This is a genomic window from Paenibacillus sp. NPDC101420, from assembly GCF_050277435.1.
GTDB lineage: Bacteria > Bacillota > Bacilli > Paenibacillales > Paenibacillaceae > Paenibacillus_AQ.
Genome location: NZ_JBNNSE010000004.1, coordinates 507,742 through 563,792 on the forward strand (window position 1 = coordinate 507,742; position 56,051 = coordinate 563,792).

The 56,051-nt window shown below is 44.8% G+C and carries 43 protein-coding genes and 3 riboswitches (1 of these 46 running past the window's edge); of the genes, 33 read left to right on the plus strand and 10 right to left on the minus strand.

The genetic code is table 11. The annotated features are described in order from the left end of the window. Positions 1 to 366, minus strand: partial view of a Fe-Mn family superoxide dismutase gene (locus ACQKMP_RS20185; protein WP_094877189.1) — the 5' portion only. It extends 813 nt beyond the left edge of the window; 366 of the gene's 1,179 nt are visible here — the first part of the coding sequence; its start codon is at positions 364 to 366; its stop codon lies off the left edge, out of view. A 187-nt stretch (positions 367 to 553) separates the two neighbouring features. Beyond that, positions 554 to 1,594 (minus strand): alpha/beta hydrolase, encoded by a 1,041-nt coding sequence (locus ACQKMP_RS20190; RefSeq protein WP_042184661.1) that lies wholly within the window; start codon positions 1,592 to 1,594, stop codon positions 554 to 556. A 271-nt stretch (positions 1,595 to 1,865) separates the two neighbouring features. Between ACQKMP_RS20190 and ACQKMP_RS20195 the strand changes: the two genes are divergently transcribed. Continuing rightward, positions 1,866 to 2,609, plus strand: coding sequence for an IclR family transcriptional regulator (locus tag ACQKMP_RS20195; protein WP_042184662.1), 744 nt, complete (start codon positions 1,866 to 1,868; stop codon positions 2,607 to 2,609). A gap of 132 nt (positions 2,610 to 2,741) precedes the next feature. On the opposite strand, the gene acnA is transcribed toward ACQKMP_RS20195, so the two are convergent. Then, on the minus strand, positions 2,742 to 5,483 hold the full coding sequence (acnA, locus tag ACQKMP_RS20200) for an aconitate hydratase AcnA (RefSeq protein ID WP_042184665.1): 2,742 nt from the start codon (positions 5,481 to 5,483) through the stop codon (positions 2,742 to 2,744). Positions 5,484 to 5,753: 270 nt separating this feature from the next. Between acnA and ACQKMP_RS20205 the strand changes: the two genes are divergently transcribed. The 9 genes from ACQKMP_RS20205 (at position 5,754) to ACQKMP_RS20245 (ending at position 13,537) form a co-directional block, all read left to right on the plus strand. Next, on the plus strand, positions 5,754 to 6,785 hold the full coding sequence (locus ACQKMP_RS20205; protein WP_081951017.1) for an amidase domain-containing protein: 1,032 nt from the start codon (positions 5,754 to 5,756) through the stop codon (positions 6,783 to 6,785). A gap of 22 nt (positions 6,786 to 6,807) precedes the next feature. Next, complete coding sequence (locus ACQKMP_RS20210; protein WP_427470622.1) at positions 6,808 to 7,899, plus strand: D-alanine--D-alanine ligase; 1,092 nt, start codon at positions 6,808 to 6,810, stop codon at positions 7,897 to 7,899. Between the two features lie 47 nt (positions 7,900 to 7,946). Next, on the plus strand, positions 7,947 to 8,264 hold the full coding sequence (locus ACQKMP_RS20215) for a hypothetical protein (RefSeq protein WP_042123954.1): 318 nt from the start codon (positions 7,947 to 7,949) through the stop codon (positions 8,262 to 8,264). Beyond that, positions 8,261 to 9,268 (plus strand): UV DNA damage repair endonuclease UvsE, encoded by a 1,008-nt coding sequence (uvsE, locus tag ACQKMP_RS20220; RefSeq protein WP_339244634.1) that lies wholly within the window; start codon positions 8,261 to 8,263, stop codon positions 9,266 to 9,268. The genes ACQKMP_RS20215 and uvsE overlap by 4 nt, the downstream gene beginning before the upstream one ends. 237 nt (positions 9,269 to 9,505) lie before the next feature. Next, a complete protein-coding gene (locus ACQKMP_RS20225) occupies positions 9,506 to 10,390 on the plus strand; it encodes an inositol monophosphatase family protein (RefSeq protein WP_427470624.1) in 885 nt (294 codons plus the stop codon). Between the two features lie 15 nt (positions 10,391 to 10,405). Next, complete coding sequence (locus ACQKMP_RS20230) at positions 10,406 to 10,666, plus strand: hypothetical protein (protein WP_076285870.1); 261 nt, start codon at positions 10,406 to 10,408, stop codon at positions 10,664 to 10,666. A gap of 127 nt (positions 10,667 to 10,793) precedes the next feature. After that, on the plus strand, positions 10,794 to 12,086 hold the full coding sequence (locus ACQKMP_RS20235) for a stalk domain-containing protein (protein ID WP_339800188.1): 1,293 nt from the start codon (positions 10,794 to 10,796) through the stop codon (positions 12,084 to 12,086). A gap of 100 nt (positions 12,087 to 12,186) precedes the next feature. Continuing rightward, positions 12,187 to 12,738: a peptide deformylase gene (def, locus tag ACQKMP_RS20240; RefSeq protein ID WP_042193240.1), complete on the plus strand. Its 552-nt coding sequence runs from the start codon at positions 12,187 to 12,189 to the stop codon at positions 12,736 to 12,738. A gap of 178 nt (positions 12,739 to 12,916) precedes the next feature. Next, the gene (locus ACQKMP_RS20245) at positions 12,917 to 13,537 is read left to right on the plus strand and encodes a hypothetical protein (RefSeq protein WP_427470627.1); all 621 of its coding nucleotides are present in this window, start codon (positions 12,917 to 12,919) and stop codon (positions 13,535 to 13,537) included. A 73-nt stretch (positions 13,538 to 13,610) separates the two neighbouring features. On the opposite strand, the gene ACQKMP_RS20250 is transcribed toward ACQKMP_RS20245, so the two are convergent. Together ACQKMP_RS20250 and ACQKMP_RS20255 are read right to left on the minus strand one after the other, a co-directional pair. Further along, positions 13,611 to 14,927 (minus strand): glutamate-1-semialdehyde 2,1-aminomutase, encoded by a 1,317-nt coding sequence (locus ACQKMP_RS20250; RefSeq protein ID WP_339268602.1) that lies wholly within the window; start codon positions 14,925 to 14,927, stop codon positions 13,611 to 13,613. Between the two features lie 122 nt (positions 14,928 to 15,049). Then, positions 15,050 to 16,102 carry an LCP family protein gene (locus ACQKMP_RS20255; RefSeq protein WP_427470629.1) on the minus strand — a complete coding sequence of 351 codons (1,053 nt, stop codon included), beginning with the start codon at positions 16,100 to 16,102 and terminating at the stop codon, positions 15,050 to 15,052. A gap of 105 nt (positions 16,103 to 16,207) precedes the next feature. Between ACQKMP_RS20255 and bcp the strand changes: the two genes are divergently transcribed. Both bcp and ACQKMP_RS20265 read left to right on the plus strand, forming a co-directional pair. Then, a complete protein-coding gene (bcp, locus tag ACQKMP_RS20260; RefSeq protein WP_427470631.1) occupies positions 16,208 to 16,675 on the plus strand; it encodes a thioredoxin-dependent thiol peroxidase in 468 nt (155 codons plus the stop codon). 123 nt (positions 16,676 to 16,798) lie between these two features. Beyond that, positions 16,799 to 21,082: an acyl-CoA dehydratase activase-related protein gene (locus ACQKMP_RS20265; protein ID WP_427470634.1), complete on the plus strand. Its 4,284-nt coding sequence runs from the start codon at positions 16,799 to 16,801 to the stop codon at positions 21,080 to 21,082. 81 nt (positions 21,083 to 21,163) lie between these two features. Here the strand turns inward: ACQKMP_RS20265 and ACQKMP_RS20270 are convergent, their stop codons facing one another. The 3 genes from ACQKMP_RS20270 to ACQKMP_RS20280 form a co-directional block, all read right to left on the minus strand. After that, on the minus strand, positions 21,164 to 21,475 hold the full coding sequence (locus tag ACQKMP_RS20270) for a zinc ribbon domain-containing protein (RefSeq protein ID WP_231573377.1): 312 nt from the start codon (positions 21,473 to 21,475) through the stop codon (positions 21,164 to 21,166). A 91-nt stretch (positions 21,476 to 21,566) separates the two neighbouring features. Further along, on the minus strand, positions 21,567 to 22,517 hold the full coding sequence (locus ACQKMP_RS20275; RefSeq protein ID WP_427470637.1) for a helix-turn-helix transcriptional regulator: 951 nt from the start codon (positions 22,515 to 22,517) through the stop codon (positions 21,567 to 21,569). A 184-nt stretch (positions 22,518 to 22,701) separates the two neighbouring features. Next, entirely contained in the window at positions 22,702 to 23,370 is a 669-nt protein-coding gene (locus ACQKMP_RS20280) for a DedA family protein (RefSeq protein WP_076285863.1), read from the minus strand. A 107-nt stretch (positions 23,371 to 23,477) separates the two neighbouring features. Between ACQKMP_RS20280 and ACQKMP_RS20285 the strand changes: the two genes are divergently transcribed. From ACQKMP_RS20285 to ACQKMP_RS20315, 7 genes are all read left to right on the plus strand, one after another. Beyond that, the gene (locus ACQKMP_RS20285) at positions 23,478 to 24,890 is read left to right on the plus strand and encodes a polysaccharide deacetylase family protein (RefSeq protein WP_427470640.1); all 1,413 of its coding nucleotides are present in this window, start codon (positions 23,478 to 23,480) and stop codon (positions 24,888 to 24,890) included. 58 nt (positions 24,891 to 24,948) lie between these two features. After that, on the plus strand, positions 24,949 to 26,364 hold the full coding sequence (locus ACQKMP_RS20290) for a DUF58 domain-containing protein (RefSeq protein ID WP_427470642.1): 1,416 nt from the start codon (positions 24,949 to 24,951) through the stop codon (positions 26,362 to 26,364). Further along, positions 26,333 to 28,717, plus strand: coding sequence for a DUF4129 domain-containing transglutaminase family protein (locus ACQKMP_RS20295; RefSeq protein ID WP_427470644.1), 2,385 nt, complete (start codon positions 26,333 to 26,335; stop codon positions 28,715 to 28,717). The genes ACQKMP_RS20290 and ACQKMP_RS20295 overlap by 32 nt, the downstream gene beginning before the upstream one ends. Before the next feature lie 160 nt (positions 28,718 to 28,877). Further along, positions 28,878 to 30,416, plus strand: coding sequence for a glutamine-hydrolyzing GMP synthase (gene guaA / locus ACQKMP_RS20300; protein WP_042184695.1), 1,539 nt, complete (start codon positions 28,878 to 28,880; stop codon positions 30,414 to 30,416). A gap of 242 nt (positions 30,417 to 30,658) precedes the next feature. Next, complete coding sequence (deoD, locus tag ACQKMP_RS20305; RefSeq protein WP_379426044.1) at positions 30,659 to 31,372, plus strand: purine-nucleoside phosphorylase; 714 nt, start codon at positions 30,659 to 30,661, stop codon at positions 31,370 to 31,372. Positions 31,373 to 31,501: 129 nt separating this feature from the next. Further along, complete coding sequence (gene deoB, locus ACQKMP_RS20310) at positions 31,502 to 32,680, plus strand: phosphopentomutase (protein ID WP_339244659.1); 1,179 nt, start codon at positions 31,502 to 31,504, stop codon at positions 32,678 to 32,680. Between the two features lie 128 nt (positions 32,681 to 32,808). After that, positions 32,809 to 33,552 (plus strand): GntR family transcriptional regulator, encoded by a 744-nt coding sequence (locus ACQKMP_RS20315; RefSeq protein WP_339268616.1) that lies wholly within the window; start codon positions 32,809 to 32,811, stop codon positions 33,550 to 33,552. A 103-nt stretch (positions 33,553 to 33,655) separates the two neighbouring features. Here ACQKMP_RS20315 and ACQKMP_RS20320 read toward each other — a convergent pair whose 3' ends face one another. Continuing rightward, positions 33,656 to 35,233 (minus strand): carboxylesterase/lipase family protein, encoded by a 1,578-nt coding sequence (locus ACQKMP_RS20320; protein ID WP_427470646.1) that lies wholly within the window; start codon positions 35,231 to 35,233, stop codon positions 33,656 to 33,658. 234 nt (positions 35,234 to 35,467) lie between these two features. Between ACQKMP_RS20320 and ACQKMP_RS20325 the strand changes: the two genes are divergently transcribed. From ACQKMP_RS20325 to pgmB, 4 genes are all read left to right on the plus strand, one after another. Continuing rightward, positions 35,468 to 38,002: a GH39 family glycosyl hydrolase gene (locus tag ACQKMP_RS20325; protein ID WP_427470648.1), complete on the plus strand. Its 2,535-nt coding sequence runs from the start codon at positions 35,468 to 35,470 to the stop codon at positions 38,000 to 38,002. Between the two features lie 206 nt (positions 38,003 to 38,208). Next, the gene (locus ACQKMP_RS20330; RefSeq protein WP_427470650.1) at positions 38,209 to 39,558 is read left to right on the plus strand and encodes a glycoside-pentoside-hexuronide (GPH):cation symporter; all 1,350 of its coding nucleotides are present in this window, start codon (positions 38,209 to 38,211) and stop codon (positions 39,556 to 39,558) included. 29 nt (positions 39,559 to 39,587) lie between these two features. Continuing rightward, the gene (locus ACQKMP_RS20335; protein ID WP_427470652.1) at positions 39,588 to 41,288 is read left to right on the plus strand and encodes a glycoside hydrolase family 3 protein; all 1,701 of its coding nucleotides are present in this window, start codon (positions 39,588 to 39,590) and stop codon (positions 41,286 to 41,288) included. Then, positions 41,285 to 41,920: a beta-phosphoglucomutase gene (pgmB, locus tag ACQKMP_RS20340; protein WP_339244673.1), complete on the plus strand. Its 636-nt coding sequence runs from the start codon at positions 41,285 to 41,287 to the stop codon at positions 41,918 to 41,920. Before ACQKMP_RS20335 ends, pgmB begins: the two co-directional genes overlap by 4 nt. A 156-nt stretch (positions 41,921 to 42,076) precedes the next feature. Here the strand turns inward: pgmB and ACQKMP_RS20345 are convergent, their stop codons facing one another. After that, positions 42,077 to 42,949, minus strand: coding sequence for a helix-turn-helix domain-containing protein (locus ACQKMP_RS20345; RefSeq protein ID WP_042184710.1), 873 nt, complete (start codon positions 42,947 to 42,949; stop codon positions 42,077 to 42,079). Positions 42,950 to 43,235: 286 nt separating this feature from the next. Between ACQKMP_RS20345 and ACQKMP_RS20350 the strand changes: the two genes are divergently transcribed. The 10 genes from ACQKMP_RS20350 (at position 43,236) to ACQKMP_RS20395 (ending at position 55,745) form a co-directional block, all read left to right on the plus strand. After that, positions 43,236 to 43,970, plus strand: a complete 735-nt coding sequence (locus ACQKMP_RS20350) for a CPBP family intramembrane glutamic endopeptidase (protein ID WP_042184712.1) — start codon at positions 43,236 to 43,238, stop codon at positions 43,968 to 43,970. Positions 43,971 to 44,139: 169 nt separating this feature from the next. Further along, entirely contained in the window at positions 44,140 to 44,604 is a 465-nt protein-coding gene (locus ACQKMP_RS20355) for a hypothetical protein (RefSeq protein ID WP_427470655.1), read from the plus strand. Positions 44,605 to 44,791: 187 nt separating this feature from the next. Further along, positions 44,792 to 44,891: riboswitch (purine riboswitch) on the plus strand. 122 nt (positions 44,892 to 45,013) lie between these two features. Further along, on the plus strand, positions 45,014 to 46,414 hold the full coding sequence (locus ACQKMP_RS20360) for an NCS2 family permease (protein WP_042184716.1): 1,401 nt from the start codon (positions 45,014 to 45,016) through the stop codon (positions 46,412 to 46,414). Positions 46,415 to 46,569: 155 nt separating this feature from the next. Then, on the plus strand, positions 46,570 to 48,549 hold the full coding sequence (locus ACQKMP_RS20365; RefSeq protein WP_427470656.1) for a hypothetical protein: 1,980 nt from the start codon (positions 46,570 to 46,572) through the stop codon (positions 48,547 to 48,549). After that, positions 48,546 to 50,594, plus strand: coding sequence for a glycosyltransferase 87 family protein (locus ACQKMP_RS20370; protein ID WP_427470658.1), 2,049 nt, complete (start codon positions 48,546 to 48,548; stop codon positions 50,592 to 50,594). Before ACQKMP_RS20365 ends, ACQKMP_RS20370 begins: the two co-directional genes overlap by 4 nt. Beyond that, a complete protein-coding gene (locus ACQKMP_RS20375) occupies positions 50,591 to 52,369 on the plus strand; it encodes a phospholipid carrier-dependent glycosyltransferase (protein ID WP_427470660.1) in 1,779 nt (592 codons plus the stop codon). The genes ACQKMP_RS20370 and ACQKMP_RS20375 overlap by 4 nt, the downstream gene beginning before the upstream one ends. A 99-nt stretch (positions 52,370 to 52,468) precedes the next feature. Further along, positions 52,469 to 53,449 carry a glycosyltransferase family 2 protein gene (locus tag ACQKMP_RS20380; protein WP_076285851.1) on the plus strand — a complete coding sequence of 327 codons (981 nt, stop codon included), beginning with the start codon at positions 52,469 to 52,471 and terminating at the stop codon, positions 53,447 to 53,449. Then, positions 53,439 to 53,843 carry a GtrA family protein gene (locus tag ACQKMP_RS20385; protein WP_339268633.1) on the plus strand — a complete coding sequence of 135 codons (405 nt, stop codon included), beginning with the start codon at positions 53,439 to 53,441 and terminating at the stop codon, positions 53,841 to 53,843. The genes ACQKMP_RS20380 and ACQKMP_RS20385 overlap by 11 nt, the downstream gene beginning before the upstream one ends. 34 nt (positions 53,844 to 53,877) lie before the next feature. After that, entirely contained in the window at positions 53,878 to 54,528 is a 651-nt protein-coding gene (locus tag ACQKMP_RS20390; protein ID WP_339244691.1) for a class D sortase, read from the plus strand. 124 nt (positions 54,529 to 54,652) lie between these two features. Beyond that, positions 54,653 to 54,733: riboswitch (cyclic di-GMP riboswitch) on the plus strand. 108 nt (positions 54,734 to 54,841) lie between these two features. Beyond that, positions 54,842 to 54,922: riboswitch (cyclic di-GMP riboswitch) on the plus strand. A gap of 13 nt (positions 54,923 to 54,935) precedes the next feature. Continuing rightward, a complete protein-coding gene (locus ACQKMP_RS20395) occupies positions 54,936 to 55,745 on the plus strand; it encodes a transglutaminase-like domain-containing protein (protein WP_081383096.1) in 810 nt (269 codons plus the stop codon). Positions 55,746 to 56,051: the final 306 nt, after the last annotated feature.

The following is a 56,051-nucleotide window of genomic DNA, read 5'->3' on the forward strand; positions in this document are numbered from 1 at the left end:
ATGCAGAATCACAGTAGTTGCAAGGGGGACGGCTTTGACCGCTGCGCTACTCTCCATGATGGCAAAGAGCTGCCGGACGAACTCTTGGGATTGATTGCAGGAGATATGTAGCAGTTTCTCCGTTTCCGCAGTGAGTTCTGCCTGTGGCGGAGGAGAAGCGGAAAGGGCAGCATTCAATAGCTGCTGTGCCGCCTGCTCAGTTGCACCAAAAACAACGGCCCATTCATCGAGGAGTTTCACATAAGGGTCCTCTAATTTAGGTACGATCGCTTTGATGACTTCGGTATGCTCTTTCTCTTGTGTTTTCCAAAATACGATTTCTTCCAGAATACGTACTGGCAGCATCGGCCCGTATACATATAGCATGCCAAGAAAACCTCCCGTGATATGTCTTTATCAGTCCATTATATGAACGGTCTTGGAAGGTTATGAAGAACATAAACTTAGAGTGCCTCTTTGGCTTCTTTCTTTCCTGGGGATGAAAACAGCCTCTTCCTAGGGCGCGTTCTTTCTGTCCCTGGAAGAGGCTGTTCGTATGGTTATTAGCGCTTAGTTAATTACTTGCCATCGCTGGCTGATCGCCATTATTATTTTTGGCCAGATGGACATTCCCTAAGAAAGCGGAGACCCGCCGCAAATACTCACGGGGATGCTCGCGGAACAACAGCTCATGATGACTACCCTCGATGATCCAGGAATCAGAGAACGGATTGTTCTGATTTGCTGCTAGTTCTTCGGCAATAGGATAAGGTGCTTTATCGTCTTTGGTTCCATGCATGAATAGGATAGGGAAAGGATAGTCTTTGGATTTAACCTTTGCATAAGGAATCTGATCTAGTCCCGTACCGTTCAGTACCGGGAACAGCATTTCCATGATCGCCAGGGAAGGCTGGCGCGGCAGATCGATATTCTGCTTGATATTATGATACAGCGTGTCTGGTTCTAACAAAAAGGTGCTGTCCAGAATCATCGCGTCGATGTCCTCAGATACTAAACCTGCCTGCAGTGCTGTGCCAGCACCCATGGAGAAGCCCCAAACAACGAGCTCTTTAGCTCCGCGTTCCTTTGCGAAATCAATGGCGCCTAGAAGCTGCTGGGATTCTTTTTTGCCGCCGGTTGCAATATCCTTATTACCTTGGGCAGCAAATCCGTAATCAAACATTACGACATTGAAATTCAGACTGTGTGCATAGTGAGCGAGATCGTACATAGGTACCCAAGACTCTTCGCGGTTGGCACCATAGCCATGACTGAACACAATAGTCTTAGTAGCATCCTTGGCTGGAATATACCAGCCGTTCATCAGGCGACTGCCATCCTTAGCTGGGAAGGTTACATCCTCGTAGGCGAGGCCTTTGGCCATCATAGGATTGGAGTACAGTGGCGCGACGGTTGGATTGGATAGCACCCAAGCGATGTAGCCATGAAGCGAGACAAAACAAAATGCTAAAAAGAAAAATATAGATAATAGCAATGCAACGATAATATGCTTAACACGGATCATCCGCAGCGATAGTCGTGATGAACTGCCCTGTTTAGGTAGTTTAGGACGACGGGAGACTGACGTGCCGGCTCGGCTGGTTGTCAGATCCATAAGGTCCCCTCCTAAGTATGATGTGAGTACTAGTGCCTAGGATAATTTGTCGAAAATGATACTAAAGCATTAGTATATTTAATATGTTTATCGTAAGTTGAAGCACTTACAAAGTCAATGAATTGGACCGTTTTGTAATGTAACTGTAAAGTGCGGACCAGTCTTTTTCGGCTCAGTGAATATACTGGACTTTCCGTAGAGTTTTGCACTAAGATAGAGTTAGTTATAATGTAACCGCGTTTCATTTGATGAAACACGAAGGGGGATTACTGTGGAGGACCGAAAGCTAACGGTACGCGCGGTAGAACGTGCGCTTGATATATTACTTTGTTTTACGCAGGACAGAGATTTAGGGTTAACGGAGATCGCATCAAAGATTGACTTACATAAGAGTACAGTCCACAGATTGCTGGCAACACTAGAGGAAAAGGGCTTTCTTATTCGCAATCCGGCGACAGAAAAATATAGGTTGGGTATACGAATCTGGGAGTTGTCGACGCATCTGCCTGCTTTTGACGAGTCGGCAGCGGTATTGCTGCCATCTATGGAACGGCTGAGAGATCGACTCGGAGAGACGGTCAGCCTTTACTTACGGGATGGTATTGAACGCGTACGTATTCAGGCGGTACAGAGCCAGCAAGCGATTCGTAGAGTTGCACAGATCGGTGCGAGGCTGCCATTATCCGTAGGGGCGTCGAGTAAGGTGTTAGCAGCGTATGCACCACCTGAGGTGTTGAGAGAGCTGCTGGAGAGTTCGGAGTGGCCGGATTACGTTGAGAAGAGTGTATACAAAGATCAGCTTAATGAGATCATCCGGCTGGGGTATGCCACGAGTTTCGAAGAACGTGAGTCTGGTGCGGCCGCTGTGGCGGTACCAGTCACAGGCCGTAGTGGAAATGTGATTGCGGCGTTATCGCTGTCAGGGCCGGTCAGCCGCCTGTCTAGGGATACGTTAGTAGAGTATGCCGCCATCTTGAAGGAAGCAGCAAGTGAAATGGGCATGATGATTCCATAGCCCAACATGAGAAAAACGGCCAGTCTCCGGATGATCGGAGGCTGGCCGTTTAATATCCAAATATAATAAGACAAGGGAGTGTCTCTAGCCTTAATGGCCAGAGGGCACTCCCTTGTGCGTCTTGCGATAAACCTATTCTACAGATACAGCCGAAGAATCTGTGGCATCCGCCAGCATTTGACGAAGTACAGTTTGTAGAATACCACCATTGCGATAGTAATCAATATCAACCGTACTGTCGAGGCGTGCTGTGACAGGGAAATCGAACTGAGTACCGTCTTCACGGGTAGCGGTAACAGTTAGATCTTGGCTTGGCGTCACCTCGTTATCGAGACCGGTAATGTTGAAGGTCTCACGTCCGGTCAATCCCAAGCTGCTCCAGCCGTGGCCTTCCTGGAATTGCAGTGGAAGCACACCCATACCAACCAGATTGCTGCGGTGAATCCGCTCAAAGCTCTCAGCGATAACAGCTTTAACACCCAACAGAAGCGTGCCCTTGGCAGCCCAGTCACGTGAGCTTCCTGTGCCGTATTCTTTACCGGCGATAACGATGAGATTCTGTCCAGCGTCCTGATACAGCATGGAAGCGTCATAGATGGACATGACTTCATCGCTTGGCAGGAAGGTTGTAACTCCGCCTTCTGTACCTGGAGCTACTGCGTTACGAATCCGAATATTAGCGAATGTACCACGCATCATGACTTCATGATTTCCGCGGCGTGAGCCGTAGGAGTTGAAGTCTGCACGTTCTACACCATGATCGCGTAAATATTCGCCGGCAGGACCAGAGGTAGAGATATTACCTGCAGGTGAGATATGGTCGGTCGTTACGGAGTCAGCAAGCAACGCCAGAACGCGTGCATCCTTGATATCCTTGATGTCTCCCAGACCGTCTGCCAGATGCTCAAAGAATGGCGGATTCTGAATATACGTGGAATTATCATCCCACTCATACAGTTCGCCTTGTGGAACAGGGATAGAATTCCAACGTTCATTAGCAGTGAATACATTCTCGTATTTACGACGGAACATCTCCGGACTAAGGGAGAGGCCGATTGCTTCACGAATTTCAGCAGTAGTTGGCCAAATATCCTTCAGGAATACTGGCTCACCTTGTGGATCAAATCCGAGCGGTTCAGTCTGTAAATCGATATTTACAGTGCCAGCCAGTGCGTAAGCAACTACGAGCGGCGGTGAAGCCAAGTAGTTGGCTTTGACCTGAGCATGTACGCGGCCTTCAAAGTTACGGTTACCGGAGATTACAGCAGCTACGGTCATATCGTTATCAGTGATGGCTTGGCTAACCTCTTCAGGCAATGGACCGGAGTTACCGATACAAGTAGCACAGCCATATCCCGCCAAGTAGAAGCCCAGTGCTTCAAGTGGCTTCAGCAAGTCTGCTTTTTCCAAATATTCAGTAACAACCAATGATCCTGGAGTCAAGCTGCTCTTAACGTATGCTGGTTTGGTCAGACCACGTTCCACAGCTTTTTTCGCCAAAAGACCTGCACCAAGCATAACGCTAGGGTTAGAAGTATTCGTACAGCTTGTAATCGCTGCGATCACGACCGCGCCTGTGCTCAGCTTGCTTTTGGTGCCATTTTTATGTTCTATTTCTACAGCTTGGGCGATTTTCTCATCGCTGAGACCGTAACCGCCTTTGTCTACAGGTGTACGGATAATACCTTCGAAATTTTCTTTCATATGCGTAAGTTCGATCCGGTCTTGCGGACGTTTTGGTCCAGCCAAGCTTGGAACGACAGAAGCTAGGTCAAGTTCAATTACATCGCTGAACTCAGGATCTGGCGTATTCGAAGTGCGGAACATGCCTTGTGCTTTGTAATAAGACTCAACGAGCTCTACCAGATCATCTGGACGACCTGTGCTGCGAAGATAAGCAAGTGTCTCTTCATCTACAGGGAAGAAACCGATCGTTGCTCCGTATTCTGGCGCCATGTTAGCAACCGTTGCCCGGTCAGCAAGACTGATGTTAGCAAGACCAGGACCGTAGAATTCGACGAATTTGCCGACTACGCCCTTTTTACGCAACATTTCAGTCACTGTCAGAGCCAAGTCTGTTGCTGTAGCCCCTTCGATAAGACTGCCTGTAAGCTTGAAGCCCACTACATCTGGTGTAACAAAATAGAGCGGTTGTCCGAGCATACCTGCTTCAGCTTCAATACCGCCTACACCCCAGCCCACAACACCAAGTCCATTGATCATCGTAGTGTGGGAGTCCGTTCCAACAAGGGAATCTGGATAAACGACAGTTTCACCATCGATAGTTTTAGTGGTGGCTACGGAAGCCAAATACTCCAAATTCACCTGATGCACGATACCGGTAGCTGGAGGAACTGCACGGAAGTTATTGAAAGCGGTCTGTGCCCAGCGAAGGAAACGGTAGCGTTCCTCGTTGCGCTCAAACTCCACGTTCATATTGTATTCCAAAGCGTCTGCCGTACCGAAAGCATCAACCATAACAGAGTGGTCAATTACAAGGTCAACGGGAACGAGAGGGTTAATCTGTTTAGGATCTCCGCCGGCTTTCTTTACGGTGTCACGCATAGCTGCCAGATCTACGACTACCGGAACACCGGTAAAGTCCTGAAGTACGATACGAGCAGGGATAAACGGAATTTCTTTATTGCGATCAATGTCGCCTGACCAATCAGCCAATTGTTTCACATGTTCTTCTGTAATCGCCCGTCCGTCAAATTGACGAACAGCCGCCTCAAGTAATACTTTGATCGAGAAAGGAAGGGAAGAGATAGAGCCCAATCCTTGTTCCTCAAGGGAGTTAAGATCATAATAGCGATAAGATTTGCCACCTGATTCCAGGGTGCGGGCCAACGAGAAATGATCCTTGCTTGGCATATGTGCGCCTCCTTGTTTCATCTATTGAAACTCAATTTCACATTGCATGTTATTTAATTATAACGGTTACAAAGAGGGGAGTAAAGTTTTTTTTCCTATATATAAAGCCCGAATATCGCATCTCAGAAACCATTTAGAGTTACCTCTAAAACGTAAGCTATAAGCAAAGCATATGCCCTACCATGTAAATTGAAGCGATCTGTATAGCGGCCTGTTTCCTTTCATATACATAGAGCAGCAGTTAAAAGGGAATGAAGGGGTGCGAGTATAATGGAACAACAGTGGAAGCAGAGTCTATATGTATATGTAGATCAAGTGAATAAGGCCAAGGTGGAACCTAAGTCCTCATCGCAAACAGTTTCCGTATCCGTTAAAGATCCACGTTTTCTGGTGGAGCAAGGGGAACGTTCACGCCGTATCGCTGAATGGTATACCGCTCGTGGGATCACTCCGCTGCGTGGGGAAACAGGTGTAAAGACTTTACGGACCGTCCGGCAGACTCCGACTGAGGTGGTAGCAGAGGTTACGCTGCATAGTGCACTCTATTATGAAAAAGGAGGCGTTAACCACCGCGAGGATAGGGTTGAGCTGGAGCGGCTGACCTTTGTGCGGGACGGAGGGGGTTGGGAAATCGCTGCTATAGAACGAACCATTCCCGAAAGGAATACAGTTCATAGAGCTGAGGTGGAGTTATCAGGCAGGTTGTCCAAATGGGGGGAAGCTTTGCCTGCTCCGCTGCCATCACAGCCCCTTCTAAACCGGAATATTCTTGGTGAGATCTCGGGCTCAAGAGAGGTTCGCTACAACCGTGAAGAAGCGGTGGCTTATGCCGATCGTTGGTGGAAAGACGGGAATCCGGAGTTCGAAACATTTGAGGTAGATTGTACGAATTATGTCTCCCAATGCCTCTTTGCAGGGGGCGCGCCTATCAACTATACTGGTAAAAGAGAAACGGGTTGGTGGTACAAAGGCTACCAAGGAAAACAAGAATGGTGGAGTTATAGCTGGGCTGTATCAGACAGTCTGCAGCGCTATTTGAGCGTTAGCCGGAGCAGTGGCTTGCGTGCGGAAGTCATGGAGCGGCCGGAGCAATTGATGCTGGGCGATATCATTCAATATGACTGGGATGGTAACGGGCAATATCAGCACAGCACGATCGTCACAGCCTTTGATGCTGGTGGCATGCCGCTTGTGAATGCACGTACAGTTAGCAGTCGTCATCGCTTCTGGGACTATCGTGATTCCTACGCATGGACGGATCAAACGAAATACCGTTTTTTTCATATTAACGACTATTTATAAGACAGAAAGAGGTTATAAAGGTATGGGGAACGCAAAACTAACCGTAGGGCTGGTGTACGGGGGCAAATCCGGAGAACATGAGGTATCTTTACAGACGGCTTTTGCCGTGATGAACTCATTTGATTACGATAAATATGAGATTATCCCGTTTTATATTTCAAAACAGGGCTTGTGGAAAGTCGGAGAGACGTTATCGGCACCTTATAGTGAGGTAGAGCAGCTCAAGCTTTCAGATGCAACGGAAGATATGGGCACAGCCCTGAATGTAGTATTTAGTGGACTATCCGGTGCGGATAAAGCGGTGGACGTTATGTTCCCACTGCTGCACGGCACGTATGGCGAGGACGGAACAATTCAAGGGTTGTTCGAAATGGCGAATATTCCTTACATTGGGGCTGGTGTTCTTGCCTCTTCGGCAGGGATGGATAAGGTTGTTATGAAGAAGCTATTCGCTGATGCAGGTCTGGATCAGTGTAAATATTGTTATTTTAACATCAGCGCTTGGAAAAGAAAAAGCCATGAGTTGATTGTGGGTGTAGAGGATAAACTGGGATATCCAGTATTCGTAAAGCCTGCTAATCTGGGCTCAAGTGTAGGTATTTCTAAGGCTTCTGATAAGGAAAGTCTTGTAAAAGCTATAGATTTCGCCTTCCGTTATGACACCAAAGTCATTATTGAGGAATTCGTGGATGCTCGTGAGGTAGAGGTCGGTGTGCTCGGAAATGATGAGCCAGAGGCCTCTGTTCCGGGTGAAATCGTTTCTTCTGGAGAATATTATGACTACGCAGCTAAATATACGGATGGTAAATCGCAAATGATGATTCCTGCGCCAGTAGATTCTGAAGTTGCTGATCGTTTGCGGGAGTCCGCGATAACCGCTTTTAGAGCGATTGAGGGTAGCGGGATTACCCGGGCGGACTTCTTCCTGCGGAGATCGGATGGTAAAATTCTAATTAACGAAGTGAATACGATGCCTGGCTTCACTCCTTACAGCATGTATCCGCTATTGTGGCGTGAGACAGGTGTATCCTATAGAGCTCTGTTAGACCGTATGATTGAGTTAGCCTTAGAGCGCTATAATTTCAAACAAGGTCTTAAGTATGACAACGAGTAATTGAAGCTACTAGCGGGTTCATCCCGACTGGAAAGGGGCGACGAAATATGGGTTTTCAAACTGAATTCAATTCCGTCTGTAAGTTCAAGAATGAACAAGAGCTGTACGAGCTGCTGGAGTATGGGCGTACCAAAATGGTGAAGCAGGGCTTTCGCGTGTATCCGACGGGTCAGAAGGTGATTGCCTACACACCTGAGAATGTAGCTGTAGCGATCGTCAAAATCTCAGCCTCGATCGCAGAGATTAATTTTCAGGGGCATGAGGTTACAGCGGTCGAAATGGAACTCGTGCGTAAATTGAATGAAGAAGAATCAAAAGTGCAAACTGCACTAGCAGATGAAATGTTTTTTGGAGCGCAGGGATGATTGTCCGTTTTGGATATGTAGCGATGTCCACCGTTATCAAAGACTGCTCACCATCCAAGACTATGACGATGGCCTCCTTCAAGAAGCTGGATGACCGTGAAGCGGCACTTCGGCGTTTGGAGAACCTCGCTCGGATGAATCTGCACAATACGCTGCGACTAATGAAGCATAATGTGGGTTCCGACATCTTCGTGTACCGTCTCACTTCCAAGTTGATTCCTCTGGCGACGCATCCTGATTTACAGGATTGGAATCCGTTTGCTGCGCTCGCTGAGGAATTCGCGGAAGTGGGGCAATATGTGAAAAAGCATGGGATGCGGGTGTCTTTTCATCCAGATCACTTTACAGTGCTTAGTACACCCCGTCCTGAGGTGCTAGTAAGTTCCATCCGGGATTTGCAGCACCACACGGACATGCTGAATGCCATGGGACTTCCTGCCATGGCGAAGAACAATATTCATATTGGCGGAGCCTATGGGGACAAGCCGGTGGCAGCCAAGCGGTTTGAGAAGCATTTCCGCGAGCTACCAGCAGCGCTGCAGGCACGTATTACGCTGGAGAATGATGATAAGACCTTCACAGCCCCGGAGACACTGGCAGTCTGCCAGAACGTAGGCCTGCCGATGGTGCTGGATATTCACCATCAATGGGTGAATAATGAAGGAGAGCTCCCTTGGGAGCTGTGGCCTGATATTCAGCAGACATGGCGAAGCGAGCTTGCGCAGAAGGATGTTCCGTCTGGAGAGCTTTTCCCGCCTAAGATTCATGTATCTAGTCCGCGCAGTCCGTCTGATCCACGCAGCCATGCAGATGGTGTGGAGCCTGCGCCATTAGTAGCTTTTTTAAAACGGATAGCTGCAGATACCCCTGCTATTGATGTTATGATTGAGGCAAAACTAAAAGATGGTGCGTTATTTGGATTGATGGAAGCGATGAAGGAGCTGGCTGATGCCGGTAACGGAATTTCTGTATTAAATGGGGCAAGTGTGAATATCGAACCTTAAACAATGAAAATAAGGCGATAGGTCCCGAATACGGGCCCTATCATGACTTGATATGTAACTTGAAATAGGGTACGTTGAATGAAACTTTATTACGATTAACATTCAAGGGATCATAGAAATGGGTATCCCTTATGGCGGAACTTTGAGAACGTTTTGGCGTATTGAACGGTATTGTGAATAGGATTGCTTTAAATTTCATGCCAATGGCGATTATGTTCAAGGAAGCGGAGTGAAGATATGAGTCCTTTAAAACCAGAGGGTAAGAAAGAACGTGAACCCTATGTAGTAACAAGCAAGGGACATACGGCGGTAGCCATTAATGCTGCTGCCAAAGCAGGAGAATGGATAAAAAGCAGACAGGGCCTGGTGAAGGAACTTAATACAAAGACATCAGCACAGGATCTGGTCACGGAAGTAGATAAAGGCGTTGAACAGATGATCCGCAGGTTGATCCTGACACATTATCCAGATCATGCGATCCTCGGTGAGGAAGGCGTTTCCCCGGGAGCAGCAGCAGCAACCGCTGCATTGGAAGAAGCTCGTGAGCATGAATATCTGTGGATTGTAGATCCTGTAGATGGTACGACTAATTTTGTACACGGATTTCCTTTTTACTGTGTCTCCATTGCTTTAGTGATTCGTGGAGAATTAACGGTGGGGGTAATTTACGATCCGATTCGTGATGAAATGTTCGTTGCTGAAAAAGGTAAGGGAGCCTACATGCATGGTGTTCCTACCGCAGTCTCTATGGAGGACGTTTTTGGAGACAGCTTGATTGCAATGGGCTTTCCGCCGGACCGTGAATTTGCGCAACCTGTAAATATGGCAGGACTGCAGAGCATTCTTCCGCAGATTCGTGGTATTCGCGCAGGAGGTTCAGCTGCTCTACACTTGGCTTATGTGGCAGCAGGTCGGGTAGATGGATACTGGGAAGTAGGCTTAAGCCCTTGGGATTGTGCAGCAGGAGTGCTGCTAGTGCTTGAATCAGGGGGCAGAATTACGGATACGCTTGGGCGTCCATACGATATTGGCACTCGTCATATAGTAGCAAGTAATGGTCATATTCACGAATATTTGGTTTCGTCACTGAAGAATGCTGAAGCAACAGGATATAAGCTTTAGGGAGGACGATGCGTCATGAGCGAGAAGGATGATCTGGAACGCAAGCTAAGCGAAATGCTGGTTGATGGTGAGATGGAACAGGGTGACCGTATAGCTAAAGAAATCCGTGAGATCTCTCCGAAGTATGAAATTCGTATCCAGACCACAATGGATCCTATTGTGGAGGAGACGCTGCGGTATCGTAAGATTGGACATGAACTAGACGATCGTTATGATAAATATCTGGAACGTGCCGGGAAACATTTGAATTCACAAGAGGATTCTAATAAAGAATAAGACATTCGTTTCTAGCTGTGATAATAATTGTGATGTTCAGAGCGGTTTCCCGAATATGGGAGGCCGCTCTTTTGCGTTGCTATCAGGGATGGTAGAATGAGAATTAGAACATTTTGGGAGGGATACGATGCTAAGTAAGTGGAGAAGAATTTTAGCAGCTAGCACAAGCAGTATGCTTTTGTTATCTGTGCTGATTGGCGTAGGTGCCGGATCGGCAAATGCAGCTGACACGTCTACAACACAAGATGCAAGTCAGGATGTCTTTCGCATCGTAGCTCTTGGCGATTCGATTACTGCCGGATACGAGCCGGGAATGACGGATGTGAATACCAAGCCTTACGGTTATGCGGAGCGACTACTGGAGCAGGGGTGGTATCATGGCCGGAGCGAGCTTACCAATTATGGTATTCTTGGATTGACCACTGCTGGATTACGTAATTACACTGGAGCCATCAAGGACGGCTCAGCGATTACCGCTGAAGGTATTCAGTCAGGTCTTCCAGATCCGCGGATAGACCAATTCGTAAAGTTAACCCCGCAGATCGCATCAGAGCTGAAGGAAGCCGATCTGATTACGATTACAATTGGCGGGAATGATGTAAGCCGTCTTTTCTTACAGGTGAAGGAGCTGACAGATACAGATTTTGAATCTCAGCTGGAGCAGAAGCTAGCGGATTACAATACGAATGTGAAGGCGAGTCTTGAGAATATTCGTGCGATAAATCCTCAAGCAACAATTATTTTGGCTGACCAATACCAGCCTGCTCCTAAGATCGCTCTTGGTGCGATGTACACTAAATTGATGACCGCAGCAGCGAAATTTACGGATTCGGCAGATCGTGTGGCTGCAAGTATGAATCAAGAGGGAGCAAAGGTAGTAGTAGCTCATGTAGCGGCAAAGTTTGCCGGCTCAGAGGGATCACTCACGCATATTATCGGGGCAGGACAAGCGGATTTTCACCCTACGCAGCTTGGATACGAGACCATTGCAAAAGTATTTGCTGAATTACAATGGGGGGAATACCGCATTCCCACTGTAGCGGTGATGGCTACGGATACTGTACCGATGTCGATTGTTGTAAAGGGTGTGGAGTTAAATACGCCGAATAAGCCCATCCTTAAGAATGGTCAGAACTTCTTGGCGCTTAAAGATATTCTAAATGCCGTAGGCGCTAATGGAAAGTGGGATAATAAGACCTCCAGTGCTACTATTGAATACGGTGGCCGGACGGTTGTAATCACGATCGGTAGCAAATTTATTAAGGTGAATGGACAGAATGTAGCCATTGATACCCCTGCTTTTCTGCAAAAGGTAGGCAAAGAAGATAAAACTTATCTTCCCCTTGCCGCATTGGCGACCGGACTTGGATTTGATGTTAATTATAGTAGCAAACTGCGAACGGCTTTCATAAATCCATAAATCTGCATACTATATCATAGGTATTTTAAATTAAGCCCGTAAGGCAAAGGTGGATGGAATATTGTCTAGTTCAAAATTTAGTGCTGAATATATCATCACTATGGATGATATTGTACGGGAAGGTCATCCCGTACTTCGTACCGTAGCTCAACCAGTGGAGCTTCCTCTACAGGAGGAGGATCGTGAGACTCTGCAATGTATGCTTCAGTTTCTGAAGAACAGCCAGGACCCGGAGATTTCCGAAGAATACAATTTACGCTCTGGCGTAGGTCTGTCGGCGAATCAAATCGGACTGTTGAAGCGTATGTTCGTGATGTATTCTACGGACGAGAGAGGGAGGATTGTAGAGCATGCTTGGGTTAACCCTAAGATCATCAGTCACTCACTAACCATGGTGTACTTACCGGAGAGCGAGGGGTGTCTGTCCGTTGATCGGCCGGTGCATGGTTTTGTACCTCGTTATGAATCTGTGAAGGTAAAGGGATATGATCTTGAGGGGAAGGAAGTGGTCCTTAAATTTAAGGGCTACCAAGCCATCATCATCCAGCATGAGATCGATCATCTCGATGGCATCATGTTCTACGACCGAATCAACAAGGAAAATCCATTCAAGCTTCCTCAGGGAGTGGAAATCCGTAACTTGTATGAGTAAAAGAAAATCTCTGAATCTTAAAGCGTGTGGTCTTGCAGCATAAAGCTGAGGGACACATGCTTTTTTTTTTGCTATCTGCAAGATTGAATGATTTCGAATATTTTACAAATTAATCCATAGGAGGTACCATGTAGCTAATGGGTAGAAATTAACTTTATTATAAGAAGGAGGTTATTAAATGGGTTGGGGTAGAATGCCAATAAGAGGCGTGGTCAACGAATACAATGATGAGGTTAAGAAGATTGATGAGCAGATTTTGGCTCTGATTCAGGAACGTAAAGCTATAACAGGAAAAAAACGGTTCTCCCCTGAAAGTGAGCTCCTTGAGGAATGGTCAACTAGATTCGAGATGGACACTTCTCAGATTGTACAGTATATACACAGTCTGAATGAGGCTGTGCCCAGACGGAAATATTGGGAAGAGCCTGGTTTACTGCTCGGCGTACTTCCAATTGTGAAGCGGACAGTCCTGGAAGATTGCGAGTATACACTTACACATGCTATGCAGTATGAAACGCTCAGTATAGTTACTGTGGAGATTAAGTATTTAAAAGAAACAGTGGAGCACGTTCATCTTAGACCCGCTCTATCATTGGAGATTTTGAGTGAGGCAGCCTATGAAATCCAGCCGCATAGAGGTCACGGAGGAGGAGCTCATACACAAATGCAGTTCTTGGTCTCGCCACCGCTGCCAGCGGATCTGGATACGGTTCAATTTGCCTTAATACCCGGAGGAGACCAAATGTTTGGACCTGCCATGACAGAGATTATATTGGACAAGCAAATTGACTTCGAATAGTGCCTATGCAAAAAAACCTACCACCAGAAGCTTGGTGGTAGGTTTTAGTATGTTTAGTGGTGTAAATAACGTCTTATTTCTCAGCCGCCATAGCGCGGAAGGATTCTTCTGCTGCAATCAGCGTAGCGTCGATATCTGCATCGGTATGTGCTGTCGTTAGGAACCAAGCTTCATATTTCGAAGGGGCGAGGTTAATCCCTCGGTTCAACATGTGACGGAAGAAGCTACCGAACAATTCGCCATCTGTATCCTGTGCCTCATCGTAATTCGTAACTGGATGCTTACAGAAATGAGTAGAGAATGAACCACGGATGCGGTTGATCGTCAGTGGAATGCCATGACGGTCAGCGGATTCCTGAAGACCGCCGACAAGGCGGATCGCAAGCCGTTCCATCTCATCATATACGCCTTCTGCGCTCAGCACCTCCAGACAGGCGATCCCTGCGGAAATGGAAGCTGGATTTCCCGCCATTGTTCCCGCTTGGTATGCCGGTCCTAGTGGGGCTACTTGTTCCATCACATGCTTACGTCCGCCGTACGCGCCGATCGGTAGACCGCCACCGATGATTTTGCCGAGTGCTGTAAGGTCAGGAGTAATGTCTTCATGGTTATCCAGTCCTGCATATGTCTGTGTGGAACCATAGTGGAAGCGGAAGGCCGTAATGACTTCGTCATAAATAACGAGTGAGCCGTTAGCATGAGCCAGCTTGCAGAGCCCTTCGAGGAATCCGGGCTTCGGCATCACCATACCGAAATTACCGACGATCGGCTCAACCATTACAGCGGCGACATCTTCGCCCCATTTTTCTAGTGCCTCTTGCAGGCTTTCCAGATCATTAAACGGAACAGTGATTACTTCCTGTGCAATACTGCTAGGAACGCCGGCACTATCTGGAATGCCAAGCGTAGAAGGCCCGGATCCTGCTGCTACGAGCACTAGATCAGAGTGGCCGTGATAACAGCCAGCGAATTTTACGATTTTACTGCGCTTTGTATAAGCACGAGCGACACGAATGGTAGTCATAACCGCTTCTGTGCCTGAATTGACAAACCGGACTTTATCCATAGACGGAATAGCTTCTTTAAGCATTTTAGCAAGCTTAATTTCGAGCTCTGTTGGGGTTCCGTAAAGAACACCATTCTCAGCTGCAGTGGTAATTGCCTTCGTTATATGTGGGTGAGCATGGCCGGTAATGATCGGTCCATAGGCTTGGAGATAGTCGATATATTCATTGCCATCTACATCCCAGAAGTGAGATCCGCTGGCACGTTTCATAAATACAGGTGCTCCGCCTCCAACGGCTTTAAAAGAGCGGGAAGGGCTATTTACACCTCCAACGATATGTTGAAGGGCTTCGTGATAAAGTTGCTCAGATGTGGAACGATTCATAATGTGATCATCCTTTCGATTGTTGGTGCTCATGGCAACGGGCGAACAACGGTGTTTCCGCTGTCCGCCCGTATTATACCATTGCCTGTAGTGTCTACTTGTGAACGTTGCTTGTCAGATCTTTATTGGGTTCCGCTAGTGTTACTATTTGAAGTAGTCTCTGGTGAACTTGAAGGTATAGGCGTTGGCTCAGGGCCATTTAAGGTATCCTGAACAAATTCCTTTAATTTTTTCTCACTGCGAATGCCTATAACCTGCGATCCGTCACTTGTAGTTTCCTCTTTGAGCAGATCCATTGGCGGAATTTGCTCACTACCGCCCATGGTACTATCGTACCCAACGGTTGCAAGCTTCCACATATCATTTACTGTCAGATTAGTTTCGATATAAGGCGTAACTTGAGACAGGATATTCGGTAGCTTGATTATGGATGTGGTCTTGATCAGCTTGTCAGCCACAACCTTGAGAAAAGCACGCTGGCGCTCGGTCCGAGTGAAGTCGGAGGTAGCGTCATGTCGAAAACGTACATATTGCAGAGCTTTATTACCGTCGAGATGTTGATATCCTTTTTTAAGATCAATGTCATACTCGGGACCATCTGCAATGGTCTTGTACACCATATCTTTCTCGACTTCATAATCTACACCACCAACGGCATCTACTAGCTTGATGAATCCTTGGAAGTCCGTGTAGACATAATATTGAATCGGGATGCCGAGCAGATCGCTTACAGTCTGCATCGCCGTGTTAGGTCCATAAATGATAGCTGAATTAATACGTTTTTCGCCGTGATCTGGAATCGGAACGTAAGTGTCTCTAAGAATTGAGAATACGCTGATTTTCTTCTTCACGGGATCAAGTGAGGCTACGAGCATTGTATCAGAACGAGGAATTTCTCCCTTCTTGACACCGCGGGCATCTACGCCCATTAGCAGTATATTAACAGGCTCTGTACCTTCCCATTTTGGAGGTTCTGGCGTGTCGACATCAACAGTTTCAGCATTCTTAAATGGTGAATTCTCGGTGTTCGACATGCTGCCAAGCTCAGTGTAGATGGATGTAAAGTAGTAAATGGCTCCACCGATAATAAGGAGGAGTATAATGGCCAGTGTCCAAAGCAGCGGTTTCTTTTTTGACTTACCAGTCTTTGCGTGCCTTTTCTTTCTAGGTGGCATTTCTCGTTCTTCCTTTCGCATTCACATTCTCTACATTATAATTTCTTTTGGGGATACGCGCAATTCATGCTCGATCCTCCAATATCAAGAAGGAGTGGATATAACTTGAACGTAGTAGCTATTGGACAAAAAGTACCGAATTTCACTCTTCCGTCTTCCAACGGGCAAGAGGTTAGTTTAAGTGATTACCTGGGCCGAAAGGTCATTTTATATTTTTATCCTAAAAATATGACACCAGCCTGTACGCAGGAGGCCTGCGAATTCCGGGACGCCCATGATCAGATTATTACGCTTGGTGCGGTTGTTCTAGGCATCAGTCCAGATCCTTTGGCTTCGCATATGAGATTTACGGAGAAGAACAGTCTACCCTTTCCACTGTTGTCTGATGAGGATCATAAGGTCAGTGAAATGTTCGGTGTATGGCAGCTTAAGAGGCTCTATGGTAGAGAATTCATGGGCATTGTACGTTCTACTTTTCTGATCGATGAGCAGGGGATCTTAGTGGAAGAATGGCGGAAAGTACGAGTGAAGGGTCATGTAGCATCTGCCATAGCAGGGATTTCCAAATCATAAAGTTTGTTAATAACTTTTTGTAAAAGTCTGTTACATTTTTAACAGCTTTCATAAGGTGTTGTCATGATATAGTTTCCTCATAATTGCTTCAAATTTGGAGCAAGACGAGGTGGTGTAGTGATAATGCTGCGTATTGGCCTTGATATCGGATCAACTACTGCGAAAGTGGTTGTTATAGAGCGTAACACTATTGTTTATCAGGACTATGTAAGACATTATAGCGATATAAAAAAAGCAGCCCTCTCTCTTCTATCTGATGTACAGAGCAGATTTCCTGAGAGAGGCGCAGCCCTTACTGTAAGCGGTTCCTCGGGCTTATCTTTATCCAAACTGGGAGGCGTACCGTTCGTTCAGGAGGTGATCGCCTGTACAAAGGCGATTGACGAGCTGATTCCAGAATGCGATACGGCGATTGAACTGGGTGGTGAGGACGCCAAGATCATCTATCTCCGAGGCGGCATTGAGCAGCGTATGAATACGGCTTGCGCGGGAGGAACGGGAGCATTTATTGATCAAATGGCATCGCTGCTACAGACCGACCCAGCGGGCTTAAACGCATTGGCAGAGAAGCATGAGCGAATCTATCCTATCGCTTCACGCTGCGGTGTATTCGCCAAAAGCGATGTGCAGCCACTATTAAACGAGGGGGCCCGCCGGGAGGACGTGGCGGCTTCAATCTTTCAGAGTATTGTTAATCAGACGATCAGCGGTCTCGCTTGCGGACGTCCGATTCGCGGACGAGTGGCTTTCCTTGGCGGACCGCTAACCTTCCTGCCAGCCCTGCGTCAGCGTTTTGCGGAGACGCTTGAACTTGCGGAGTCAGATATTCTTTTCCCCGAAAGGTCGCAGTATTTCGTAGCGATTGGATCAGCACTCTCTGAAGCGGATCCTACTATTTTGCCGCTTTCAGGCTGGATCGCGCGAATAGCGGCTGTGGATTTTACAGCGGATCGGGCTGCGGATGCTGAATTACCACCGCTGTTTGAGAACCCCGAAGAGCTTGCTGCGTTCCGTCAGCGCCATGGTAAAGCTTCTGCTGCCAGATCAGACCTGGCTGTGTATCGTGGCCCTTGTTATCTGGGGATCGATGCAGGGTCAACAACAACCAAACTCGTATTGACCGGCTCTGCTGACGAAATTCTACATACCTTTTATGGCAGCAACAAGGGGAATCCCTTGTATTCTGTCAGTGAGGCACTGAAGGAAATGTATCGGGTTCTACCGGAAGGCTGTTATATTGCAGGTTCTTATGTAACAGGTTATGGAGAGGGGTTAATCAAAGCCGCTTTATGGACGGACGGCGGTGAAGTGGAGACGGTTGCTCATTACAAGGCCGCATCTAAGTTCATGCCGGAAGTAGACTTTATTCTGGATATCGGCGGACAGGACATGAAATGCATCAAGATCCGCGGCGGTGCTATCGACAGTCTAATGCTCAATGAAGCCTGTTCGGCAGGCTGCGGCTCTTTTCTGGAGAGCTTTGCTTCTGCGCTCGGATTAGGTATCGAGGAGTTTGCCAAGTCAGCGCTGGAAGCAGTCAAACCTGTTAATTTGGGTTCCCGCTGTACGGTATTCATGAATTCTAAAGTGAAGCAGGTTCAGAAGGAAGGTGCGTCGCTGGCTGATCTTTCGGCAGGTCTTGCCTATTCCGTAATTAAGAATGCCCTGCAAAAAGTAATTAAAATTCGCAACCCTGAGGATTTAGGGCGGAATATTATTGTTCAGGGAGGCACCTTCTATAACGAAGCCGTATTGCGGGCCTTTGAGCGCCTAACGGGGAGAACGGTAGTCAGACCGGATATTGCTGGCGTTATGGGAGCGTACGGTTGTGCACTGATTGCCCGTGAGCAAGCAGGGGCTGACGGAAAAAGTACACTGCTTGGACCGGAGGAAATAGCCAACTTTAAGTACGAGGTATCTTCAGGTCGCTGTGGCCGCTGTGGAAATAACTGTGCGTTAACGATCAGTCGGTTCCCGGACAAGAGCTTCTACGTTACAGGCAATCGCTGCGAGCGTGGTGCAGGAGGCAGGAAAGAGAAGAATGTACTGCCAAATTTGATGCAGTATAAGTATGAACGTTTCTTTGACTATGAAGCATTACCTGAGTCAGGTGCAGCACGGGGCACTGTCGGTATTCCACGTACGATGAATATGTTCGAGAATTATCCGTTCTGGCACACTTTTTTCACCAAACTTGGCTACCGGGTAATTCTCTCTCCTAAATCAAGCAAGAAGCTTTACGAAAGTGGGATGGATACGATTCCTTCAGAATCGATCTGCTATCCTGCAAAGATGGCGCACGGACATGTGCAGAGCTTGATTGGTAAAGGCGTCGATTTTATTTTTTATCCTGCCGTAGTGTATGAGAAGAAGGAAGATGAAGCAGCGGATAATCATTTCAATTGTCCGGTAGTCGCCTCTTACCCTGAGGTCATTCGCAACAATATGGATGGGCTAAAAGATAATGGAATCACGCTGGTCAGCCCGTTTCTGACCTTTGACGATAGATCTGCGCTGACTAAGGGACTCGTGAAGACATTTACAGGGATTCCGAGAGAAGAGATTGCGAATGCTGTGCAGGCAGGACTTGCTGAAGCTGACCGCGCCAAAAGTGATGTGCGCACCAAAGGTGAAGAGACGCTTGCGTATCTTGCCAGCACTGGGAACAAGGGAATACTTCTCTGTGGTCACCCTTATCATGCGGATCCTGAAATTAATCACGGCATTGCAGATATGATTACCGGTATGGGACTCGCCGTGCTGACAGAAGATTCTGTCTGCCATCTGGACCGAAGTGAAGGGGATGTGGGAGTAGTTAATCAGTGGACCTATCATGCCCGAATGTACCGCGCAGCCCGCCTTGCCGCAGTCCGAACCGACCTGGAGCTTGTTCAATTGACTTCCTTCGGTTGTGGGATTGATGCGATCACCTGTGATGCCGTACAAGACATTATGGAAAGGCATAACAAAGTATATACGCTGATCAAAATCGATGAGATTAGCAACCTTGGCGCTGCGCGCATTCGGCTGCGTTCACTGCTGGCAGCGATGCGCGAACGGGAAAAAGGAAAGGTGCTGCCACAGAAGCCGCCTAAAATACAGGCTAATGTAGCATTCACGAAGGAAATGAAAGAAACGTACACGATCCTTGCGCCACAGATGTCGCCCATTCATTTTGAATTGTTTGAACAGGTCTTCCGCGATGCGGGATACCGTCTCAAGATCCTTGAAACTACTGGACCTGAAGAGACGGAAGAGGGCCTTAGATACGTTAACAATGATGCATGTTATCCCGCTATTGTAACGATAGGGCAGATTCTGTCGGCACTGAAGAGCGGGGACTATGATCCGAATCGTACCGCTGTAATCATGTCACAGACGGGCGGTGGCTGCCGGGCGACGAATTATATTTCTTTGCTCCGCAAAGCCTTAAAGGATTCAGATCTCGAACAGATTCCTGTGATTTCGCTGAATGCTTCTGGAATGGAGAACCAGCCAGGCTTCCGAATCAGTCTTAAGCTGGCAAATCGGCTGATCGCTGCGGCTTGCTATGGTGATCTAATGATGCGGTTGCTAAATCATTTTAGGCCGTATGAGGTCGTTCCACAGAGTGCTGAGCGTTTATTCCGTAAGGGGATGGAGCGCTGTAAGGTCAGTCTAGTCAACTTCTCGTTCCGAGAATATAAACGTCTGATTCGTGAAATTGTAGCCGATTTCTGTAAGCTGCCCGTTACAGGTGCTACTAAACCAAGAGTAGGCATTGTTGGAGAGATCCTGATTAAATTTCATCCGGACGCCAACAACCGCATCATCGAGATGATTGAGGCAGAGGGCGGAGAAGCGGTAATGCCAGACTTCTTAGATTTCATCTTTTATTGCGTGTATAATCCGATCTACAAAGCCGAGCAATTCGGTAAAAGTAAACGGCTAGGATATATTAATCCGATGTTGATCTCCTATCTGGAGATTTATCGCAAGCCGATAAAGGTAGCTCTTGAGGATGCCGGACCGGCTAAAGGACGGGAAAATATTTATGGTCTTGCTGAGAAGGCCAGCCGACTGGTATCCGTAGGAAATCAGATGGGTGAGGGATGGTTCCTGACTGCAGAAATGATGGATCTGCTGGATAATGGTGTGAATAATATTGCTTGTATTCAACCGTTCGCCTGCTTGCCCAATCATATTACCGGGCGTGGGATGATTAAGGGCCTTAAGGAGTTGTATCCAGGTGCGAATATCGTCGCCATTGATTATGATGCTGGAGTTAGTGTAGTTAACCAAGCGAATCGAATCAAGCTGATGATGTCGATTGCCAGCAGTCATGAAGGGAATGCTGTGTCTGATTTAGAACCATCACTTAAACCGCTGCAGCAGCCCCTACTTGAAGGCTCCTACAGTTTGACCTGAGCTTAAAAAGGTAACATATAGAAGAAGTGCCTATAAAAAGCGGACCAAGAATTCACTTGGTCCGCTTTTTTGTGCTGATTATTAGTTTGTTGAAGGAGAGCTGGCTACGCCTCTCCATCGTTTCAGATGAGGCAGCTGTTCGGCGAGTAATTTGCGGGCGACAGCCTCATCCATTCCTTCTTGAACCAAGTAGCCTGTACAAATGTCAGACATTTCTTGCAGCGTAATATCAGGCTGTTTAAATGCTCCATCTTCGTAGCAGTATACACAATAATCCTCGATCTTTTGCCCTTCCTTGTTCGTTCCAAGTAGATCTTCCGTAGGCATAGGCATCCCACAGCTTTGACAAAATTTCGGTTCGCCTTGCATTTGCCCTACATGCTCTTGATTCATATACAGCACTCCTTTTAAAAGTATGCGAAGCTTATGAGCACTCGCTTTAAGTACATTATAGAACTATGAATCTGACGACATACCGTCAGGTTTAAAGCGAGGTTGCATATTTTTTGGCAACCCCAAGAGCTAACTCTCCAAGCTTCTGACGAATATGTTCCGGCTCTAGCACTTCTAAAGCCGTTCCGAAGCTGAGCAAGAAACCATAGAGCCATCCGTCCTCGGGATAATGGATGGACACGTTATATCCACCATGTCCGTCCGATTGAAGCTCAGTGGAGTCAAAGCGATCTTCCGCTAGATGTCTGCCTTCAGCTGTGAAGTGCAGAAGGATTGGCGACACTACTGAGGCAGAAGTCACTCGCTGATAATCAGTGCTCCAGGGCAGCTCATGCATGTCCCTATCTTCTCTAATGAACTCCCGTTTTTCTTTAACGAGTCCTTTCATACGATGCAGCTTGAATAATCTGAAATCCTGGCGTTGCAGACAGTAACCATACAAGTACCATGCTTGTCCTTTTAAGACTAAAGTATAGGGCTCGACAGAACGCTGACTGGACTGCCCCTCGGCATTGACATAATCAAAGGCCACAGTTCTGTTTTCTTCCAGCGCCTCTTTTAGAGTTGCAATCTTCTCTTCTAGGATAGGCTGAAGACCCCAAGGAGAGAAATCGATGATAAGCTGGGTCGTTTTGCTTCGGAAAGCGGCGGTCTGTGAGGGCGGGATTACGCTACTGATCTTCTCCATGAGCAGAGTGTGTCCAGTTCCGCCGTAAGAGGAGACGCTTTGCAGAGCGGAGAAAATATCAGCCAGCTCGCGGTCGGTCAATACATTGCGGTCTAACCGGTAGCCTTCCATAAGGCCGATACCACCACCCGATCCCTGATAGGTGACGATAGGAATTCCAGCCCCATTAATACTTTCAATATCACGGTAAATGGTACGCACGGACACTTCGAACATGTCGGCGAGCTCCTTCGCCTGAATGAGACGCCGGTTCATTAGTAGAATGACGATAGAGAGCAATCGATCAATTTTCAAAAAGTAGAGCCCTCCTTTTCGGATAATTTCGTTATGTAATGATGTACTACATCTTAGCAAATTCTTGAAAATAAAGCATGGATGGAGCCTCGGGCGCTGGGTTTTGCTGGGGGAGCAGGGTTTTCTGTAATTGCTATACTGTTGGCAGGGTATGCGTTGATACGTAGTAAAAAGAGCGGTGAATTCACCGCTCCTTGGAAGGTTTTTTAATCTGGGCCTGAATCCGAGTGGCAGCTTTGCCAGGGAAGAGGCGGGCACCAATGTTTTTGCGATAACGGTAAATGATCACAAGAGCTGCTATTACTGCACCACCAGAAATAATCCAAAGCGCATAGGACTCGAACAAATGGAAGATGCCCATCCACTGTGGACCAAACACCTTTCCGATGCTAAGAAACAGCACTACCCAGAATACGGCTCCACTATAAGCATATAGGGCGAATTTACGGAAGGGAAGCGCGATAATACCAGCAAAATAACCTGTAAAGTGCCGTACCCCTGGAATGAAATAACCGATAAAAATTAGAAAGCTTCCGTATTTCTCAAACCATTTCTGTGTTTTTTCTAGCTTAGTAGGTGAGAATAGAAACCATTTTCCATATCGCTGGATAAAGGGCATACCGGCTTTTAATCCGACAAAATAGGTGAGGGTCATCCCAGCTGTGGTGCCTGCAAAAGCAACTACAATTAGCGTAAAGAAATCAAGTCTCCCAGTATAGGAAAGGAAACCGGCAAACGCCATAGTGGTCTCTCCGGGAAAGGGCAGGGCAACGAACTCGAGAAGTAATCCAAAGAATAATACGCTATATCCATATTTGGTGAATAATTCTTGTATAAAACTCAGCATTTCCATAAGATTGTCACTCTCCAAGAGGCAGTTGCCTTATTCTATTTTACAGCTTGTCTTCATACAATCTACCAAATGGCTTTTAAGCCAATAGAATGCTGGAGGTAGAGAAGATGAAGGGTAATAAAAGCGCACACAGCCGCCGAAAGTTGATAAGCGGATTGCTCGTTATGGTTGTAATATTCATCGTAATGCTCGGATGGAGTATAGGGAAAAACTTGAATTCATGGGAGCTCCGATCCTTGCAGCCCGCTAGCGCCGAGTCTGTATCTGTTAAGAATAAGCTTACCGCAGCGACGATGCAAGATTTGCCATCTGCAGTAGAACCACTCGCTTCTGCATCTCCGGAAGTTCACTCCTCTTCAAGTGCGGCCCTTACTGTGACTCAACTCCCTCAAGCTAATGGGGTAGAGAAAATATCCAAGGTTTCGACAACGAGTTCTGCAATCACAGCAGCCAAAAAATCTAAAAAAACAGTCTATATTACATTTGACGACGGACCTAGCGATAACACCTTCAATGTACTTGAAATTTTACATCAGGAAGGTGTGAAGGCAACCTTTTTTGTTCTTGGTAATCAAGCGAAAAGCCATCCTGAGCTCATCGACTCCATATGGGAACAGGGCCATGCGATTGGTAATCATACCTATAATCATAATTACCATGATTTATATAGTGGATTCACGGAATTTTGGAATCAAATTAAACAGACTGAAGAGATTGTTCAGGGGATTACAGGGGTTCGGCCACAGCTTATCCGCGCCCCAGGTGGAACCTATGATCATTTTGATAATACCTATTTCAATTTATTGAAGCAAGCAGGTTATAAGGTGATGGATTGGACGGTGGATAGCGGCGATTCTAAACGGAAAGGCGTGCCAGCCTCAGAAATTTTGAAGGAATCCACAATGGATATGAAGTCTTCCCAGGTTATTTTACTACTACATGATGGTGGCGGTCATCAAGAGAGCGTCAAAGCGCTGCCGGACATTATTGCACGCTATAAGGCGGCTGGATATGACTTTGGCCTATTGGATGAAACGGTAGAACCTGTACAATTTAAAGTCTCTGCAAAAGCCACTAATTTGGGGCGGAAAAATCCTTCAGAAGCTTGGGTCGCCTCAAATATCACACCGAATGCGGAGCTCTTTGCGCCTGGAAAGCCATTGATTCTGGAGGTAGGAAAGCTGGAGACGAAGCTGAATCCCGGGGAATATTCCGTGCGAAATGGACAGTATATGGTTCCGCTTCGTGCTGTAATTGAACGGCTTGGAGGGCGAGTTAGCTGGGATGTGAATAGCCGAAGTGGAGAAATAGATTGGAACGGGAAAGCGGTCATTGCCGATGTAATGAACAAACAATTGATTCTAAACCATCCTGATAACGGTCAAAAGACAATCGATGCGAGGGTAGAAATGATTGGTGGATCGATCTGGGTATCGCTACGAGAACTGCTGGAGACAACAGGTCATCCTCCGCTTAATATAAGCGTTACTGAAGTAGAACGCCGGGTAAAAACATTCTGAAAGAAGAGCTAAGGCTGTCTAGTAAAAAGAAAAAACAAATGTCTGGGCACCCTTTTTCATGGGAAGAATAGATAGTAATAAGTTCCTGAGCTGGGAACAAGTCTATGACCAAAGGATGGGTGTCCCATTGTCCTCTTCATCACTAATTGATCAATTGAAGAAAGATGCCGGAAGTGTCAAAAGCTTCTCTTATCCGCGTAGCCGAAGTGCTCTGATGGAATGGTTAAGGATGCTAACTGTGGCTGGAATTATAGGTGCTTTATATGTTTGGCGAGGAGGCCCGTCTTTGCTGTTTCTCCTGATCGTTGTAGGAGTTATTATGCTCGGTGGACTTATGGTTCAGCTCTCTGGTCCACGGACGATTAAGCTAGTTCGTACGATTACTCCTGCGAGACCGATGGCTGGAAATACACTTCATGTGAAGGTGCAGCTGAGCTTCTCTTCTCGGTTGCCTCTCCCTTGGATGACCATTGCCGATTATTGGGGCGATAGCCATCATCAGAAGCTGCTATTTCCTGGATTCAAACGTTCTTTTTCATACACATACACGATTGAAAATTTATCTCGCGGCAATCATCATCTGCTGGGTTGTAGAGTAACTTGGGGAGACTTTCCGGGTTGGTTCACGGGAAGATCTGAACCGGATGGAGGACAGAGTTTTAAGGTGCTGCCAGCGCCTTTATACTTTGGTGGAACTGTACCAGATAGCGGATTTATGACGGGTGACACCTTGTATTCTAGACGGGGAAGAAGCATCAGCGATGAGGCGTTGGAATCCAGGGATTATGAGCCAGGAGATCCACTTAGCCGAATTCATTGGAAGAATAGTGCAAGAACGGGAGCGCTGCAGAGCAAAGTTCCAGAACGGGAAAAGGCAAGAATGACCTGTATCGTATTGGCTAATGACCCGCTCAGCTACGAGGTTCCTACAGATGCGCTTAAACCTCGTGGGAGCCGAGACGATTCGCCTCCAGCATTTGAGAAAGCGGTGTCGACAGCGATGGGGCTGATGCTCTCCGCTGAGCGTTCAGGTGCTTATGTTCAGTTGTTTAGCGGCGGTTGGCCAGAAGGTATGGCTAGACATGAAGGTCTGGGTAAAATCCCAGGGAGAGTGCTGGATATTCTGACTGAAATTTCCCTGGATGGCACTAGAAACCTGTCGCTGCTGCTTGATGATGCCTCCCGAGGCTGGATTCCGGGGATGACAGTAGCCATTATCACGGGACGGCTAGAAGAGGAATCAGCCAAGGTGATTGCCAAGTTCTTGATGCAAGGTGTGAAGGTGGAGCTTTATTATGCTTGGGACCAATCAGCACCGAAGCCAGGGGAGGCTCGCCAGCCTGGAAAGGGAACTGTCGGAGATAGTTTGGCTCGTCTTGGAGCACGAATGTTTTGTCTGGATGATGCATTGCCAGCATTCAGATTCAGGGAGGTAGAGTTCCATGAATCATCCGGAAAACCAACACTACGGTAAGGGAAAATCGGGTGATACAAAACTGGCTATGAATGGCTTTCAGTTCAATTTGGGGCAAATAGAGAACAGACATGCCGGTAAGCAGAGAAAGGTACCTCTGTACTATCGTTTGCTGTTCTCTTTGGCCATTATGGGGCTATTTATTGAATGGTTACTCCCTTTATATAGGTCTGCTTTATTAGAAGATACCTCCAAGATGCTACAAGTTCTAATGGTATTGGCGGCAGTGTTGCTGTTATGGGGGATATTTCAGATTCCGGGGTGGCTACTGCTAAGTATTCAATTTCTTATTACTGTTTCAGCATGGATTTACTTATGCAGTGGGGGCGAAGGCATAGGGTGGTTAGGGATTTATGCGGACGAAATTCCGAATGATCTTATTCTGCTTCTTTCTGGACATGTTTCTCAGTTAAGCGAGATCAGCAGGCTTTTGATATTGATTGTAGGTTGGGGGCTATTGGTATCCTCAGTACAGCAGCTTGCACTCTTCCGAGGGAGTACAGTGCTATTCACGGCAGTTACAATCATTTACTTGCTGATCTTGGATATGGGCTTTGACGTCAATACCACAATGGATATTGTGATATCCATGGGTCTTATTTTTTGGATGCACGCGATGAGTGGTCTCCTGCGTCTTCAAGAACGTGAGGGAGTTACTACACTGCCTTATGCGCGTTGGGGAGGGTTGACTTTGGCGACAGCCATTGTCGTGATGGCAACAGCATGGTTCGGTGGGCAGCTGCTCGGGGCAAGACCAACCAGCGAACTTACGCTGCAATCGACATTTCAGAAGCTGCAGACTTGGGCTTCAGGCCATTTGCCAGATGATAAGGCGTCTAATGCCTCTGGAACAACAGGGTATAGTTCGAATGACGGTGAACTCGGTGCCCCGTTATCCCGCAATACTGAACCAGTCTTTACAGCTATAACTAGCGAGCGTACTTACTGGCGAGGTGAGAGCATTGCTTACTATGATGGCCGCCGATGGATCAGGGGGGGCGAAGAGTTTATGCCGCTTAATCTGTCCGGTATTCCACAGAATTCTTCATTGATGCTAAGCGGTGAAACTAGGAAACGAACGCTTCAACAGCGGATACAATTTGCCACCCCTTCTTCCGGGGGAATTCCTTTATTCAATGCGGGAATAATAACTGATGTTGAGTCGGTTGAACTCTTGGGCGGAAGTAAATTGGGATATGTGCTGTCTAACATAGACAGAGAGAGTTTTCGTTTGCCTGATTCAATAGGCTCTGCACGGATCACAGAATATTCAGTGGAGTCCTTACTTCCTGAGAGCGATCCAGTACTGCTTCGTGGTTTAAGCAGTAACGATCCCCAGGAAATTATGGGTAAGTATTTGCAATTGCCAGATTTGTTACCCGTACGAGTGAGAGATCTGGCGGAGATGCTTACAGCTTCTTCAGGTAACCGCTATGACTCCGTAACTGCCATTAAGGATTACTTACAACATGGATATTCCTATACGTTGAGCACAACGGTTCCACCATCCGAATCTGATTTTGTGGATCACTTTTTATTTGAGACAAAACAAGGCTACTGTGTTCATTTTGCAACAGCTATGACCGTACTGCTGCGCAGTGCAGGAATTCCTGCTCGTTATGTCCAAGGCTTTGGGCCTGGGACCTTGCAGGACGATACTATGCCGGCGAAGTATTTAGTCACCCAGGGCGATGCTCATGCTTGGGTGGAGGTCTTTTTCGCCGGCGCCGGTTGGGTCCCATTCGACCCAACGCCTGGCCCCGCCCTTGCCGCCGGCTTCGCCGCACCGGCGCTGCCTGCGGCAGCCTCGCTCGCGCCGCAAGCTGCGCGAAACGCGGGCTTGCCCGCCCTGCCGCTGGCGGGCGGGACCTCTGCTGCGCCGCTCGCTGCCGCGGCGCTGCTTCCCGCCGCCGCTTGGCGCTGGCGGCGTAGCCTGGCTCTGCTGCTGGCCGCGCGCAGCGCCAGCAGCATGAGCCGCGAGAGGCAGCTGCGCGCTGCCTCTCTAGCTTGGCACGGGCTGGCGGAGCGGTATGGACCGCCGCCGCCCGGTGTCACTGGCAGGGAGTATGTGGACTCCCTGCAGATCTACGATGCCGGACTAAGCGAAGCCGTCCGGCAGTTCGTACGCCAGTGGGAGACCCTGGCGTACGCGCCCGCGACTTCAGACTTCGTCGCAGCCGATCCCGCGAACGAAATGCCTGCAACGTCTAGAATTTCAGCAAGGTCGATGATATCTGCAATCCCTGCAATGTCTGCGGCGCCAGCATCACCTGCAGAGATCAGCGAGCTTACTACTCATGATGCGTCCGCGTTTATACGCGAATGCCTGATCATCACCTTCCGGTTAACTTAATCGGTCAGAACAGCTGATGCTGCTATACAATTCCTTCCATGGAAAGGAATGTTCTTCATGAAGTTTAACTCTCTCCTATTATGAGAAGTGTGTTCTCCTTTCCTTGACGATGAGAATTAACCATGAGTATAATGAATCCAATAATCAAGGGAGGCTCGTAATGAATAAGCCAAATGAAATTATCGTCGTTCTCGATTTTGGGGGACAATACAACCAACTTATCGCGCGCAGAATTCGGGACCTGGGAGTATACAGCGAACTTTTGCCGTACAATACGCCGGTAGACAAGATCAAAGCACTTGCACCTAAAGGGATTGTCTTCTCTGGTGGCCCTAGCAGTGTATATGCTGAAGATGCTCCACATGTAGATCCAGCGATCTATGATTTAGGAGTACCGATCTTCGGTATTTGCTATGGTATGCAGCTAATGGCTCACCAACTTGACGGTAAAGTGGAACGCTCCGCTAAACGTGAATATGGTAAAGCCGATATTGATTTTGAAGAAGGTACTGCACTCGTTGCTGGGCTAGAGAGCCGTCAGACGGTATGGATGAGCCACGGTGACCATGTAGTTGAACTTCCAACAGGATTCAAGCTGGAGGCAGGAACTGAAAGTGCTCCAATCGCGGCAATGAGCAATGATGAGCGTAAATTGTTCGCGGTTCAATTCCACCCAGAAGTACGTCACTCTGTACATGGTAATGAGATGATCTCGAACTTCTTGTATCAAATTTGCGGTTGCGACGGCAAATGGACGATGGAATCGTTTATTGATGAAGCTATTCAAGATATTCGTAACCAAGTTGGAGACAAAAAAGTACTCTGCGCACTTAGCGGTGGCGTAGATTCTTCCGTAGTTGCAATGCTTATTCACCGTGCAATCGGTGACCAATTAACTTGTATGTTTATTGATCACGGTCTTTTGCGTAAAGGTGAAGCTGAAAGTGTTATGGAGACCTTCGTAGGTAAATTCGATATTCATGTCGTGAAAATCGATGCACGCGAGCGCTTCATGAGCAAGCTTGCAGGTGTTGAAGATCCTGAACAAAAACGTAAAATCATCGGTAACGAGTTTATCTACTGCTTCGACGAAGAGTCGGCTAAGCTCGGAGATTTCGCATTCCTTGCACAAGGTACACTGTATACGGATATCGTTGAGAGCGGAACAGCTACGGCACAAACGATTAAATCTCACCACAATGTGGGCGGTTTGCCGGAAGACATGAAATTCAGCTTGATCGAGCCACTAAATACCTTGTTTAAGGATGAGGTTCGTAAACTGGGTGAAGAGCTGGGAATGCCACGTGCTATCGTTTGGCGTCAACCTTTCCCTGGTCCAGGTCTTGCTATCCGTGTCTTGGGTGAAGTAACAGAGGACAAGCTTACTATCGTTCGCGACTCTGACTACATTCTGCAAGAGGAAATTGCTAAAGCGGGATTAGACCGTGAAATTTGGCAATACTTCACTGCCCTGCCTAACATGAAGAGTGTTGGTGTTATGGGGGATGCTCGTACTTATTCCTACACAGTAGGTGTGCGCGCAGTAACTTCCATCGACGGCATGACGGCTGACTGGGCGCGTATCCCATGGGATATTCTTGAGAAAATCTCGGTACGTATCGTCAACGAAGTTGAGAATGTAAACCGCGTAGTGTATGACATCACTTCGAAACCACCAGCAACAATCGAGTGGGAATAGGATCGGTGCAATTATAGATTTCAAAAAAACTCTCTTTTATTTGCGTTATTTAGCAAATAAAAGAGAGTTTTTTTATTTCTCAAGTAAAGGGTTGTGCTGGAGACGCCGTTTTCACAAATCTTTCATGAACACGTTTTGTTGAAAGGGCTTGCAACCCTCGAAAAGTTATGATAAATTGTACTTGTCTAAAAAATAGACAAGATAAACAAGTACATTTTCTACTAAAGGGGCCAATCAAAATGATGACTATTTCCAAAGAGACACCTCATATTAAACCGAACGGGGTAGAGATCGCTGAATCGATTCTGTTGCCTGGTGATCCTTTAAGAGCTAAGTTCATTGCGGAAACTTTTTTAGAAGATTACCAGTGCTTTAACGAGGTAAGAGGAATGTTAGGATATACCGGTACTTACAAAGGGAAGAAAATCTCTGTTATGGGTACGGGAATGGGTCCAGCGAGTATGGGAATTTATTCTTGGGAATTAATCAATGTATTTGGAGTTAAGAATTTAATCAGAATTGGTACCTGTGGTGCAATGCAAGAAAACATTGAGCTATACGATGTAATTTTTGGTATGGGAGCTGCAACGGATTCCAATTATGGTCATCAATATAATTTACCTGGACAATATCCACTAACGGCTTCTTTTGAGCTTTTGGAGAAAGCTAAGAAAATAGCAGATGATAAAGGACAAAAGGTTCATATTGGTAATATTTTATCCAGTGAAATATTTTATAATGCGGATCAGGCAGCTAATAAAAAGTGGCAGGATGTAGGGATTTTGGGTGTTGAAATGGAATCTGTAGCCCTCTATTGGAACGCTATCCAAGCACGTGTAAAAGCGCTGTGCATTCTAACAGTGAGTGATCATCTTATTACAGGAGCACAGACCACTTCGGAGGAACGCCAAACTGCATTTACTAAAATGATGGAGATCGCATTAGAGTTAGCATAAATGCTTTCCTTCTATGTGAAACTAATGTAAACGATATAAAGTTTATACAGCATGAGATATTGGAAGCCTATTATGTAAAGTCGTTCCGGTTATATTATTTTTAATTACTAGATAAGGGATGAGAGTAGAATGAAGAAATTTAAACGTGTACATTTAATCGTCATGGATTCAGTAGGCATTGGAGAAGGAAAAGACGCGGATCAATTTAACGATGTTGGCTCCCATACCCTATTACACATTGCAGAACATATGAATGGATTAAATCTGCCCAACCTAGCCAAATTGGGTCTATCTAATATTGAAAAAATTTTGGGTGTTCCAAAAGCTGAGAAACCACTTGCTTATTATACTAAATTACAGGAAAAATCAGTCGGGAAAGATACTATGACAGGTCATTGGGAGATCATGGGTTTAAATATTGATCAACCTTTTAATGTGTATCCAAATGGATTCCCCGACGAATTAATTAAACAGATCGAGGACATAACTGGCCGAAAAGTAGTAGCGAATAAACCTGCAAGTGGAACAGCTATCCTTGATGAATATGGCGAGCATCAAATGAAAACAGGGGATCTGATCGTTTATACCTCTGCTGACCCGGTTCTGCAAATTGCAGCTCATGAAGAAATCATCCCATTAGAAGAGTTATATGATATTTGTGAAAAGGTTCGGGAAATCACCAAAGACCCTGCCTATTTAATTGGTCGTATTATTGCCAGACCTTATGTAGGCCAACCCGGGAAATTTACGAGAACCTCCAATCGTCATGACTATGCCTTGAAACCATTTCATAAAACGGTTATGAATAGCTTGCAAGACGGAGGTTATGATGTCATCGCTATTGGTAAAATCAATGATATTTTCGATGGTGAAGGCGTTACAGAATCCATTCGTACAAAAGACAATATGGATGGTATGGATAAACTGCTTGATGTAATTAAGAAAGATTTCACTGGAATGAGCTTTTTGAATTTAGTTGATTTCGATGCTTTATACGGTCATCGTCGTGATCCGGAAGGCTATGGAAGAGCATTAGAGGAATTCGATAAACGATTAGATGAGGTATTCGATTCCATCCGAGAAGATGATTTGTTAATCATTACGGCTGACCATGGAAATGACCCAACCTTCCCTGGTACAGACCATACTCGTGAGTTTATTCCTGTCCTAGTCTATTCCAAGCAATTAAAGGGCAGTGGCGCATTACCTGAGCATGATACCTTTGCTGATATCGGTGCGACTATAGCAGATAACTTTGATGTTGATATGCCAGACAACGGTGAGTCTTTCCTGCCATTTCTTAAATAATTGATATCACATAAAAACCTCCAAAGTTTCTTTTTGGAGGTTTTTACGTTGCGATTGAAGCAGAGAATGACATTCCTTGTCGCTTGAAAAATGATGTGTCATAATGGGGAGAAAAGGACATCAGATGAATGAACACGCATAAACTAGATAAATTGAAACGGCCGCTTTATATCAATGTATATGATGAGCTTCTTCTTCAGATTAACAAAGGAGAATACCTCGTAGGTAGCCAGCTTCCTTCAGAACCGGATTTAGCCAAAAAACTAGGGGTTAGTCGCGCTACTTTACGGCAAGCTTTAGTTCTTTTGCAAGATGATGGATTAGTAAGAAATGTTCGTGGTAAGGGGAACTTTGTACTTGAATCTTCTTTTAACCAAGAGGATACTCAATTAGAGAAACTGAGCAACCCCATGCATAAATGTCATATAAGCGCATTTGACCAAGTAGATCTACATTATCGGCTGGACCCGCAAACGGAACATACCAAACAAGTATTAAGAAGAGAATCAGCTACAGTTGTAGCTTTGGAACGTTTGTATAGAGTAGGAGGAGAGCTACATGCTTACGCTTTTACTTTTATGTCTATGCAAACAGTAGAGAGGTTATCTTTGGACCTTGATAGTAAAGAGAGAATGCTGGATTTTCTAGAGAATCAGGCTTATGTAGACGCTAACCATGGGAATATTGAAATAAAATATACGCATACCGTTAACTTAGCAGATCGGAAAGATAAATTAATGGGGCAGAACGAGTGCTTTTTGCTACTAGAAACCCTTTACGACAAAACAGAGCCAGATTATCCGTTAATGTATAATAAATTTTATATCCCACAGCAGTTCTCAAATTTAAAATTAAATATGTCTAAAGGTTAACCAATAATAATGGATTAGAAAAACTCCCTTTTATCTGCGACATTTAGCAGACAGAAGGGAGTTTTTTTGACCCGAATCAAAGAGTTTTTCGAGGGGTGATTGCTTAATGCAAAATAAATCCTTCTTCTTCGGCCTCATTGTTTGGCAGGAAAGGCAGCTTCGGGTTCGTTTTCAATAAAGTATCCATCAATGCATGATCAAAATTATGCTTTACTACACAGTTGCGGTCAAAAATCATGGTAGCCTCATCTCCCGGTTTACATGCCGGCCACTGGGGAAGGGAAGGGATGTTAGGATTGCCATAGCGTGCAAAGCTTACCCATGCCCCACAGATGCGCTCCTCCATCCGATCGGAAACTCCCGGAATGAGGCACACGGGAACGCGTTCCGTATTATGGAACACGAAAGGGATCTCAGCACAGTGCCATGCTGTCTTGCCCCCCTCAAAAGGAAATTCATAAGTAAACAAGTAGGAGTAGGTAGGAGCTTCCTCGTGTCCGGATTTCTTCTCGATAAAGTCCTTGGTTGGAACACGGAAGAAGGTATCTAAGAATAGCAGGTCGGACAAGTGTTTATCCGGATACGCTTCCTTAAATTGTGTGACCAGCTTCTCCGTATGATTGCCATACTTTTGAGTCAGCATCTCCATGGTGGCATCCTCAGACACGTCCTGCTTGTTAGGAACACCGGGACCAAAAGCGAACTCACCAAATACGCTACCAATCAATACCGGAATGGTCTTCGCATGCTCGGTAAAGCCCACCTCTCTAGGATCGCCTACATAGAATTCATTAGGCATAGGATTACCGCCAATGTATTCCCCTTGCATTGCGAGTGCTGGTGCAACTTTATTATATGCTGCAGCTAACTGAGGATAAGGAACCGCTTCCAATTTTTCTACTTCTACCTCGCCAAAATTAAGCTCTGTCAACAGTGCCTTTACAATGGCGGTACTATCGGTCTTGCGGGTGTCCAAAAACCCATCAATTAATCCGCTCTGGATAACGCCCTTATGGAACAGGCCGTCTGCTGCGGGAGTATTCATTAGTGTCCATACCTTCATACCGCCACCAGACTGTCCGAAGATGGTCACATTGTCCGGGTCGCCGCCGAAAGCTGTAATGTTTTCCTGAATCCATTTTAAAGCTGCTACCATATCGGCATTTCCGGCATTAGCGGAATTGACGTATTTATCTCCAAAAGCAGACAGGTTCATGTATCCCAGAATATTCAATCGGTGATTTAAGGTTACTACGACCACATCACCGAACTCGCTAAGCTTGTCTCCTTCATAAGCTACCTGTTCAATAGAAGAGCCAGCTGCAAAACCGCCCCCGTGCAGCCATACCATAACAGGTTTTTTGGCCTGCGGTTCAAGGCTCTGAGTCCAGATATTCAGATACTGACAATTCTCATCCATAGGCCAGTAACGGTGAGGAACCAGCACTTCCATTTGGGGCTGATCCTGGGTTAACATGGGAGACACATAACCGTAAGCGAGTGCATCCTTAATTCCCTCCCAAGGCGCTACCTCTGTGGGCATCTGGAAGCGCTTGGCATCTGCGTACTTTATCCCGTGAAAGGTATAAGTGCCGTTGACCTGAAAGCCTCTCATTTTTCCAGCTTTGGTCTGTACAATGGGTTCTGCTGAGGAACATACGAAATTTTTTGCTGTCATCATGGAAATCCTCCTTACATCAGATAGCCCCATTATAATAAAAGTAGGATAGTGAAAAATATAGGGAACTTATCTGCTTTATCCTTATTCTTTGCTTCTTTTCTGGAGGTCAGCAGGTCTGGTCTCAGGATAAGAAAATAATCATGATAAAAAAGTCAAGAATCCCCTATGCAGCAAAATTCATCACCACCCTCTAGCTGATTGCTAAGTAAGAAAAAAATGTGGAATAATGTCCATATGAAAACTACCTATGAGGTCATCACAACCAATCGTTATACTCCGTTCCGGTTATTGCTTCATCGCCCGAATCATGTGCAGATGCATTGGCATGATAATTTAGAGATTATTTTTGTCCTGAAGGGCACGATCGAGTTGTTTCGGCAACAAGAGCGGCATCTTCTGCACGAATCAGCCATTACCGTTATTAATTCGAAGGAGGTTCATTCGATCAGTGGCGATGAGAACAGCTTGATCTTAGCGCTGCAGGTGTCTCATTCTTATATAGAAGAGCAGTTTACAGTAATTAAAGAGCTGCAGTTCCATTGTGATTCTTATCTATACGACCATCAGCATCAGATCGAGTTCGATCCGATCCGTCAGATGTTGGCGTACATGATGCTGACGTATACGAAACAAGCACTGGGTTATGAACTGGAGCTGAAAGGTTTATTGTTCCGGCTCATGGCGTATCTTGTTAAATATTATTCCAAGCCTTTGCAGGGCAAAGATGCATCATCCGATGTGAAGTTCATGGATCGCCTCTTGGCCATTACCGAGTTCATTCAACATAATTATGCGAAGCCGATCTCTTTAACAGAGATTGCTGAGCAAGAATTTTTGTCGGTGCACTATTTGTCTCGATTTTTCCAAAAGTTTTTGGGTACGACCTTCTCTCAATACCTTAACGGTGTGCGTCTGGAGCATGCTTTAGATGAATTGAATTACAGTGATTTAACGATCACCCAAGTGGCGCTAAATAACGGATTTCCCAGTATCAAATCATTTAATAAGGTATTCAAAGAGTTTTACGGAGCAACACCGAGAGAGTATCGCGCGAAGCGCGCGGGAGATATGTCCGCTTATGCGAATGCCAGAGCATCGAAGACTCCTAATTATCTGGAAATGAATCAACAGGATGCCTTCAAGGAGCTATTCAAATATTTGCCGAGCGAATCTCAGGAATCCAACTTTATTATGCAAGATAAAATGGTCGTAAAGACAGAGAGCATCCACCTCGATGTAAATACTTCAACGCCGCTTATGCATACTTGGCGAAAATTGACTTCGATTGGCAAAGCGAAAGAGGGTTTATTCGGAGAGGTGCAGCGGCAGCTCATCCAGCTTCAGAAGGATATCGGGTTCTCCTATATCCGGTTTCATGGCATCTTCGACGACGAGATGATGGTGTATCATGAGAACGGACGAGGCGAGCCGTATTATCTGTTTACTTATGTGGATCAGCTATTTGACTTTTTCCTGAGCATAGGCCTGAAGCCGTTCATCGAGCTTGGGTTTATGCCTTCGAAGCTGGCGTCTGGTGATGCGACAATTTTCGTGAAAAAGAGCAATGTCAGCTATCCCAATCAATTAACGCGCTGGATGGGGCTCGTCGAAGCACTGATGGACCACTGTATCGAGCGATACGGCGTTGAAGAGGTGACTACTTGGTATGTTGAAGTATGGAATGAACCTGATGTCATCTCCTTTTGGAGCGGGACTCAAGAGCAGTATTTCACCTTCTATCAGGCAACCCATGAAGTGATCCGGAAGTATCCCAAGCTTAGAATGGGGGGGCCAAGCTTGTTGTCTCCAACGATTCTTAATGATACTTGGTTACAGGATTTTCTGTACTTCTGCATGCAAAACCATTGTTTGCCCGACTTTATATCGTTCCATAGCTACCCGTTCGATCAGATTTTTTATGATGCCATGCAGCTCGATGGGGGGATGTCGGAGGAATTCGTTTGGACGGCAGAGGAAATGTCGAAATATTGGACACTGTCGGCGGCTGAAGATTATTTATCGCAAGTCATCGTCAAAGCGCGTGATATAGTTGTTGAATCCGGAGCAAATATCAAGGAAATTCACTTGACGGAGTGGAATTCGAGCGGCAACCAACGAGACTTGATTCATGATACATGCTATCAATCCGCTTATATCGTGAAGAACGTCATCGATACGATCGACCAAGTGGATAGTCTTTGTTATTGGACGAGTACAGATTTTCTGGAAGAGTTTCTTGTGCCGAATCAAGTGTTTCACGGCGGACTCGGACTGATGACGAACAACGGGATTGAGAAAGCTGCTTATCACGCTTATCAAATGCTTGCCAAATTAGGTTCTGAGATGATCCAGCGCGGCGAGAACTATTGTATTACGAGACAAGGGAATGAGATTCAGGTGCTCTTATTCCATTATGTACATACAGATGCCTTGTATCGTCGTAATGACGTCTCTCATTTGAATGAATACGATCGCTATCGCATTTTCAAGCATAACGATCCGCTCGAGCTTACCTTGGAATTGTCGGGCCTTGCGCCAGGCAGCTATCAGATTCGCAAAACAGTGTTGAACCGCCAATGGGGCAGCTCCTACGATCGTTGGGTGGACATGGGACACCCCGTACATCTTCATTCGGAGGATATTTCCTATCTAAGGAGTGTAAGTCTTCCGAAACGGGAAATTTTCGTTCAACTCATCGATCAGCAATTTAATCTCAAAGCAGAACTTTCACCGCATGAAGTCCAATTGTATGAAATGAAAAGAATCTAATCTATGATAAATCGACCCCTAGCAGGCATGTAGGGGTCTTTTTTGTCCTCTGACAGGTTCATATTTGACCTTACTACAATTCCACAAAGCTTAAGTAGGTTTCAAAGAGGTTAAATTTGCGATGGAACAGGGATAAATAGCGGGAAGTTATTGTTGTTAGCGCTTACTATAATGAAAGCATGATAATGAGCAGGAGGTAAACACACATGTCAACCAAACAAGTACCATGGTTTGAACGAATCAGCTATTCACTTACCGATACTGCATCCAATCTCGTCTTTCAAGTAGTAACAACCTATCTGTTGTTCTACTACACAGATTCGATCGGAATGAGTGCGGCTGCTGTAGGTACATTATTTTTAATCGCCCGGGTTATCGATGCTTTTGACAGCCCTTTCTTCGGGATCATGATCGATAAGACAAATACCAGATGGGGAAAATCGCGTCCATGGTTCCTATGGTTAGCCTTGCCATTTTCCGTTATCGCTGTGCTAACGTTCTCTGTACCGGATATTAGTCCGTCGGGACAAATTGTGTACGCTTACGTGACCTATATCCTGTTAGGGATTCTATATGCAGGTATCAATTTGCCGGTCACTTCTATTCTGCCCAGTCTATCGAGTGATCCGCAAGAGAGAACGGTTATTGGTACGATTCGTGTCCTGTTTGCCATGGTAGGGACGATTGCCGTAACGACCTTTACATTGCCGATTGTTCATAAATTAGGGCAAGGCAATGATGCCAAAGGCTTTACCTGGACGATGATCATTTTTGCATCAATTGCATTTGTGCTGTTCATCAATGCATTCTTCAATACGAAAGAGCGCGTAGTATCCGCTTCTTCTCAGAAATCTTTACCGGTGAAAGAGGGCATGAAAGCGATCAAAGGCAATTGGCCGTGGGCAATCATGTTGTTTATAAACTTTATTTTCTGGGTGGCGAACATCATGAAGACCCAGACGACAACCTATTATTTCACGTATAAAATTGAAAGACCTGACCTGATTCCAATGGTAATGGGCTTGAACCTAGTCATGATCTTGACCTTAGTCATCGTGCCGTCCTTAACCAAAAAATTAGGTAAACGGAATATCATGATATTCGGATTAATCGTTTCAATTATGGGTCAGCTGATCATGTTCATGGGAGATCAAGCGAGCAGCATCACATTACTAATAACTGGAAGTGTCGTTGTTAGTCTTGGTGGCGGTTTTGCAGGCGGATTGTTGTTCATTATGATCGTGGATACCGTGGATTACGGCGAGTGGAAAACAGGGGTTCGTGCACAAGGCTTGCTGACAGCTTCCTCAAGCTTCGGTGTAAAGTTCGGTATGGGTATTGGCGGCGCGTTATCCGCCTGGATGCTTGGACTTAACGGTTATAAAGCGGGAGCAGTGCAGACGGCTTCGGCATTGCGGGCCATCGAACTAAATTTTATTTGGATTCCTATTGTTTGTTACGTCTTAGCCATTATCGCACTATTGTTCTATACCTTAGATAAAGATGAGAGTCAAATGCTAGCAGATTTGAAAGCACGCAATAACATTGCATTATAAATTCAATGATATCGAGAGGAGAAAACAATATGCTACATCAAGTAGATTTGACGAAGAAACCATTTAACCTGAACGAACAAGATATTACATGGGTACAAGAAACATTAGAAGGCTTAACGTTAGAAGAAAAAGTCGGACAGCTCTTTTGCCCTGTAGGGATGGGTGACAACGCGGCTTTGATCGATATGGTGAAAAAATACCAGCCAGGCGGATTAATGTATCGTCCGGGTCCAGCGCAAGAGATCCGCTCAGCGCATAAAGCCATGCAGAAGAACAGTAAGATACCGATGCTTCTCGCAGCGAACCTGGAAAATGGGGGAGATGGGGTTGCAACGGAAGGCACTTACTTCGGGAAGCAGCTTCAAGTGGCGGCTACAAATGATCCGGATATGGCGTATAAGCTAGGGACTGTGGCTTGTAGTGAAGGAAGAGCCGTGGGATTGAACTGGTCCTTTGGACCAATTGTCGATATTAATATGAATTTCCGCAATCCGATTACGAATGTTCGTACCTTCGGCGATCGTCCAGAGACCGTGCTTGATATGGGACTTGCTTACATGAAGGCAGCCCACGAGAACGGTATGGCGGTATCGATTAAGCATTTTCCGGGTGACGGGGTCGATGATCGGGATCAGCACTTACTGACATCTATAAATCCACTCTCCACAGAAGAGTGGGATGCGACTTTTGGACATGTATATCAGACGTTAATTGATGAAGGTGCTAATACGGTCATGGTCGGACACATTATGCAGCCAGCCTATCAACGTCATTTTAATCCACAATTAAAGGATGAGGATTTGCTTCCAAGTTCGTTGTCGTCAGAAATTCTACAAAATTTGCTGCGCGAGAAGCTGAACTTTAACGGTGTTATCGTCAGTGATGCCACGTTAATGGCCGGATTTACAATAGCAGAACGTCGTGAGCTGGCTGTACCAAAAGCGATTGCTGCGGGATGCGATATCTTCCTCTTCAATCGGAACTTCGAGGAAGATCTAGAGTATATGCTAAGCGGCATTCGTAACGGCATTCTGACGGAAGAACGCTTGAACCAAGCTGTAACGCGTATTCTTGGCTTGAAGGCATCTTTAAGATTGCATGAGCAAGCTCGTACGAATACCTTGGTTCCTGATGAGTCAGCTTTAGCGGTCATTGGTTCTGAGCAACATCACCAATGGGCACAGGCTTGCGCCGACCAATCCGTAACATTAGTGAAAGATACGCAGCAATTACTACCGGTTACACCGGAAACGCATAAGAGAATGCTGCTCGTCGTGTTAGGTGATGAGGAAGGAAGCTTCTCCGCGGGAGGAACCCATAAGCCATTCGTAGAGAAGCTGCGGAATGCTGGATTTGAAGTTACCGTCCATGATCCGATGGACATGCAAGCCATGTTCATGTCGGTTCGGGATTATGTGAAACAATATGACTTCGCGCTTTACTTCGCGAACTACGCGACAGCGAGTAATAAGACAGATCTGCGTATTAACTATACACCGCCATATGGTGGGGATATTCCATGGTTTATTAAAGAATTGCCAACGATGTTCGTATCCGTGGCGAACCCTTTCCATTTGCAGGATGTGCCGCGTATTCCGACGTTCATCAATGCATACTCAGGAAATGAATATTCCTTGAATGCGATCGTTGACAAAATCCAAGGCAAATCTGAATTTAAAGGAACCAATCCGGTCGATCCGTTCTGCGGCTATTGGGAAGCCAGACTATGATGCGTGCCGTTATATTTGACCTTGACGGTGTACTGGTATCGACGGATCATTTTCATTATAAGGCTTGGAAGCAAATAGCAGATCGGCTGAACATTCCTTTCGATGAGGATGTCAATAACCGATTGCGCGGTGTGAGTCGCATGGAGAGTCTGGATATTATTTTATCCGGTGCTTCGGACAAACAATTTACAGATGAGCAGAAGCAATCGTTAGCAGAGGAGAAAAATACGATTTATCGTAAGTTTCTGGAGCAGCTTTCACCTGCTGACATCTTACCCGGTGTAACGGAGACCTTGGAAGGATTAAAGGTGAAGGGGGTCGCCGCCGCTGTAGGGTCCTCCAGTAAGAATGCGCGGTTCATTCTTGAACAAGTAGGCTTGTTAGATTGGTTCGCCGTCGTAGTCGACGGTAATCAAATCTCAAGAAGCAAGCCGGACCCGGAAGTATTTTTGCTCGCGGCAAGTCAGCTGGAATGTGATGCATCCGCATGCCTGGTTGTCGAAGATGCGGTAGCCGGAGTGCAAGCAGGCGTCCATGCAGGAATGGAAGTTGCGGCGGTAGGTGACGCGGTGAACAGCAAGGAAGCGACCTTTACGCTTCAACGAATAGATCAACTGCTCAAGCTGATCTAAATACAAAGTAATGATGAAGTGGGAATAGACTTAAAAAGTCGAAAAACCTTGTAGTTTAGGGTTTTCGACTTTTTTTATTATAAATTAAGTTCTACTAGATTATTATGTATTTCCAACTAGCTGGAAAGTCTTAAATATTGGACTTTTGCTAAAAATCTATTGTAAGATCTGTGACAATATAGACTCTAATGTTTTTGCTTGATAGGGCTCGCCAAATTCATATAATACATCGATTGCTGATTGAGCAAGCTTCGTTCCTTCTTCTTTACTGTTTCTTTTAATTTTAATTAGACCGTTATAATACTTATATACAATCTTAAAGAACAGCGTTTGATATTGAGGACTGCTAATATTATTTAAGTTCTCTAGTAAGATCTCTGCATAGCTTATTTGATTGATCATAATTAATTCGTAAATCATATTGGTTAGCATTACACATATGACATCTCGTCCGCGTTCGTGAGCTTCATATTTTTTCATAGACTTAATAAGCGTTTGAAAGAGTATATCTCTTTGATCGTAATCTATGTAATTTAAAGTATTTGTGAACAGCTGCATTTCTTGGAGGGTCCAGGATTGGAGATTGTTGAGATAGTTAGTGATCGTCTCGATATCTTCTGTCAAAATGACATTCTTCTCAAACTGACCCGTCAAGTTAAAGTGCTTCAATAATCTTATACGAGACCTGACTTCTGCCAGATGAATTTTTGAGGTCAGATCCTCTCTCTGATGTAGTTCTTGATAAATCTCAATTAATGCTTCGAGATCGTTATTGTTTCCGGCTTTGGAATATTTGTTGGTAAATGTATCGTGTTTAGATAGTTTATAACCTCTATAAATGTAGAAAAACTCATCAATCCCCATCATAAGTCGATTTAAAATTTGTTCTAACAGCCTTAATGTGATCTCATGGTTTCCTTTTTCAAATTCAATGGCATATGATTTCGAGATAATATCTAAATACACTTCTTTTTGACTTAATCCCTTATTGGTCCGTATATTTCGAACAACCTCACCGTAGGTATTCAATTCGTTCGCCACCCTCTTATTGAAATCGTGAGCTTTTATTATATATTTCAGAGAGAATCTAATTTGATTACGAAATTTTGATATTTGAAAGTCTGCTCATTGTGGTGTTTTGAGCTGATTGGAAATATTAGTAAATAAATCGAATCCGTTGGAAATTTCTTCAATTTAAGGTCCTATTTATAAGACCTTTGTCGAAATGGGACATAAAAGCAATTATGATGTAAGTACGTTAGATGGATTAATGGAAGCATAAGTTCTATATTTCCTTGGAAGGATTTGATTTATTATGAATAATAAAAGTGATTTTTTCAGATTTGAGCGTAAAAATGATGATTTCCCGTTCTACAGTGAACTGTCATCGCCTAGTCTAAATTTGAAGAGCAGCCTCATTTTTCTCGTTTCTGTCGCGGTTGGTTTTGCTCTGTTTCTTATTATGTTTGGAGGTCCCAATGTACAGCCCTTTATGAATGTGATTTTTCCTTTAGCAGCAGTAATCTTTGTGGCACGAAGTCAATGGACATCATTATTCAGAAAATTAGTAGCTAAAGATATTCTTTTGATTCTTGGAACTTACGTTGCGAATTTGATTGTGACAGGTATTGTCGGTTTCCTTATTACGAAATTGTTTAGTACGAGCGCTAATCCCGCAACCGATAGTTTCAATGGTAATTTTGCTGATGCAATTCCGTTCTTCTTGAGAACGATCCCGATGCTGTTTGGTGAAGAATTAATCACGATACTTCCATTCTTGGTCGTGCTATCATTTGGAGTTAAGAAACTTAAGATGAGTAGAAAGTCTGCTATAATTTTAGCCTGCATAGTTTCAGCTATTTTATTTGGGGCATACCATTTACCAACGTATAATTGGAATATTGTCCAAGCTATTCTCGGTATTGGTATTGCACGGATCGTTCTGCTATATCCATATCTTAAGACTAAAAATATATGGACATCGTTTATAGTGCACGTGATGAATGACTGGACAATGTTTGCTTTGGCCTTTTGGGCATCCACTCGCTAATTTTTCTCAAAGGATTTTTTGCGATAGAGTCTTAACAAACACCTGCAACTCCTTATTGAAGAAGGGGCTGCAGGTTTTTTTTGTATTCAAAAAAATGTGATAGACGCTATATAGCTGCTCAATATGAATGTGATAAAATGGGAAAAATCTATCATAGGGAGAAATTAACATGGGATTTTCTCTTCTCGGCACACTAATGGCATTAATCCTTCTTGCTCCAAGTTTGCTAATGATTAAGTTTCCACCTGAAAATGTACCTTCGGGTTTGCGAGATGCAGAACCAATCTATACCCTCTTGGAGAGAGCAGGACAATTGGGTTGTATAGGTATTCTTGCGATGTCACAGGATAACTTTCAACAGGTAAAGTTTGGCGTAATTGCTGTCTTTATTGTCTTGTTGATTGCTATTTATTATGGTCTTTGGATTCGATATATCGTTAAGGGGAGGCAATATAAATTGTTATGGGACCCTTTAGGAATTATTCCGATCCCGATGGCAGTCCTCCCAGTATGTGCATTCGGATTGGCAGCGATTTGGGGCAAATCCATTTGGCTGAGTATTGCAGTAGTTTGTTTAACGATAGGGCATTTAGCCAACTCTTGGCATAGTTATCAGTACACCAGAAATAAATAATTAGAAACATAGTAAAAAATACCCATATAAAAAGTGGTTGGATAGTTAATAAGCTGCATTGATAGAGCGAGTTTGAAGATAGATAAAAGCATGAAAATGCATGATTTACGAACAATGGAAAAAATAAAGTCGAAAATGTTCGTTTTTTATCATTGACAACTCACGTGCTATCCACCTAAAATGATAGAGCACAACAACATAATTCTTTCGTATATTTCCGGGAATTGGCCTGGAAGTTTCTACGAGGTCACCGTAATGACCTGGCTACGATTAAGAAGAGCAGAGCAACCCGCATTGTCCTGGATTTAGGGCTATGGTCCTGGGTGCTACTCTTTTTTTCGAGCCGGTGTCTAACAGATACCGGCTTTTTGTTGCTGTCAGACACAACATACCTTAGGGGGAGAACAATTTGAATCGGTTTTTCAAGTTGAAAGAGAACGGCACCACAGTTCGTACAGAAATCATGGCGGGCTTGACCACGTTCATGGCAATGGCTTACATCTTGTCGGTTAATCCGAGTACTTTAACAGCATTTGGCCGTATTGATATGGGCTGGTACTCTGTATTTCTAGCGACGGCGCTGGCAGCAGGTATTTTCACCATCGCAATGGGCGTGTTCATAAACTTTCCAGTGGCGTTGGCACCTGGTATGGGACTTAACGCATATTTTGCTTCCGTAATTCTATCTTCCGCCACATCAGAGCATCCATTCACTTGGCAAATGGGTCTGACAGCCGTATTTATTTCCGGTTTGATCTTTATCTTGCTGACTGTAACTCGAGTGCGACAGATCTTACTAACTGCAATTCCTGACAGCTTGAAACATGCGATTACAGTAGGTATCGGGATGTTCATTACGATCCTTGGTCTTAAGAACAGTGGACTTATGACGATTGGTGTTGAAGCCGGTAAAGACATTCCTGCTAACACTTTCACAGATGTCCTTTCCTTTGAAACTATCATTCACATGGGTAGCCTAGAGAATTCCAATGTCCAATTGGTAATTATCGGACTTCTTCTAATCTCTATCCTGATGGTATTGAACGTTAAAGGTGCGATTTTATTCGGTATCTTGGGAACAACTGTCGCTGGTATGCTGATGGGTGTAGTTGATTTCAGTGCATTGTCCAGTCCGGCAACGCCTTGGGTTCCTGACTTCACACAATTGAACTTCTTCCAGTTTGACTGGGATGGTATCCTGCACACAGGTATTGTTTCAGCGATTGCAACTTTCACATTTGTAGAGTTGTTTGATACATTTGGTACACTTGTAGGTACGGCTCAACGCGCAGGTATTATGGATAACCCTGAAGAAGGTAATAGACGTGTAGGTAATGCGATGTTTGTCGATGCAGTTGCTGTAGCAGGTGGTGCGGCACTGGGTACTTCGACTACTACTGCTTTTGTAGAAAGCGCGGCAGGTGTTGCTGAAGGTGGACGTACAGGTCTTACAGCTGTAACAACGGGCGTATGTTTCTTGCTTGCATTGTTCCTTGCTCCAGTGGTTGCTCTTATTCCTGGATCTGCTACAGCCGCAGCATTGATCGTCGTAGGTGTGCTGATGGCGCAATCGATCCGTCAAATCGATTTTCAAGATATGGTTGTTGCAATTCCAGCGTTCCTAACACTTGTAATCATGCCTTTCACTTATAATATTGCTAACGGTATCTCCTTTGGTATCGTAACTTATGTAATCCTTGCTTCTGTTGCTAACCTTGCAGGTAAGAAGAAATACGATATTCACTGGATGATGTGGGTACTTGCGATCCTGATCGTTCTCCGTTATGTATTCCTTGGTAGCGAGGGCTAACATATATACAGTATTTCTGAAATTCATCTTGGGCTCCTTCATTACTGAAGGGGCCGTTTTTTTTATTTTGGATTATGTATTCTCCTACTTAACTTGTTGGATGTTCTTCCTTTCCATCATCCAATATTTAGATTATATTGTTGAAGAGGTGATGAATGTTGTCCACAAGATTTAGCAATTGGTCTTCTTATTTTAAAAGTAATCCTTGGCCTCTCTTATTGTTTTTGCTGGGGGCTGTGATTCGCATTTTTTACTTTGGTTCGATTCCAGGTGGCTTGAATCAGGATGAGGCATCTATAGGTTATGATGCTTACGCTATTCTTCATTATGGAATAGACCGCAATGGTATTCATTTACCTATTCACCTCATTGCTTGGGGAAGCGGACAGAATGCACTTTATGCTTACTTATCAATGCCTTTCATATTATTGTTCGGACTTACTCCAATGTCTGTACGTGCGGTTAGCTTAATCATGGGTCTACTGGGTATGCTCGTATTCTATCTTCTTTCCAAAGAGCTATTTACTTCCAGAACTGCTGGTATTGTGGCGATGTTTTTTATCGCAATTAATCCTTGGCATATTATGATGTCAAGATGGGCACTGGAATCTAATTTATTCCCCACCCTGATTCTGTTCTCCGTTTATATGTTACTTAAATCATTTCAAATTCCGAAGTGGTCTTATGGCTTTACAATTATGCTTGCCCTTTCACTTTATGCCTATGGAACATCCTATTTTTTTGTGCCGATATTTGCTTTAGGTGCTGGAATTCTTCTATTCTATACAAGAGCACTAAAGCTTCGGACCATTCTATGGAACTGTGCTCTGTTTATATTAATGGCACTCCCAATCTTCCTATTTATTATGATCAATCGATTGTCGCTAGAGGGGGTTTTGACCCCATTGTTCTCAATTCCGAGATTGACAACGCCGCGTGTGGAACAGGTAACTTCTATATTCGGAGGGCAACTATTACATACAGCATTAAGCAATTTCCGGGAATTTTTGAAGATATTAATTAGCGGATCTGATGGTTTGCCTTGGAATTCGATTTCACCTTATGGATACGCGTATCCTATTGCGTTACCCTTTGTACTTATAGGACTTATATTTATGTTAACGACAATACGGAACCGTGGTCGTGAGCGGACGGGACTGCTCGTTATTTTACTTTGGTTGTTTGTTTCCGTTTTGATGACCTTTGTTACGAACGTAAACATTAATCGGATGAATGTGATTTTCTATCCAATCATTTTGCTGATTGTTGCAGGGTTTATGTGGTTAAGCAAGAAAGTAAAAGTATTAGGAATTCTGTCGGCTGTAACCTTTAGCTTATTTTTTGTTCTATTCACTACAGTTTATTTCCGTGATTATCCTAAAGAGATAGGACCAGCTTTCTATGAATCTTTCGGTGAGGCTATACAATATGCTTCTGAAGAGAGTGCTGGGAACATCTACGTGACTGATAAAGTTAATATGCCTTATATTTATGTGCTTTTTTATGAGCAGATCAATCCCCATGATTTCTTAGCAACCGTTAATTATTCTAATCCTGGAGGTGCATTTCAGCAGGTGTCTTCCTTTGGGAGATATAGATTTGGATATTCAAGCATAGTTCCGGGAGAGACAGCGACATATATCTTGTGGAATGGTGATCCCATTCCTGCTGAAAGCGAAAATTATTCGGTTAAACGTTTTGCCAACTATACTGTTGTGACCGCTAAGACTGGGGTAGTAGAGGGAATCTCGGAATTTACAAACGGAGGATTTGAAGAGGGGATATCAGGCTGGAGCTTCTCATCCGGTACGGGTGTGGCGACCAATAATCCTTATAATGGAAGTTATCTGGCTTATCTTGATCCGGGATTTGACAAAACGATTACACAATCTATCAGAATAGCAGAACCTGGAGAATATAAGCTTGGTATAATGGTTAGTGCCGGTGGAGAAGAAGGAAGGGTTGGCGTCCGAGTTAATGGCGTAGTGCGGGCGGAGGCTGAAATACCTGCTAGTGAGGTTTATCAAGAGCTTACACTTCCGATGGTATCTATCGGTCAGAATGAGCAAACTGAAATTTTTATTAAAGGCGGTAAAGGCTGGATTAACATAGACGAGGTGAGGTTGGAACGATGATCAAGAGTACACGTACGGCCGCAGTGACTGTATTGATGCTGTTATTGTTTTTGCTTCCTGTAACAAGCATTTATGCAGATGGAAATCTATTGCAAAACCCTGGATTTGAGGAGGGAGGAGAGGACGCTCCTTCTAACTGGACTAAGGATATGTGGATTTCTGGAGACAACTCTGGCATACTTTCAATCCAATCGGACGAGGTTCACTCCGGTAGTAAAGCGGCAGTCATTGAGAATATCGAGCCCAATCATTTGAAATGGGTGCAGACGATTAAGGCAACGCCGGACAGCTATTATAAAATCTCTGGATGGATCAAAGTAGTAAGTACCGCAGGCGAGGGAATGGGCGCCAATATACTTGCCGTTGGAGTAGGCGGGGGTTATCCCAGCGTAACGGATACGGCAGGAGAGTGGCAGTATCTTGAATACATAGGCCAGACAGGACCTAAGCAGAAAGAATTCGGCATAGGTGCAAGTTTGGGGGGCTACTCCAGCTTGATTCAAGGTAAAGCTTATTTTGATGATTTGTCTGTAGAAAAATTAGACGCTGCTCCCGAAGGGGCCAACGTCATTTCGCTGGATAGTGCAGCAGTTAGTCAGGATGCTGGTGGCAAAAAAGCGGATACCCCACATAAGGTATCTCCAACCAAGATGCTGCTGATCTCAGCGCTTTTCAGTGTATTTTTTGCAGTGCTTTATACCAAGGCATTCCGCAGTGAGAAGCTTATGAAGCAACCTGAGAATGTCTATTCCAAATGGCTGAGCATTGCCATCGGGGTTGCTTTTATCCTAAGGGTCTGGATTGGTCTGACTGCTCAAGGCTATCAGAACGACATGAATACCTTTATAGCTTGGGGTCAGCGCATGGTTGATTTAGGTCCAGGCAAGTTTTATGAAGAAGGGTATTTTGCCGATTATCCTCCTGGTTATTTGTACATTTTGTACATGCTTAGTCTTATTCGCGGTGTATTTGGCTTTGCGCATGGTTCGGGTGGAGAGAATCTGCTATTCAAACTGCCAGCGATTATTTCTGATTTGGTATTGGGTTACTTCATATATCAAATGTCCCGCAAAAAACTCGGCTCAGGGATCGCTTTTGGCTTAACGCTATTATTTCTGTTTAATCCGGCGGTGCTTGTTAATTCAGCGGCGTGGGGACAAGCGGATTCGTTCTTTCTGATTTTCTTGTTGCTCAGTATCCATGGCGCTGCGAACAAAAAGTTTGTTCAATCCGCGATTTTGTTTGCATTAGCAACTTTAATTAAACCACAATCGTTAATATTCACACCGGTATTATTGTTTGCTTTCTATCATCACCGTGCTTGGAAGCAGCTTGGATTTGGAGCTTTGTATGGATTAGGGATATTCGGATTGCTCGCGGCACCATTTTTCTGGAATAACGGTGGTTTAGTTGGCCTTATTAATCTGTATAAGAGTACGTTATCTTCCTATCCCTATTCTTCTGTGAATGCATTTAATCTATATGCACTGACTGACCCGATGTGGTCATCTCTTGACCTAACTTGGTTAGGTATTACTTACCGTTTATGGGGCTTCATATTTATTTTAGTGGCAGTAGCCATAGCAACGTTTTATTCCTTCAAAAAAGATCGCTTGGATTTATCCAAATCCTACTTTATCGGTATGGCGCTCATTGTAGTAGTCTTTGTGCTTGGAACCAAAATGCATGAACGTTATATGTTCCCTGCAGTTATTCTATGTATGTTCACTTATATAGCGAGTCGGGATCGTAGGTTTTTATCCCTATTCCTTGGATTCAGCTTAACGCAGTATATCAATGTGGCTTATACGTTGACCCATCTAAATGCAGGTGTAAATCCAGGTGCAGATGGAATCGTTTTGGTCACTTCTATTGCTAACCTGTCATTATTGCTATACATGCTCTACATCGGTTACGACGTGTATGTTCGTGGGGGAGTAAAGCCTCTTCCAGCACCACCAACACCTGAAGAAAAATATGAAGAAGACCTTAAAGTCGTCGAGCAAATAAGACCGCACCAGAAGGGAGGGAGACTTAAGCGATGAAGTTTAAGCGTATAGATTGGATATGTATTCTTGCCATTACTGCCGTTTACGCGGCAATTGCTTTATATAATTTAGGTTCTACTAAATCTCCAGAGACCTTGTGGGAGCCAGATGCCAGCGGTGAAAGTTTCTATGTAGATCTAGGACAGAGTAAACAATTGGAACGCGTGAATATCTTCGGTGGCGTAGGTACCGGGAAGTTTAAGCTCGAATTCAGTGAATCCCCTGAGGTCTGGAGTAGTCCGCTGGATGTAAGCGAGGATGTTGGGAATGTCTTCATCTGGAAAAGCCAACCTCTGAACGTTGCAGCAAGATACGTGAAGTTTACAGTTACATCTCCAGGGTTCACTTTAAATGAAATGGCCTTCTATGAGCAGGGAGGCGAAAGAGTACCTCTTTCTATAGCCGGTGTTACACCGGATGCTAATGCAGTCGCTAAAAGAGGAGAGCCTGCCAATCTTTTTGACGAGCAGTCGCTCATCCCTGAATATTCTAACTTTATGAATAGCACTTATTTTGACGAGATCTACCATGCACGGACAGCTTATGAATATACACACGGGATTGTGCCTTATGAGAACACGCATCCACCACTAGGCAAGCTATTGATCGCAGTAGGGATGGAACTGTTTGGAGTCAATCCTTTCGGCTGGCGTATTATCGGAACATTGTTCGGGATTGCCATGCTACCTCTCATTTATGTAATGGCACTACGTCTCTTTAAAAAGAGTAAATACGCAGCACTTGCAGCTGGATTGTTCGCACTGGATTTCATGCATTTCACACAAACAAGAATCTCTACGATCGATGTATACGGAGTATTCTTCATCATGTTAATGTTTTATTTCATGCAGCGATATTACACTATGAATTTCTTCAGGCAGCCCTTAAGAAAAACACTAATTCCGTTATTCTGGTCCGGTTTATTCTTCGGAATTGGTGTCGCCTCCAAGTGGATTGTACTGTACGGAGGAGCTGGGCTGGCCATTATGCTAGCTATCTCGCTCTTCGAGCGCTACAGAGAATACCAAGCATCGGGACGGTTGCTCGCGGAAGGGAAGATCAAAGACAAGGAACTGCTGGGTACCTGTCGCGAAGCCGTAAATTCGTTCTGGAAGAATACCATTATTACGCTAGCTAGTTGTGTTGCATTCTTCGTAATCATACCGGTCATTATTTATAGTTTATCTTTTGTTCCGGGTTTATCTGCATCCGCAGAGGGCTTTACTATAAAAGGCTTGATTGATTCCCAAAAGAACATGTACAACTATCACAGTCAGCTTGTAGCTACACATCCTTTTGCTTCCTCCTGGTGGCAATGGCCGTTTATGAAGAGACCCGTCTGGTTCTTCAGTGGCAGTGAGGGATTGCCGCAAGGTCAGGTCAGCAGTATAGTGACTATGGGGAATCCGCTTATCTGGTGGACGGGTATTTTCGCAATGCTGGCAACGCTGTGGATTACACTGAAACGCAAAGATAAGACCCTTTATATGATCTGGATCGCCTTTTTCTCACAATATGTTCCGTGGATGCTTGTCCCAAGGGAAACCTTTATCTACCATTATTTTGCTATGGTGCCTTTTATGATTCTTGGTATTGTATATATAATGAAGTTGCTAGATAGTAAATATCCTGAGGCTCGTTATGTTAGTTATGTCTATGTGGCTGTTGCTTTACTGCTCTTTGTCGCGTTCTACCCTGTCCTGTCAGGGATGCAGGTAAGCGGAGATTATGTGAAGGGTATGCTGCGTTGGTTCCCATCTTGGGTTTTCTAAGATTTTTTATAATATCTATAATAATAAGTTTATGCTTACAGCGTTATTATGAAGTACAGAAAGATGTAACGCTCCATAAAGCTTTTAGGAGGAATAAAGGTGAAAGCCAGATATAGTGTAATTGTACCCATGTTCAATGAGGAGCAAGTAATTAGCGTTACTTATGAACGTTTGAAAAAAGTAATGGACGAATGCGGCGATACTTATGAGCTAGTCTTCGTAAATGACGGAAGTCGTGATCGTTCGGCCCAGATGATTCGGGAGATCAGTGATCGGGATGAATGCGTCAAGCTAATTGACTTCTCGCGTAATTTCGGACATCAGGTAGCAATTACAGCTGGCATGGACTATGCCGAAGGTCAAGCGGTTGTTGTTATTGATGCTGACCTTCAAGATCCACCGGAGGTCATTTTGCAAATGATCGAGAAGTGGAAAGAGGGTTATGACGTTGTGTATGCGAAGCGGCTGAAGCGCCGTGGAGAAACGATGTTCAAAAAGGTAACGGCTAAGATCTTTTATCGATTACTCAGCAGCATGACAAGTGTAGACATTCCTACGGACACAGGTGATTTCCGTCTTATTGATCGTAAGGTATGTGATGTCTTGCGAGGTCTCAAGGAAAAAAATCGGTATGTCAGAGGTTTAGTGAGCTGGGTCGGCTTCAAGCAGACGATGGTGGAATATGAGCGGGAAGAACGATTTGCAGGAGAAACTAAGTATCCTCTTAAGAAAATGATTCGTTTTGCGCTGGATGGGATCACTTCCTTTTCGCATAAGCCACTTAAGATTGCTACGTATGTCGGATTCTTTCTTTCCTTCTCGAGCTTTCTCTATTTATTCTTCGTATTGTTTCAAAGAATTTTTTTCACCTCATGGACGGTTCCAGGTTGGGCTTCCATTGTAGGGGTCAATTTGCTCTTTAATGGTATTGTTCTGATGCTGCTAGGTGTAATCGGTGAGTATATTGGACGGATTTATGACGAGTCTAAGGATAGACCGTTGTATATTGTCAGTGAGACCATAGGATATCGTAACGAAGAAGAAGTGGATCGCCGGAAGGATTACAAAGATGTCAGATAAGAACTTTCGGACTGCTTTCATACAGTTTCTCAAATTTAATGCTGTAGGTTTGGTAAATACCCTCATTGATTTCGTAATCTTCACATTACTGAACTCACTTGGGATGGTATATGCGTTGGCACAGGTAATTTCTTATAGTGCAGGGACAGCGAACAGCTTTATTTTGAATAAAAAAGTAACCTTCAAGGATCGTGACCGTGGCAATAAAGAGGGTTTTGATAAGACGCAGTTGCTGAAGTTTATCGTACTGAATCTGGTAGTACTCGGAATATCGCTGTTGCTAATGCATCTGTTGACTGACAAAGTAGGCATTCAAGTGTTGATCTCTAAGGTATTAGTAACGTTTGTGACGGTGATCATTAACTTCTTCGGAAGTCGTAAATGGGTATTCTAAAGTTCAGTAGAACCAATCTACGGAGGTGAAAATCATGCGTAAATTCTCGTATGTGCTCATACTGGCGGGGATCCTTATCATGCTCTATCCAAAAGCTAACGAATGGTATAACGACTGGCAGCAGGATAAGCTATTAGAATCGGCTGAACTGAGCACCAGTGAAAGTACTCCACCACCTGATCTGAAGAGCAGATATGCCGAGGTCACTCAGCTACTAGCGGAGGAATCAGCTCTAGATGCACAAGCACAGCCGCAAGAAACAGAAAAGCCGGAACCGGAAATTGAAGTGGGTGGCAAAGTTATCGCATTAATTGAGATCGATAAGATCGATCTGAAGCTGCCTGTATTAGAAGGGGCTACTAAAGCGAATATGAAGCATGCCGCGGCCCATATGAAAGAAACAACTCCAATAGGAGAAATAGGGAACGCCGCAATAGCTGCACATAGAGCTAGAACTACGGGCAGATTGTTTAACAGATTGAATGAGGTTGTGATTGGGGATACGATTTCGGTAAAGACTAGCGATCAGACCTATAATTACGAGGTTTATGATATTTCTGTTGTACTTCCTAGTGATGTGTCTGTTCTAGACGGGAATAACAAAGATAAAATTCTTACTCTAATTACGTGTGACCCACTAGTAGATCCTACACATCGTTTGATTGTTCATGCCAAGCTTTCCTAATCGTTGACGAGAAATAACAAGAGAATTCAAATACAGAGAAATAACTATAAAATAATAGTAAATCTAGCAATTTTGTTCTTGTTTACGAGGATAAATATGGTAGTATAAGACTATAAAAGCTAAACACGATAAACGGCAAACCTATCGAAAGGTAGGGACGCAAAGCTAAAGGGCCTTCCCGTAAGGATGGCAGCCAGTTACCGAATGAAGAGGCTTTTTTTGTTTTTATAAAATATATAAGAATCTTAGATTCATATTTCTACTTGGACTGATTCTCTTAATTTGTCTAGTGAAATTAGAACAGATAGAGCTTATACGATAACGGCAAACCTATCGAAAGGTAGGGACGCAAAGCTAAAGGGCCTTCCCGAAAGGATGGCAGCCAGCTACCGAAAGGGGTTTTATCCGTGAAAAAGGTTTATTTTATGATGGTGGCGCTGTTCGTACTGATTACTGCGGTTCCGGTAAGCACAGCTCAAGCCGCAAGTGTAGATGCAAGCTGGTTGATTACATCGAAAGTGGCTCAAGGTGTTATTGGAATTAACTATGATATTCCGAAAGATAAAAGAATCAAACTCATGATCACTAAAGACAACAGCAGCTATACATATAACTTATATGCTTCTGGACAAGCTGAGGACTTCCCTTTACAACAAGGTAATGGTACTTATAAGGTTTCTGTTCTTGAGAACACAACCGGCAATAAATACAAAGCGTTATATTCCGAAGTAGTAGACGTAACCATGAGTGACTCGAATTCCGTATATTTGGGCTCCGTACAGAATGTGAAATGGAGTTCTTCTGATAAAGCGATTCTTAAGGCAAAAGAGCTTACAAAAGGCAAAACAACAGATGAAGAGAAAGTTAAGGCAATCTATAACTATGTAGTTGCTAATGTACAATACGATTATTCTCTTGCTAATAACGTTACAACAGATTACATTCCGAACATTAACAACACTTTGAATACTAAAAAAGGAATCTGCTATGACTATGCTTCTCTTTTTGCCGCAATGCTGCGTAGTGTAGATGTGCCTGCTAAATTGGTGATGGGGAATACTAGCTACGTTACGCAATACCATGCATGGAATGAAGTGTTGATGGATGGGAAATGGGTTACTATTGATACAACGGTAGATGCATCGTCAGCGAAGAGTAAGAAGAATACGGATTTTATTAAGGCTTCAAGTAAGTATACTGCAGCAAAATACTATTAATTTGCATCGCTAGATTCATAACTCTATTAAATAAACAACCAGCTTAATTATTAAGCTAGTTGTTTATTTTTCTATTAGGGGTTGCTTTTCTATGAATAGATAGGTTATTATAGTTAAGCGTTGTTAGACAGCGTACAGGCAATGTTTGAGAGAGTTATATAAACGGCTTTCGAAAAATAAAGCTTGCATTACTGAGAACAACATGATATATTATAAGAGTTGCTGCTGAGACATTAAACGGCGCCAACGAGAACTTGATCTTTGAAAACTGAACAACGAGTGAGTAGGAAATCACGAAAGTGAAAT

What these genes read in the sequence shown, in the direction of transcription:
- ACQKMP_RS20225 (WP_427470624.1), top strand. Translation starts at nt 9,506, where the DNA reads ATGAGTCCTTTAAAACCAGAGGGTAAGAAAGAACGTGAACCCTATGTA.
- ACQKMP_RS20280 (WP_076285863.1), bottom strand. Translation starts at nt 23,370, where the DNA reads ATGGAAATGCTGAGTTTTATACAAGAATTATTCACCAAATATGGATAT.
- ACQKMP_RS20370 (WP_427470658.1), top strand. Translation starts at nt 48,546, where the DNA reads ATGATCAAGAGTACACGTACGGCCGCAGTGACTGTATTGATGCTGTTA.
- ACQKMP_RS20330 (WP_427470650.1), top strand. Translation starts at nt 38,209, where the DNA reads ATGTCAACCAAACAAGTACCATGGTTTGAACGAATCAGCTATTCACTT.
- ACQKMP_RS20265 (WP_427470634.1), top strand. Translation starts at nt 16,799, where the DNA reads ATGCTGCGTATTGGCCTTGATATCGGATCAACTACTGCGAAAGTGGTT.
- deoB (WP_339244659.1), top strand. Translation starts at nt 31,502, where the DNA reads ATGAAGAAATTTAAACGTGTACATTTAATCGTCATGGATTCAGTAGGC.
- ACQKMP_RS20245 (WP_427470627.1), top strand. Translation starts at nt 12,917, where the DNA reads ATGGGTTGGGGTAGAATGCCAATAAGAGGCGTGGTCAACGAATACAAT.
- ACQKMP_RS20385 (WP_339268633.1), top strand. Translation starts at nt 53,439, where the DNA reads ATGTCAGATAAGAACTTTCGGACTGCTTTCATACAGTTTCTCAAATTT.
- ACQKMP_RS20350 (WP_042184712.1), top strand. Translation starts at nt 43,236, where the DNA reads ATGAATAATAAAAGTGATTTTTTCAGATTTGAGCGTAAAAATGATGAT.
- ACQKMP_RS20230 (WP_076285870.1), top strand. Translation starts at nt 10,406, where the DNA reads ATGAGCGAGAAGGATGATCTGGAACGCAAGCTAAGCGAAATGCTGGTT.
- guaA (WP_042184695.1), top strand. Translation starts at nt 28,878, where the DNA reads ATGAATAAGCCAAATGAAATTATCGTCGTTCTCGATTTTGGGGGACAA.
- deoD (WP_379426044.1), top strand. Translation starts at nt 30,659, where the DNA reads ATGACTATTTCCAAAGAGACACCTCATATTAAACCGAACGGGGTAGAG.
- ACQKMP_RS20290 (WP_427470642.1), top strand. Translation starts at nt 24,949, where the DNA reads ATGGGAAGAATAGATAGTAATAAGTTCCTGAGCTGGGAACAAGTCTAT.
- ACQKMP_RS20235 (WP_339800188.1), top strand. Translation starts at nt 10,794, where the DNA reads ATGCTAAGTAAGTGGAGAAGAATTTTAGCAGCTAGCACAAGCAGTATG.
- ACQKMP_RS20375 (WP_427470660.1), top strand. Translation starts at nt 50,591, where the DNA reads ATGAAGTTTAAGCGTATAGATTGGATATGTATTCTTGCCATTACTGCC.
- ACQKMP_RS20315 (WP_339268616.1), top strand. Translation starts at nt 32,809, where the DNA reads ATGAACACGCATAAACTAGATAAATTGAAACGGCCGCTTTATATCAAT.
- ACQKMP_RS20355 (WP_427470655.1), top strand. Translation starts at nt 44,140, where the DNA reads ATGGGATTTTCTCTTCTCGGCACACTAATGGCATTAATCCTTCTTGCT.
- ACQKMP_RS20295 (WP_427470644.1), top strand. Translation starts at nt 26,333, where the DNA reads ATGAATCATCCGGAAAACCAACACTACGGTAAGGGAAAATCGGGTGAT.
- ACQKMP_RS20215 (WP_042123954.1), top strand. Translation starts at nt 7,947, where the DNA reads ATGGGTTTTCAAACTGAATTCAATTCCGTCTGTAAGTTCAAGAATGAA.
- ACQKMP_RS20365 (WP_427470656.1), top strand. Translation starts at nt 46,570, where the DNA reads ATGTTGTCCACAAGATTTAGCAATTGGTCTTCTTATTTTAAAAGTAAT.
- ACQKMP_RS20255 (WP_427470629.1), bottom strand. Translation starts at nt 16,102, where the DNA reads ATGCCACCTAGAAAGAAAAGGCACGCAAAGACTGGTAAGTCAAAAAAG.
- ACQKMP_RS20325 (WP_427470648.1), top strand. Translation starts at nt 35,468, where the DNA reads ATGAAAACTACCTATGAGGTCATCACAACCAATCGTTATACTCCGTTC.
- ACQKMP_RS20250 (WP_339268602.1), bottom strand. Translation starts at nt 14,927, where the DNA reads ATGAATCGTTCCACATCTGAGCAACTTTATCACGAAGCCCTTCAACAT.
- ACQKMP_RS20210 (WP_427470622.1), top strand. Translation starts at nt 6,808, where the DNA reads ATGGGGAACGCAAAACTAACCGTAGGGCTGGTGTACGGGGGCAAATCC.
- ACQKMP_RS20285 (WP_427470640.1), top strand. Translation starts at nt 23,478, where the DNA reads ATGAAGGGTAATAAAAGCGCACACAGCCGCCGAAAGTTGATAAGCGGA.
- ACQKMP_RS20390 (WP_339244691.1), top strand. Translation starts at nt 53,878, where the DNA reads ATGCGTAAATTCTCGTATGTGCTCATACTGGCGGGGATCCTTATCATG.
- acnA (WP_042184665.1), bottom strand. Translation starts at nt 5,483, where the DNA reads ATGCCAAGCAAGGATCATTTCTCGTTGGCCCGCACCCTGGAATCAGGT.
- pgmB (WP_339244673.1), top strand. Translation starts at nt 41,285, where the DNA reads ATGATGCGTGCCGTTATATTTGACCTTGACGGTGTACTGGTATCGACG.
- ACQKMP_RS20190 (WP_042184661.1), bottom strand. Translation starts at nt 1,594, where the DNA reads ATGGATCTGACAACCAGCCGAGCCGGCACGTCAGTCTCCCGTCGTCCT.
- ACQKMP_RS20335 (WP_427470652.1), top strand. Translation starts at nt 39,588, where the DNA reads ATGCTACATCAAGTAGATTTGACGAAGAAACCATTTAACCTGAACGAA.
- ACQKMP_RS20320 (WP_427470646.1), bottom strand. Translation starts at nt 35,233, where the DNA reads ATGATGACAGCAAAAAATTTCGTATGTTCCTCAGCAGAACCCATTGTA.
- uvsE (WP_339244634.1), top strand. Translation starts at nt 8,261, where the DNA reads ATGATTGTCCGTTTTGGATATGTAGCGATGTCCACCGTTATCAAAGAC.
- ACQKMP_RS20205 (WP_081951017.1), top strand. Translation starts at nt 5,754, where the DNA reads ATGGAACAACAGTGGAAGCAGAGTCTATATGTATATGTAGATCAAGTG.
- def (WP_042193240.1), top strand. Translation starts at nt 12,187, where the DNA reads ATGGATGATATTGTACGGGAAGGTCATCCCGTACTTCGTACCGTAGCT.
- ACQKMP_RS20270 (WP_231573377.1), bottom strand. Translation starts at nt 21,475, where the DNA reads ATGAATCAAGAGCATGTAGGGCAAATGCAAGGCGAACCGAAATTTTGT.